This is a genomic window from Streptomyces sp. NPDC005791 (assembly GCF_042871485.1).
GTDB lineage: Bacteria > Actinomycetota > Actinomycetes > Streptomycetales > Streptomycetaceae > Streptomyces.
The window spans coordinates 236,275-291,372 of sequence record NZ_JBIAIP010000003.1 but is presented as its reverse complement, the minus strand read 5'-3'; the positions used below and the strand labels follow the sequence as shown (position 1 = coordinate 291,372).

General features: G+C 71.8%; 53 protein-coding genes and 2 pseudogenes (1 of these 55 only partly in view). 28 read left to right on the top strand and 27 right to left on the bottom strand.

The annotated features are described in order from the left end of the window. The first annotated feature begins 743 nt into the window (after positions 1-743). Together ACFYSH_RS08425 and ACFYSH_RS08420 are read left to right on the top strand one after the other, a co-directional pair. Positions 744-1,136 carry a hypothetical protein gene (locus tag ACFYSH_RS08425; RefSeq protein WP_359465223.1) on the top strand — a complete coding sequence of 131 codons (393 nt, stop codon included), beginning with the start codon at positions 744-746 and terminating at the stop codon, positions 1,134-1,136. Between the two features lie 264 nt (positions 1,137-1,400). Beyond that, complete coding sequence (locus ACFYSH_RS08420) at positions 1,401-2,882, top strand: SulP family inorganic anion transporter (protein ID WP_359465221.1); 1,482 nt, start codon at positions 1,401-1,403, stop codon at positions 2,880-2,882. A gap of 59 nt (positions 2,883-2,941) precedes the next feature. Here the strand turns inward: ACFYSH_RS08420 and ACFYSH_RS08415 are convergent, their stop codons facing one another. From ACFYSH_RS08415 to ACFYSH_RS08395, 5 genes are all read right to left on the bottom strand, one after another. Next, positions 2,942-3,982 carry an NAD(P)-dependent alcohol dehydrogenase gene (locus tag ACFYSH_RS08415; protein ID WP_359465220.1) on the bottom strand — a complete coding sequence of 347 codons (1,041 nt, stop codon included), beginning with the start codon at positions 3,980-3,982 and terminating at the stop codon, positions 2,942-2,944. 64 nt (positions 3,983-4,046) lie between these two features. Beyond that, positions 4,047-4,823: an SDR family NAD(P)-dependent oxidoreductase gene (locus ACFYSH_RS08410; protein ID WP_359465219.1), complete on the bottom strand. Its 777-nt coding sequence runs from the start codon at positions 4,821-4,823 to the stop codon at positions 4,047-4,049. Then, complete coding sequence (locus tag ACFYSH_RS08405) at positions 4,820-5,488, bottom strand: TetR family transcriptional regulator (protein WP_359465217.1); 669 nt, start codon at positions 5,486-5,488, stop codon at positions 4,820-4,822. The genes ACFYSH_RS08410 and ACFYSH_RS08405 overlap by 4 nt, the downstream gene beginning before the upstream one ends. 88 nt (positions 5,489-5,576) lie before the next feature. Further along, complete coding sequence (locus tag ACFYSH_RS08400) at positions 5,577-7,712, bottom strand: MMPL family transporter (RefSeq protein ID WP_359465215.1); 2,136 nt, start codon at positions 7,710-7,712, stop codon at positions 5,577-5,579. 93 nt (positions 7,713-7,805) lie between these two features. Further along, positions 7,806-8,300 (bottom strand): helix-turn-helix domain-containing protein, encoded by a 495-nt coding sequence (locus ACFYSH_RS08395; protein ID WP_359465214.1) that lies wholly within the window; start codon positions 8,298-8,300, stop codon positions 7,806-7,808. Positions 8,301-8,455: 155 nt separating this feature from the next. Here ACFYSH_RS08395 and ACFYSH_RS08390 point away from each other — a divergent pair, with 155 nt between their 5' ends. From ACFYSH_RS08390 to ACFYSH_RS08375, 4 genes are all read left to right on the top strand, one after another. Next, a complete protein-coding gene (locus tag ACFYSH_RS08390; protein WP_388751469.1) occupies positions 8,456-9,427 on the top strand; it encodes a sporulation protein in 972 nt (323 codons plus the stop codon). A 127-nt stretch (positions 9,428-9,554) separates the two neighbouring features. Next, complete coding sequence (locus ACFYSH_RS08385; RefSeq protein ID WP_388751467.1) at positions 9,555-9,791, top strand: twin-arginine translocase TatA/TatE family subunit; 237 nt, start codon at positions 9,555-9,557, stop codon at positions 9,789-9,791. A 120-nt stretch (positions 9,792-9,911) separates the two neighbouring features. Further along, positions 9,912-11,423: an SDR family oxidoreductase gene (locus tag ACFYSH_RS08380; RefSeq protein WP_359465210.1), complete on the top strand. Its 1,512-nt coding sequence runs from the start codon at positions 9,912-9,914 to the stop codon at positions 11,421-11,423. Next, positions 11,420-12,796, top strand: a complete 1,377-nt coding sequence (locus tag ACFYSH_RS08375) for a cryptochrome/photolyase family protein (protein WP_388751465.1) — start codon at positions 11,420-11,422, stop codon at positions 12,794-12,796. Before ACFYSH_RS08380 ends, ACFYSH_RS08375 begins: the two co-directional genes overlap by 4 nt. A 4-nt stretch (positions 12,797-12,800) precedes the next feature. Here the strand turns inward: ACFYSH_RS08375 and ACFYSH_RS08370 are convergent, their stop codons facing one another. Together ACFYSH_RS08370 and ACFYSH_RS08365 are read right to left on the bottom strand one after the other, a co-directional pair. Continuing rightward, positions 12,801-13,643, bottom strand: coding sequence for a DUF1206 domain-containing protein (locus ACFYSH_RS08370; protein WP_359465206.1), 843 nt, complete (start codon positions 13,641-13,643; stop codon positions 12,801-12,803). Between the two features lie 40 nt (positions 13,644-13,683). Beyond that, positions 13,684-14,223, bottom strand: coding sequence for a DoxX family protein (locus ACFYSH_RS08365; protein ID WP_359465257.1), 540 nt, complete (start codon positions 14,221-14,223; stop codon positions 13,684-13,686). A 203-nt stretch (positions 14,224-14,426) separates the two neighbouring features. On the opposite strand from ACFYSH_RS08365, the gene ACFYSH_RS08360 reads away from it, so the two are divergent. After that, positions 14,427-16,442 (top strand): NADPH-dependent 2,4-dienoyl-CoA reductase, encoded by a 2,016-nt coding sequence (locus tag ACFYSH_RS08360; RefSeq protein WP_359465205.1) that lies wholly within the window; start codon positions 14,427-14,429, stop codon positions 16,440-16,442. A gap of 35 nt (positions 16,443-16,477) precedes the next feature. Beyond that, the gene (locus ACFYSH_RS08355; protein WP_359465203.1) at positions 16,478-17,077 is read left to right on the top strand and encodes a PadR family transcriptional regulator; all 600 of its coding nucleotides are present in this window, start codon (positions 16,478-16,480) and stop codon (positions 17,075-17,077) included. A gap of 7 nt (positions 17,078-17,084) precedes the next feature. Here the strand turns inward: ACFYSH_RS08355 and ACFYSH_RS08350 are convergent, their stop codons facing one another. Further along, positions 17,085-18,080 (bottom strand): DMT family transporter, encoded by a 996-nt coding sequence (locus tag ACFYSH_RS08350; protein WP_359465201.1) that lies wholly within the window; start codon positions 18,078-18,080, stop codon positions 17,085-17,087. After that, positions 18,077-18,889 carry a phosphatase PAP2 family protein gene (locus tag ACFYSH_RS08345; RefSeq protein WP_388751462.1) on the bottom strand — a complete coding sequence of 271 codons (813 nt, stop codon included), beginning with the start codon at positions 18,887-18,889 and terminating at the stop codon, positions 18,077-18,079. The genes ACFYSH_RS08350 and ACFYSH_RS08345 overlap by 4 nt, the downstream gene beginning before the upstream one ends. Before the next feature lie 165 nt (positions 18,890-19,054). Here ACFYSH_RS08345 and ACFYSH_RS08340 point away from each other — a divergent pair, with 165 nt between their 5' ends. The 5 genes from ACFYSH_RS08340 to ACFYSH_RS08320 all read left to right on the top strand — a co-directional run bounded on the left by ACFYSH_RS08340 (position 19,055) and on the right by ACFYSH_RS08320 (position 22,652). Further along, complete coding sequence (locus ACFYSH_RS08340) at positions 19,055-19,702, top strand: TetR/AcrR family transcriptional regulator (RefSeq protein WP_359465199.1); 648 nt, start codon at positions 19,055-19,057, stop codon at positions 19,700-19,702. Between the two features lie 202 nt (positions 19,703-19,904). Continuing rightward, a complete protein-coding gene (locus tag ACFYSH_RS08335) occupies positions 19,905-20,918 on the top strand; it encodes an SPFH domain-containing protein (protein ID WP_359465198.1) in 1,014 nt (337 codons plus the stop codon). After that, positions 20,915-21,814: a hypothetical protein gene (locus tag ACFYSH_RS08330; RefSeq protein WP_359465197.1), complete on the top strand. Its 900-nt coding sequence runs from the start codon at positions 20,915-20,917 to the stop codon at positions 21,812-21,814. The genes ACFYSH_RS08335 and ACFYSH_RS08330 overlap by 4 nt, the downstream gene beginning before the upstream one ends. Further along, a complete protein-coding gene (locus ACFYSH_RS08325) occupies positions 21,757-22,116 on the top strand; it encodes a hypothetical protein (protein ID WP_388751459.1) in 360 nt (119 codons plus the stop codon). Before ACFYSH_RS08330 ends, ACFYSH_RS08325 begins: the two co-directional genes overlap by 58 nt. A 41-nt stretch (positions 22,117-22,157) precedes the next feature. Then, positions 22,158-22,652: an FBP domain-containing protein gene (locus tag ACFYSH_RS08320; RefSeq protein WP_359465196.1), complete on the top strand. Its 495-nt coding sequence runs from the start codon at positions 22,158-22,160 to the stop codon at positions 22,650-22,652. A gap of 28 nt (positions 22,653-22,680) precedes the next feature. Here the strand turns inward: ACFYSH_RS08320 and ACFYSH_RS08315 are convergent, their stop codons facing one another. Further along, on the bottom strand, positions 22,681-23,349 hold the full coding sequence (locus tag ACFYSH_RS08315; protein WP_388751457.1) for a GntR family transcriptional regulator: 669 nt from the start codon (positions 23,347-23,349) through the stop codon (positions 22,681-22,683). A gap of 222 nt (positions 23,350-23,571) precedes the next feature. Here ACFYSH_RS08315 and ACFYSH_RS08310 point away from each other — a divergent pair. From ACFYSH_RS08310 to ACFYSH_RS08270, 9 genes and pseudogenes are all read left to right on the top strand, one after another. Next, positions 23,572-23,832, top strand: a pseudogene (locus ACFYSH_RS08310) (amidohydrolase family protein); the annotation flags it as partial. After that, positions 23,828-23,989: pseudogene (locus ACFYSH_RS08305) on the top strand (MFS transporter); the annotation flags it as partial. The pseudogenes ACFYSH_RS08310 and ACFYSH_RS08305, both read left to right, overlap by 5 nt. A 434-nt stretch (positions 23,990-24,423) precedes the next feature. Next, on the top strand, positions 24,424-24,792 hold the full coding sequence (locus ACFYSH_RS08300) for a hypothetical protein (RefSeq protein WP_359465195.1): 369 nt from the start codon (positions 24,424-24,426) through the stop codon (positions 24,790-24,792). Beyond that, positions 24,789-25,577: a 2,3-dihydro-2,3-dihydroxybenzoate dehydrogenase gene (locus ACFYSH_RS08295; protein ID WP_359465194.1), complete on the top strand. Its 789-nt coding sequence runs from the start codon at positions 24,789-24,791 to the stop codon at positions 25,575-25,577. The genes ACFYSH_RS08300 and ACFYSH_RS08295 overlap by 4 nt, the downstream gene beginning before the upstream one ends. 90 nt (positions 25,578-25,667) lie before the next feature. Next, positions 25,668-26,867 carry an isochorismate synthase gene (locus ACFYSH_RS08290; RefSeq protein WP_388751454.1) on the top strand — a complete coding sequence of 400 codons (1,200 nt, stop codon included), beginning with the start codon at positions 25,668-25,670 and terminating at the stop codon, positions 26,865-26,867. After that, positions 26,864-28,513: a (2,3-dihydroxybenzoyl)adenylate synthase gene (locus ACFYSH_RS08285; RefSeq protein ID WP_388751453.1), complete on the top strand. Its 1,650-nt coding sequence runs from the start codon at positions 26,864-26,866 to the stop codon at positions 28,511-28,513. The genes ACFYSH_RS08290 and ACFYSH_RS08285 overlap by 4 nt, the downstream gene beginning before the upstream one ends. 35 nt (positions 28,514-28,548) lie before the next feature. After that, positions 28,549-29,181 carry an isochorismatase family protein gene (locus ACFYSH_RS08280; protein ID WP_359465189.1) on the top strand — a complete coding sequence of 211 codons (633 nt, stop codon included), beginning with the start codon at positions 28,549-28,551 and terminating at the stop codon, positions 29,179-29,181. A 7-nt stretch (positions 29,182-29,188) separates the two neighbouring features. Beyond that, a complete protein-coding gene (locus ACFYSH_RS08275; protein WP_359465188.1) occupies positions 29,189-29,416 on the top strand; it encodes a phosphopantetheine-binding protein in 228 nt (75 codons plus the stop codon). Next, a complete protein-coding gene (locus ACFYSH_RS08270) occupies positions 29,413-29,547 on the top strand; it encodes a hypothetical protein (protein WP_388751451.1) in 135 nt (44 codons plus the stop codon). The genes ACFYSH_RS08275 and ACFYSH_RS08270 overlap by 4 nt, the downstream gene beginning before the upstream one ends. 170 nt (positions 29,548-29,717) lie before the next feature. On the opposite strand, the gene ACFYSH_RS08265 is transcribed toward ACFYSH_RS08270, so the two are convergent. The 4 genes from ACFYSH_RS08265 to ACFYSH_RS08250 all read right to left on the bottom strand — a co-directional run bounded on the left by ACFYSH_RS08265 (position 29,718) and on the right by ACFYSH_RS08250 (position 36,224). Then, complete coding sequence (locus ACFYSH_RS08265; protein WP_359465186.1) at positions 29,718-31,931, bottom strand: catalase; 2,214 nt, start codon at positions 31,929-31,931, stop codon at positions 29,718-29,720. Positions 31,932-32,093: 162 nt separating this feature from the next. Continuing rightward, complete coding sequence (locus ACFYSH_RS08260; RefSeq protein ID WP_388751448.1) at positions 32,094-34,124, bottom strand: CocE/NonD family hydrolase; 2,031 nt, start codon at positions 34,122-34,124, stop codon at positions 32,094-32,096. Between the two features lie 39 nt (positions 34,125-34,163). After that, a complete protein-coding gene (locus tag ACFYSH_RS08255; RefSeq protein ID WP_359465183.1) occupies positions 34,164-35,480 on the bottom strand; it encodes an ATP-grasp domain-containing protein in 1,317 nt (438 codons plus the stop codon). A 117-nt stretch (positions 35,481-35,597) separates the two neighbouring features. Then, positions 35,598-36,224 (bottom strand): alpha-ketoglutarate-dependent dioxygenase AlkB, encoded by a 627-nt coding sequence (locus ACFYSH_RS08250; protein WP_359465181.1) that lies wholly within the window; start codon positions 36,222-36,224, stop codon positions 35,598-35,600. Between the two features lie 275 nt (positions 36,225-36,499). Between ACFYSH_RS08250 and ACFYSH_RS08245 the strand changes: the two genes are divergently transcribed. Then, positions 36,500-36,964, top strand: a complete 465-nt coding sequence (locus ACFYSH_RS08245) for a DUF5709 domain-containing protein (protein WP_359465180.1) — start codon at positions 36,500-36,502, stop codon at positions 36,962-36,964. Between the two features lie 50 nt (positions 36,965-37,014). Here the strand turns inward: ACFYSH_RS08245 and ACFYSH_RS08240 are convergent, their stop codons facing one another. The 12 genes from ACFYSH_RS08240 to ACFYSH_RS08185 are packed head-to-tail and all read right to left on the bottom strand — an operon-like array spanning position 37,015 to position 49,430. After that, a complete protein-coding gene (locus ACFYSH_RS08240; RefSeq protein WP_388751445.1) occupies positions 37,015-37,932 on the bottom strand; it encodes a glycosyltransferase family 2 protein in 918 nt (305 codons plus the stop codon). After that, on the bottom strand, positions 37,929-38,837 hold the full coding sequence (locus tag ACFYSH_RS08235; RefSeq protein WP_359465177.1) for a glycosyltransferase: 909 nt from the start codon (positions 38,835-38,837) through the stop codon (positions 37,929-37,931). The genes ACFYSH_RS08240 and ACFYSH_RS08235 overlap by 4 nt, the downstream gene beginning before the upstream one ends. Next, positions 38,830-39,849 (bottom strand): glycosyltransferase family 9 protein, encoded by a 1,020-nt coding sequence (locus ACFYSH_RS08230; RefSeq protein WP_359465176.1) that lies wholly within the window; start codon positions 39,847-39,849, stop codon positions 38,830-38,832. Before ACFYSH_RS08230 ends, ACFYSH_RS08235 begins: the two co-directional genes overlap by 8 nt. Before the next feature lie 6 nt (positions 39,850-39,855). Then, positions 39,856-41,289: a D-glycero-beta-D-manno-heptose 1-phosphate adenylyltransferase gene (gene rfaE2 / locus ACFYSH_RS08225; RefSeq protein WP_359465174.1), complete on the bottom strand. Its 1,434-nt coding sequence runs from the start codon at positions 41,287-41,289 to the stop codon at positions 39,856-39,858. Continuing rightward, the gene (locus ACFYSH_RS08220; RefSeq protein WP_359465173.1) at positions 41,286-41,918 is read right to left on the bottom strand and encodes an SIS domain-containing protein; all 633 of its coding nucleotides are present in this window, start codon (positions 41,916-41,918) and stop codon (positions 41,286-41,288) included. The genes rfaE2 and ACFYSH_RS08220 overlap by 4 nt, the downstream gene beginning before the upstream one ends. Next, positions 41,915-43,162, bottom strand: coding sequence for a glycosyltransferase (locus ACFYSH_RS08215; RefSeq protein WP_359465171.1), 1,248 nt, complete (start codon positions 43,160-43,162; stop codon positions 41,915-41,917). Before ACFYSH_RS08215 ends, ACFYSH_RS08220 begins: the two co-directional genes overlap by 4 nt. Continuing rightward, positions 43,159-44,121 (bottom strand): glycosyltransferase, encoded by a 963-nt coding sequence (locus tag ACFYSH_RS08210; RefSeq protein ID WP_359465169.1) that lies wholly within the window; start codon positions 44,119-44,121, stop codon positions 43,159-43,161. The genes ACFYSH_RS08215 and ACFYSH_RS08210 overlap by 4 nt, the downstream gene beginning before the upstream one ends. Further along, on the bottom strand, positions 44,118-45,125 hold the full coding sequence (locus tag ACFYSH_RS08205) for a glycosyltransferase family 9 protein (RefSeq protein WP_388751442.1): 1,008 nt from the start codon (positions 45,123-45,125) through the stop codon (positions 44,118-44,120). The genes ACFYSH_RS08210 and ACFYSH_RS08205 overlap by 4 nt, the downstream gene beginning before the upstream one ends. Continuing rightward, positions 45,122-45,733 (bottom strand): HAD family hydrolase, encoded by a 612-nt coding sequence (locus ACFYSH_RS08200; protein ID WP_359465166.1) that lies wholly within the window; start codon positions 45,731-45,733, stop codon positions 45,122-45,124. The genes ACFYSH_RS08205 and ACFYSH_RS08200 overlap by 4 nt, the downstream gene beginning before the upstream one ends. Next, positions 45,730-46,758, bottom strand: a complete 1,029-nt coding sequence (locus ACFYSH_RS08195) for a glycosyltransferase family 2 protein (RefSeq protein WP_388751440.1) — start codon at positions 46,756-46,758, stop codon at positions 45,730-45,732. Before ACFYSH_RS08195 ends, ACFYSH_RS08200 begins: the two co-directional genes overlap by 4 nt. Positions 46,759-46,778: 20 nt before the next feature. Then, positions 46,779-48,413: a carbamoyltransferase C-terminal domain-containing protein gene (locus ACFYSH_RS08190; protein ID WP_359465163.1), complete on the bottom strand. Its 1,635-nt coding sequence runs from the start codon at positions 48,411-48,413 to the stop codon at positions 46,779-46,781. 12 nt (positions 48,414-48,425) lie between these two features. Beyond that, on the bottom strand, positions 48,426-49,430 hold the full coding sequence (locus ACFYSH_RS08185) for an NAD-dependent epimerase/dehydratase family protein (protein WP_388751438.1): 1,005 nt from the start codon (positions 49,428-49,430) through the stop codon (positions 48,426-48,428). Positions 49,431-49,552: 122 nt separating this feature from the next. Here ACFYSH_RS08185 and ACFYSH_RS08180 point away from each other — a divergent pair, with 122 nt between their 5' ends. The 5 genes from ACFYSH_RS08180 to ACFYSH_RS08160 all read left to right on the top strand — a co-directional run bounded on the left by ACFYSH_RS08180 (position 49,553) and on the right by ACFYSH_RS08160 (position 54,530). Continuing rightward, positions 49,553-50,476: a polysaccharide pyruvyl transferase family protein gene (locus ACFYSH_RS08180; RefSeq protein ID WP_388751436.1), complete on the top strand. Its 924-nt coding sequence runs from the start codon at positions 49,553-49,555 to the stop codon at positions 50,474-50,476. Between the two features lie 428 nt (positions 50,477-50,904). Further along, positions 50,905-52,206 (top strand): MFS transporter, encoded by a 1,302-nt coding sequence (locus ACFYSH_RS08175; protein ID WP_388751662.1) that lies wholly within the window; start codon positions 50,905-50,907, stop codon positions 52,204-52,206. Between the two features lie 105 nt (positions 52,207-52,311). Next, positions 52,312-52,878 carry a type 1 glutamine amidotransferase domain-containing protein gene (locus ACFYSH_RS08170; protein WP_359465156.1) on the top strand — a complete coding sequence of 189 codons (567 nt, stop codon included), beginning with the start codon at positions 52,312-52,314 and terminating at the stop codon, positions 52,876-52,878. A 318-nt stretch (positions 52,879-53,196) separates the two neighbouring features. Next, the gene (locus ACFYSH_RS08165; RefSeq protein WP_388751434.1) at positions 53,197-54,057 is read left to right on the top strand and encodes a Rieske 2Fe-2S domain-containing protein; all 861 of its coding nucleotides are present in this window, start codon (positions 53,197-53,199) and stop codon (positions 54,055-54,057) included. Positions 54,058-54,470: 413 nt separating this feature from the next. After that, on the top strand, positions 54,471-54,530 hold the full coding sequence (locus ACFYSH_RS08160) for a hypothetical protein (protein ID WP_388751660.1): 60 nt from the start codon (positions 54,471-54,473) through the stop codon (positions 54,528-54,530). A 157-nt stretch (positions 54,531-54,687) separates the two neighbouring features. Here the strand turns inward: ACFYSH_RS08160 and ACFYSH_RS08155 are convergent, their stop codons facing one another. Then, positions 54,688-55,098, bottom strand: the final stretch of a protein-coding gene (locus tag ACFYSH_RS08155; protein WP_388751432.1) for an MFS transporter. 816 nt of this gene lie beyond the right edge of the window; only the last 411 of its 1,227 coding nucleotides appear in the window; the start codon falls outside the window, past its right edge; the stop codon is at positions 54,688-54,690.

Here is a 55,098-nt window from a genome sequence, read left to right as displayed (position 1 = left end):
TTCGCCATTGCCCTCCCGAAATGAGGGAAACGGTATGAGGGGACGCTCTCCTGACGGCAGAAGCAGCTTTCCCACCCGTCGGACCGAACCGGGTCTTCGGCATCCGCGGCAGGTGCCGGAAGGCAGCTGTCACCTTGACCCTGCGAAAGACACCTCCCGGAAACCGCCACGGCCTCCGTCTGCCTTGCTGCAGCCGTGCACGCGGACACGAAAGGCCGGCCGAAGCGATGGAGAATCGCGGCGTGCGCATCATTCATTTCCGTACGGGCTTGGCCGCACGTGTCGATATCGGCCGTGCACAGGCAGTCGACTTCCTCGGTCCATCAGGGAGTGCCCGGCCCGTACTCCCACGTCCGCACCACCGGCAGCGCCCACGACTCCCCCTGCGGCTGCGCGTCATCACGAGGCGTCAGGCCCGGGCGGGTGCGAAAAGAGGCGCCGAGCCCCGTACGAGCCTTTAGGCCACAGCCATCTTTCCTCCGGGTCGACACAACTCGCTTGCCGAACCGCTGTGCGAATAACGCGATTACCGCACGTCCGCCATACGCATTGAGCACACACACACGGATGATCTCGAACAGTGAGAACACATCGTCGGGCGCCCCGTCCGACCCAAAAAGCTGCGCCGCGTGATTCGGCTCGTCAGGCATCGACTTTCGGACTCTTCACAAAGGATTAACTCCATAATGCCCCCAGCCTGTTAGCGTCCCGAAGGACGGGTGAAGTCCAGGAGGAGGTGAAGCGTGCGAGCAGCGGCGGTCAGGTTCGTACTCGCGATCCTGATGGGCTTCCTGTCGGCCCCGTACTCCGGCACGCCGTCGGGGGACGCGCACGCGTCCGCCCCGGGGATCCGGGCAGCCGCCGATCCGAAGGTGACCGGGGGTGGGGCACTTGGGGAGTACGGCACCTGCGGCACATCCGACGGCGGGGGCGAGTCGAACGGCCTTCTGCGCCACCGTGACCGCCATCGATCCGTCATCGTTCACGCTCCCGAGCCCTCGTCGCGCTCCGCGGTGACGGGCGACGCCCACGGCATACTCGCTCCGGCGGCCGTCGCAGCGATGGGCAACGCCCATCACATCTCCAGATCCTCGACCGCGCACTCCTCCCCCGTGCTCCAGGTGTTCCGCTGCTGAGCTGACCCGAGGCGCTCGGAGACCCGCCCCTGCTCATGGTCCCTGCGGGACTCCTCGGCCTGGGGATCCGAGCCGCCCACCGTGTCTCCAGTTCTCGTACACATGCCTACGCGACGTCCTCGGACGCGCCAGGAGGAGCACCGCCATGCAATCTCTCGCCGAACACCCCACGGAACAGGTCCCACGGATCAGCGACACCGTCGTCTGGGCACCCCCGCCCGGCGACGAGCGCTCGGCTCCCTTCCGCACGGGATGAGGGCCGCCATGGACCGTGTCGGCGCATTCCCCCACCTGCGGCAGGATTTCGCCGCGTCTCTCGTCGTCTTCCTCGTCGCACTGCCGCTGTGCGTGGGCGTCGCCGTCGCGTCCGGTGTCCCGGCCGAACTCGGCCTGATCACCGGCATCGTGGGTGGTCTCGTCACCGGCTGCATGCGTGGCAGCAGCCTCCAGGTGTCGGGGCCGGCCGCCGGTCTCACCGTGCTGGTCTTCGAGGCCGTCCGGACCTACGGTCTTCCCGCTCTAGGGGTGATCGTGCTCACCACCGGGCTGTTGCAGCTCGCCATGGGCGCGCTCCGGCTGGGCCGTTGGTTCCGGGCCATCTCCGTCTCGGTCGTCGAGGGCATGCTCGCGGGCATCGGCCTCGTCCTCATCGCGGGTCAGCTCTACGCGGCCGCCGGCGTCGAGGCGCCTGCCTCCGGCACCGGCAAGATGGCGGGCATCCCGGGGCTGCTGGCCGACGTCGTGTCCAGTCCCGCGGCTCTCGCCTCACTCGCGCTCGGCGCCGCGACCATCGCCCTGATGGCGGGGTGGAACAGAATGCCGAAGCGGCTCCGGGCCGTTCCCGGCGCACTCGCCGCAGTCGCGCTGGCCACACTCGTCACGCAGGCGTTCGGCCTGCCGGTCAGGACGGTGCAGGTCCAGGGACTGCTCGACGCCGTCCAGGCCCCCGCCCTCTCCGAGTTCGGCGGGCTCGCGAGCCTGAGCCTGCTCGGGACGATCGCCGCCTTCACCCTGATCGCCTCCGCGGAGAGCCTGTTCAGCGCCGCAGCGGTGGACCGGCTGCACGACGGGCCGCGTACCGAGTACGACAAGGAGCTGATGGCCCAGGGCACGGGCAACACCGTGTGCGGGATCCTCGGCGCACTGCCGATGACCGCGGTGATCGTGCGCAGTTCCGCCAACGTACGGGCGGGCGCACGGACCCGGGCCTCCCGGGTCCTGCACGGGGTGTGGCTACTCCTGTTCGCAGCACTGCTGCCGTCCGCGCTGGGACTCATTCCCCTGCCGGCCCTCGCAGGCATCCTCGTCCACGCCGGATGGAAGCTGATCCCGCTGCGCTCGCTCGCGGCGCTGTGGCGTGAACACCGGGGTGAGGCGATGATCCTGGTCGTCACCGCCGTGGCGATCGTGACGGTGAACATGTTCGAGGGCGTGCTGACCGGGCTGGCCCTGTCGGTGGCCAAGGCGGCCTGGGACGCGTCGCACATCAAGCTGGAGATCGTCGACAGCAGTCCCGAAGGCGTCCGGGCCCGGCTGTCGGGCAACGCGACCTTTCTCCAGCTGCCGAAGATACTCGACAGCCTGGAAGCCCTGCCCAAGGACCGGCCCGTCGCGCTGGAACTGTCCGGACTGCACCACCTGGACCACGCCTGCCGTACGGCGCTGGAGAACTGGGCGGAGCGGCACAGCGCGTCCGGTACCGAGCCCGTGCGGCTGACCCGGACGGACGCGGTGAGCGCTCCCTGAGAGCCTGGACGACTCGCCGGGCGCCTTCAGCAGGCGTTCCGGCGAGTCGTCCGGCGCGGTCAGCCGTTGGGCAGGATGACCGCGCGGCCGTTGATCCTGCCGGCGTGCAGCCGCTCGTAGGCGAGCGGTGCCTCGTCGATGGAGTACGTCTCGACGTGGACGTCGACGGCGCCGGCATGGGCGAGCTCGATGACTTCGGCGAGCTCCTTGCGTGAGCCCCAGTACGGCGCTGAGACCGATGTGGCGAACGGCAGGACGCCGAAGCCGACGGGCAGCAGGCCGCCGCCGATGCCGACGATGGTGACGTCGCTGTCGACGGCGGCCATCGCACCGGCCGTCCTGACGGTCGGCTCGGCGCCGACGAAGTCGAAGACGACCTTGGCACCGATGCCACCGGTGAGCTCGCGGACCTTGGCCGCCGCACTCTCGTCGGAGAGCACGGTCTCATGGGCGCCGACGGCCCGTGCCAGCGCGAGCTTCTCCTCGGTGACGTCGAGGGCGATGACCCGTACGGCGGTCATGGCGCGCAGCAACTGGATGGCGACGTGGCCCAGGCCGCCGGTACCGATGACCACGGCCGTGGCTCCGGGCAGCAGCTTCGGCAGCGAGCGCTTGATCGCGTGGTACGGCGTGAGGCCCGCGTCGGTCAGCGAGACCGTCTTGACCGGGTCCAGGTCGCCGATGGGCGTCAGGTGACGCGCGTCGTCGACGACCATGTACTCGGCCATGGCGCCGGGGTTGCCCAGCCCGGGCGGGTTGATGCCGAGGTCGGCGGCGCGCAGGCAGTAGTTCTCCCGGCCCTCCGCGCAGTTCACGCAGGTGCCGCAGCCCCAGGGGCCGTAGACGGCGACCGAGTCGCCCACCGAGAAGCCCTCGGCGCCCTCACCGAGAGCGGCGACCGTACCGACGCCCTCGTGTCCGAGGGTGAGCGGCAGCTCGTAGGGGAATCCCTCCGCGGGCCAGCTCATCACGGCGATGTCCGAGTGGCAGACTCCCGCGGCACTGACCTTCAGCAGGATCTGACCGGGCCCGGCCACCGGCTCGGGGATCTCGACGACCTCGGGCGCGGCGCCGACGGTGCGGTACTGGACGGCCTTCATGTCTCTCCTTCGTTCTCCGTACGTCCTTTGTGACCCTCCTGGTGGCGACGCGCCACTCGGAAGGTCAGGAGGCGGAGTAGCCGCCGTCCACCAGGTGGTAGCTGCCGTGGATGAAGGAGGCACGGTCGGAGAGCAGGAACGCGGTGAGCTCGGCGACCTCCTCCGACGTACCGAGTCGGCCTGCCGGGTGCAGGGAGATCAGATGGTCACGGGCCGGGGAGTCGGTGTCGCGGAGCAGCGGGGTGTCGATGAAGCCGGGGCCGACCGCGTTGATGCGCACGTTCTGTGCCGCGTACTCGAGTGCGGCGGTCTTCGTGAGACCGACGACGCCGTGCTTGGCCGCGACGTAGGCCGGGGAGCCCGCGAAGCCGTTGGTGCCGAGGATCGACGCCATGTTGACGACGGCGCCGCCGCCTGAGGCGAGGATCGCCGGGAGCTCGTACCGCAGGGAGTAGAAGACGCCGCTGAGGTTGGTGGCGACGACCTTGTTCCAGTCCTCGATCGCGTACTCGCCGGTGGGCCGCGCGGGGCCGCCGATGCCGGCGTTGTTCACGGCGAGGTGCAGGGCGCCGAACGTGTCGACGGTGAACCGCACACCGGCCTCGACGGAAGCGGGGTCGGTGACGTCGAGGGCGACCGCCGCCGCGCGGGCGCCGGTGGCTCGGAGCTCGTCGGCTGCCTTGCGGGCGCTCGCCTCGTTGTAGTCGGCGACGACGACGGCCGCGCCGCTCGCGGCGAGCCGCCGGGAGAGGGCCAGGCCGATGCCGGACGCGCCGCCGGTGACGAGGGCTACCTTGCCGGCGAATTCGGACTCGTGGGCGCTGGGGAGGTTGGTGCTCATGCTGGGCTTCCTTGCGTGGTGCTGTGGGGCCCCGGCCCGTCCTGCCGGGATTCCAGCAGGTTCGTGGAGAGGGCGTCGAAGGCTTGTACGACGAACTCGGGCAGGGCGGCCGGCCGGCCGCCCCGTACCCATGCCGCCTGGGCCGCGAGGAGCGCTCCGGCTCCTGCGGCGACGGCCACGGCAGGACGGAGGTCCTGGCGTGGATCGACACCGAGCCGTTCCGCGATGATCCTGACCGACTCCTCCTGGGCGTCCACCCGGATGTGGTGGTACGCCGCGTACAGGGTCGGTTCCTCCTCGGCCATGACCAGCAGGCCGAAGACGCGCGGCCGCAGATGCCAGGGCTCCGCCTCCGTGTCACCGAGCCAGTCGAGGACGGCCAGACGGTAGGCGGTGAGCGGTGACTCGGCCGCGGGACGCTCGCGGAGCGCCTGGTTGATCCGGTCGCCGTCGCCCCGCACGGTGTCGAGGACGGCGGCTTCCTTGCTCGGGAAGTACCGGCTGAAGGTCCGCCGGTCGACGTCGGCCGCCTGCGCGATCTCCTCGACCGTCACGCCCCTCAGTCCGCGCTCGATCACCAGATCGAACGCGTGCTGGGCCAGCGCGTCCCGGGTTCTGCGCGCCTTGCGGCTGCGCCGGGCCGGGCCGTTCCCTGTCGAACTCATAGCTGCACCGTACACCTGAAAATGTCCCGGCGGGACTTTTGTCTCACCGGGACATTATGACGCCGTCACTCCGGGCGGTGTCGCTCAGCTAGAGCGACGCCCCGGCCTCACCCCCGTTCGGTGTTTCCCTTCCGCCCCGGCTGAGCGCCCCCGGCCACCAGGCGGTACGCCCGATGTCCCGGACGAGCGCGGGCACCAGGAGCGAGCGCACGACGAGGGTGTCCAGCAGCACGCCGAACGCGACGATGAACGCGATCTGGACCAGGAAGGCGAGCGGGATGACACCCAGGGCCGCGAAGGTGGCCGCCAGCACGACCCCGGCGGAGGTGATCACCCCGCCCGTGGTGGTCAGTCCGCGGAGCACGCCCTGCCGGGTGCCGTGGATGAGGGACTCCTCGCGGACCCGGGACATCAGGAAGATGTTGTAGTCCACGCCGAGCGCGACCAGGAAGACGAATCCGTACAGCGGGACGGAGGAGTCGGTGCCGCTGAAGCCGAAGACGTGCTCGAAGACCAGCGACGCGATTCCGAGCGTGGCCAGGAAGTTGAGCGCCACCGTCGCCACGAGCAGCAGCGGCATCAGCAGGGAACGGAGCAGGCCGATCAGGATCACGAGGATGATGACCAGCACCACGGGCACGATGATGTTGCGGTCGTGTTCGGCGGTCTTCTGCGTGTCGTACTGCTGCGCGGTGTAGCCGCCGACGAGCGCGTCGGCTCCGGACACCGCGTGGACCGCCTCGCGGAGCCGCGTGACGGCCTCCTTGGCGGCGTCACTGTCGGCCGCGTCCGCCAGCGTGGCATCGATGCGGACCCTGCCGTCCACGACGAGCGGCTCCCCGCCGCCCGGGCGCCCGGAGGTGGTCACCACGGAGACGCTCGCGATGCCGGACACGTCCCGGGCGGCGGTGACCACCCGCTGGGTGCGGTCCGCGTCGGCGATCACGACGGCGGGGTTGCCCGATCCGCCGGGGAAGTGCCGGCCCAGGGTCTCCTGCGCGCTGACCGACGGTGCGTCGTTGACGAAGATCTCCTTGAGGGGCACCCCCTTGGAGTTCAGGGTCGGCATGAAGGCGGCGCACGCGAGGAGACCGATCAGCGTGACGGCCCACACCTTGCGGGGGGAGCGGTCGACCAGACCCGCGATCCGCGGCCAGATCCCCGTCGATCCGGAGGCGGGCTCGGCGTCGTCCTTCCTGGGCTTGGCCGGCCAGTACGCGGCCCTTCCCAGCAGGACCAGGACGGCCGGCAGGAAGGTGAGGGTGCTGAGGACGGAACACACGATGCCGATGGCGCCCACGGGCCCCAGGGCCCGGTTGTTGGTCAGGTCGCTGAGCAACAGGGCGAGGAGTCCCAGCGCGACGGTGGCGGCGCTGGCCGTGATCGGCCCCGCGGACTCACGGAGCGCGGCGCGCATCGCGGTCCACCGGTCGGCATGCCGCACCAGTTCCTCGCGGAACCGCGCGGTGAGCAGCAGGGCGTAGTCGGTGGCGGCGCCGATGACCAGGATCGACAGGATGCCCTGGACCTGCCCGTCGACGCGGACGATGTCGTGGTCCGCCAGTACGTACACGATGGCGCAGGCGACACCGAGGGCGAAGACCGCGCCGATGATGATGATCAGGGGCAGCAGAACGCTCCGGTACACCAGGAGCAGGATGACGAGCACGGTCACCAGCGCGACACCGAGAAGCAGGCCGTCGATACCGGCGAAGGCGTCGGACAGATCGGCCTGGGAGGCCGCGGGGCCGGCCAGCCCGACCACCGTTCCGGGTACGCGTTCCGCCGCGCTGCGGATGTCGGCGAGCGCGTCGGGCAGGCCGTCCCCGAGGTCAGGCCGCAACTGGACGACACCTTCGAACGCCTGACGGTCCTTCGACGGGATCGCGGGGCTGACCTGGCCGGCGACGCCGGGCCCGCCCTCGACGGAGGCGAGCGCGGCCGTCGCGGCCTTCTGCTGCTCGGCGTCGAGCTTCCCGCCCTCCGTGTCGGACGTCCACACCACTACGGCGGGGACGGTCTGCTGCTTGCTGAACTCCTTCTGCGCCTCGATGACCCGGGTGGACTCGGCGCTCCGCGGCAAGAAGGATGCCTGGTCGTTGGTGGCTACTTCACCGAGCTTTCCGGCGTACGAGCCGAACGTCCCGCCGACGACGAGCCAGGCGAGGACGAGGAGTACAGGGACGAGGAAGAGCCGGCGAACCGGCTTCGATGCGGTGGACATGGGGCTCCTGGACGTACGGGGTCTCTCAATCATGATGTATCTCAATGATTAAGGTACATGCGGTGGAGCACACCCTCGCGACGACAGGGCGGTTCAGCGCCGGGGAACCGGCATTCGGGCGAGCTCGACGTTCATCCGGCCGAGGAAACGCAGCGCGGCCTCCAGCTCCTGCGGCTCGGACGCGGAGCGCGCCCCTGCCGCCGCCTCGGCGAGAGGCATGAAGAAGGAGCGGGCGGCCGACTTGGCCCCGGGCTCGTAGTACAGATGCACGACACGCCGGTCGGAGCTCTCCCGCGCGCGCCGGACGTGACCGGCGCGCTCCAGTCGGTCCAGGCATGCGGTGACGGCGCCGGACGTCAGGCCGAGGTGTTCACGCAGCCTGCCGGGGGTCAGTGGCACGTCGGCGTCGAGAATCGCCCCCAGCGCCTGCACGTCGGTGGCGTGGAGGCCCTGCGCGTGCGCGAACGCGTGAACCAGCCGGTTGATCTCGCCGTTCATCCGGCGCAACTCCACGGCGAGCGCCTGGAGTTCCGGCACCCCGGTGGCGCCGGGGCGCACTCCGTCACGAGGGTCGTCCGCACTGTTCACCGCCCCATACTAGGGCGTGTTCACGAGCCCGTCGGCTCCCTCCCCCGAGGGTGGCCGCGCCACGCGCACAGCCCATCCCGCCCTTATGCTTCTACAGTTGTGTAGAAATCTGCTGAACGCGTTCTCCGCGTACGGAAGAAGGAGCGGACGCCACGATGGTGTTCAAGAAACTGCTCGGCTCGCTCGGCGTGGGCGGTCCGACCGTCGACACGATCCTGGAGCTGGGGGCCGTCACGCCCGGCGGCACCCTCGGCGGCCAGGTCCGGCTGAAAGGCGGCAGCGCCGACGTCACGGTCGAGCACATCACGCTGGAGCTCGTCGCACGGGTCGAGGCCGAGCAGGAGGACGGCGAATCCGAAGGCACGGTCGCCTTCGAGCGCTTCACCGTCAGCGGTGGGTTCACGCTGACCGCGGACACGGAGCACAGCATCCCGTTCGCCGTGACCCTCCCCTGGGAGACCCCGGTCACCGAACTCCACGGGCAGGACCTCGGGATCGTCCTCGGTGTGCGCACGGAACTCTCCGTCGCGGGCGCCAGGGACAAGGGGGACCTCGACCGGCTCACCGTGCGCCCTCTGCCCGCCCAGGAGGCCGTGCTCGAGGCGTTCGGGCAGCTCGGGTTCGACTTCAGGTCCGCTGACCTGGAGCTCGGGCACATCCGCGGCAGCGGACAGCGGTTGCCCTTCTACCAGGAGATCGAGCTGTCGCCCGCACCGCGGTACGCGGACCGGGTCGACGAGGTCGAGGTGACGTTCCTCGCCGCGGCCGAGGGCCTGGAGGTCGTACTGGAGGCCGACAAGCGGCGAGGTCTCCACTCCGACGGCGGCGACACGGTCAGCCGCCTCACCATCGGCGCCCACGACACCCCGGGCCGCGACCTGGCCGCCGAGATCGACCGGTGGATCCTGGCACTGGCCGAGACCCGCTCGCCCTACGGCGTCCCGGGGGCGTACGGACACGCCGACGGGCCGGCGCAGCACCCGGGCCCCGGTGTGGGCACCGCGGTGGCCGTCGGGGCCGCGGGTGTCGCCGTCGGCGTCGTGGGCGGGATGGCCGCCGCCGAAGTCGTCGACGAGGTGGGCGACTTCTTCGAGGGTGACGATGACGAGGGGGACGAGGAGGGCTGAGACCCGAACCCGGAGACACCCCACCACGGCCTTCTACAGTGTTGTAGATTTAGCCCGCCCGGGTGCCCCAGGGCATCTTCGCGGTCGCCGTGAGAGCGGCCCACACCGTCAGGGAGTGACAGCCGTCATGTTCGGAATCAGCGAGATCGCCATCTTCATCGTCCTCGCCGTCCTGCTCTTCGGCGCCAGGAAGCTCCCTGAACTCGCCCGTTCCCTGGGCAAGTCGGCCCGGATCCTCAAGAGCGAGGCGCGGGCCCTGAAGACGGACGGCGTCGCTCCGGGCGGCCCCACGGGCCCCGGAACAGGCACGGCGGACCCGCGCGTCGTCAAGGGCACCGTCACCGGAAGGACCGAACAGCACTGAGGACGGCCCGCCCCGCCACCCGGTGGGGTGGGCTTCGGCGTGTCAGGGCCCCGTCGGCAGACGTCACCCTCCGGACGGGTGACACGGTGGCCGCAGGACACACGAGCCGGAGCGAGGGCCATGGACAGCAAGGACGACAGCGGCGGACTGCGGTGTCTCGTGACGGGCGCGACGGGATACATCGGGGGCCGCCTCGTTCCCGCCCTGCTGGACACCGGTCACCGGGTGCGCTGCCTGGCGCGTACGCCGGAGAAGCTGCGGGATCATCCGTGGGCGGGCGAGACCGAGGTCGTCAGAGGTGACGTGACGGACGCGGAGTCCGTGCGGGCGGCGATGGCGGACATCGACGTCGCGTACTACCTGGTGCACGCGCTGACCAGCGGGCCGGGTTTCGAGAGGACCGACCGTGCGGCTGCCCGTACGTTCGGCGAGCAGGCGCGGGCCGCCGGAATCCGGCGCATCGTCTACCTCGGCGGGCTCACCCCTGCCGGTGTCCCCGAGCAGGACCTGTCCCCGCATCTGCGCTCGCGCGCCGAGGTCGGGCGCATCCTGCTCGAGTCGGGCGTGCCGACGACAGCGCTGCGCGCCGCGGTGATCATCGGTTCGGGTTCGGCGTCCTTCGAGATGCTGCGCTACCTCACCGAGCGGCTCCCGGTCATGGTCACCCCCAGCTGGGTGTCGACGCGCATCCAGCCGATCGCGGTCCGCGACGTCCTGCGTTACCTCGTGGGCAGTGCGCACATGCCCGCCGACGTGAACCGCGCGTTCGACATCGGCGGCCCGGACGTCATGACGTACCGCGACATGATGCAGAAGTACGCGCAGGTCGCCAAGCTCCGCCGCCGGCTGATCCTGCCGGTGCCGATGTTGTCGCCGGGGCTGTCCAGTCACTGGGTGGGGCTGGTGACCCCCGTGCCCGCGTCGATCGCACGCCCACTCGCGGAGTCCTTGCGCTACGAGGTGGTGTGCCACGAGCACGACATCGCCGGCCATGTCCCCGACAGCCCCGGGCAGCCGTTCTCCTTCGCCACCGCGCTCTCGCTCGCCCTGCAGAGGGTCCGTGAGGCGCGGGTGACGACACGGTGGTCCTCCGCCTCCACTCCGGGCATTCCGAGCGATCCGCTGCCCACCGATCCCGACTGGGCGGGCGGCAGCCTGTACACAGACGTACGCGAACTTGATGTGGACGCCACACCGGACGCCCTGTGGCGGGTCATCGAAGGGATCGGTGGTGACAACGGCTGGTACTCGTTCCCGCTGGCGTGGGCGGTCAGGGGGTGGCTGGACCGGCTGATCGGCGGGGTGGGCCTGCGCCGGGGCAGACGGGACGCCCAACGGCTGAGGGTCGGCGACTCGCTGGACTTCTGGCGGGTCGAGGAGATCGAGCCCGGCCGGCTGCTCCGGCTCCGGGCGGAGATGCGGCTGCCCGGCCTGGCCTGGCTGGAGATGTACGCCGGAGAGGGCGGGGACGGCCGCTCCCGTTACCGGCAGCGGGCCGTCTTCCATCCCTACGGGCTGCCCGGCCACGCGTACTGGTGGAGTGTGTCCCCCTTCCACACGGTGGTCTTCGGAGGGATGGCCCGCAACATCGCACGGGCAGCCGCCCGGGACGCAGGCGAGGGGCGTTCATGAGCGTCGCAGTCGTCCTGTTCACCGCCGATCTGCGGCTGCACGACCATCCGCCCCTGCACGCGGCCCTCGCGTCGGCCGACGAGGTCGTCCCCCTTTTCGTCCTTGACGACGCCGTCGGAGCGGCCGGCTTCGACGCGCCCAACCGGCGCGCGTTCCTGGCCGACTGTCTCCGGGACCTGGACACGGGTCTGCGCGAGCGGGGTGGGCGCCTGGTCCTGCGCACGGGTGACGTCGTCGAGGAGGTCGGCCGGATCGTCACGGAGACCGGCGCGAACGCCGTGCACATGGCGGCGGACGTGAGCGCGTTCGCGCAGCGCCGCGAGGAGCGGTTGCGCGAGGCCCTCACGCCCGTGGGCTGCCGCCTGCGCGTCCACGACGCCGTGGTCACCGCGGTCGCGCCCGGTGCGGTGGTGCCCTCGGATGCGGGCCGGGACCACTTCTCCGTCTTCACCCCGTACTTCCGCCGTTGGTCCGAGGAGGGTGTCCGCACTCCGTTCCGTGCGCCCCGCGCCGTACGCGTGCCGTCGGGCCCGGCTTCCGCACCACTGCCCTCGCGGCCGGGCACAGGCCTCTCCCCCGGCCTCGCCGAGGGCGGGGAGGCTGCGGGGCGGAGGCTGTTCACCGCGTGGCGCCGACAGGGACTCGCGTCGTACGAGGAACGGCACGACGACCTCGCGGGCGACGCGACCTCACGGCTCTCCCCGCACCTGCACTTCGGCACGCTCTCCCCCACCGAACTGGTCGACCGGTCCCGCACGGCAGGCGGCCCTGGCGCGGAGGCGTTCGTACGGCAACTGTGCTGGCGGGACTTCCACCGGCAGGTGCTGGCCGCGCGCCCGGCGGCCTCCCACTGCGACTACCGGCCCCGGCAGGACGACTGGCGCACCGGGCGGGCGGCGTCCGACGACACGGCCGCGTGGAAAGAGGGTCGCACCGGCTACCCGGTGGTGGACGCGGCGATGCGGCAACTGCTGCACGAGGGCTGGATGCACAACAGGGGCCGGCTGCTGACGGCGAGCTTCCTCACCAAGACGCTGTACGTGGACTGGCGGACCGGAGCGCGCCACTTCCTGGAACTGCTCGTCGACGGGGACATCGCCAACAACCAGCTCAACTGGCAATGGGTGGCCGGTACGGGCACGGACAGCCGCCCCAACCGGGTACTGAATCCGGTGACACAGGCCAAGCGGTACGACCCGGACGGTGCGTACGTACGCCGCTGGGTGCCCGAACTCGCGGAGGTCGCCGGGCCCGCTGTGCACGAGCCGTGGAAACTGTCGGAGGCGGAGCGCGCCCGCTGCGGCTACCCGGAGCCGATCCTGGGGCTTCCGGAAGGGCTGACCCGCTTCAAAGAGGCACGCGGGCTCGACTGAACGCTCAGATCCTGCGATAGCGGGCGTTGGCCCAGGAGAAGAGTCCGAAGGCTGCGAGGCCGACCGCGACGAGCACCAGCAGCCAGGGCCCCGCGGGTGTCTCGGTGAAGGAACGCAGGGTGTCGTCCATGCCCTTGGCGCGGCCCGGTTCGTGCTGGACGGCGGCTGCCACGGCGAATCCGCCCGCCGTGGCGAATACCGCTCCCCGGACGGTGCCGCCGAAGACACCGGTGATGTCGACGGCCTGACGGACCCTCTTCGTCATCGCGCCCATCTTCAGATGCTTGTGGTACCTGCGCGTGACGGCCCGGTACGCCATCCAGAGACCCGCGCACATCACGGCGGCGCCTGCGATTCCCACGAGCCACTGGCCGCCGGTCCACTGCAGGGCGCGCGCGGTGACGTCGTCGGTCTGCTTGTCGCTCGATCCACTGCCGCTGCTCCGGTCACCAGCGGCGTAGGAGAGCACGGAGTACGACACGAAGGCGTAGAAGACGAAGCGTCCGGCGGCCGTGGCGCGCTTGCTCGCCTTGTCGCCGTCGGGGCCCGCCTGGCCGAAGATCGCCTCGGACAGGCGCCAGAGGGCCATGCAGGCCAGCGCCGCACCGAGCGCCCACAGCAGGACGCTCCCGAAGGGCTTCTCGGCTATCTCCGCGATGGCACCGCCCCGGTCGGCCTGCTTCCCGCCTCCGTCGGAGAAGGCGATGCGCAGGGCCAGCAGACCCACCAGAAGATAGATGACGCCTCGTGCCACGAACCCGGCACGGGCCCCCACGTCCATGGTGCGGCTGCGCGCGGCTCTTCTGGCCTGACCACGTGCGTTCATCGACATCGCGTTCGCATTCATGCACTGCCGATTGCCCCTGAAACGGCGATCAATGCGGGAATCACTCCTCCTCGTCGCCCGGCTCGCTCCGGGCCGCCGCCTGCCCCTTGGCACGTCGGCCGACGACGGCGGCCGCCGCCAGTGCGCTGCCCGCGAACGCGAGGGCGACGGTCCACGGCCGGTCGAGGACGTGTCCGGTGGCGTGGTCCAGGGAGTAGCGACCGGCGCCCGTCACCCCGATCGCGGCGGCGGTGAAGCCGAGGAACGCGGGGTACTCGTAGCCGCCGCCCATCGCGAAGAAGCCCGCGGGATGGTGCACGGCGACGGCACCCGCCATCGTGCCCGCCGCTGCGGCGCCGGCCGCGGGAGTGGCGAGGCCGAGGGCCAGCAGGATCCCGCCGCCCGCTTCGCCCAGCCCGGCGGCCATGGCGCTGTGCTTGGGCGGGTGGAAGCCCATCGCCTCCATGGCCGCTGTCGTCCCCTCGACACCCCCGCCGCCGAACCACCCGGCCAGCTTCTGACTGCCGTGGGCCGCCAGGACGGCTCCCGTACCGACCCGGAGGACGAGAAGTCCGAGGTCACGTCGGTTGATGCAGGTCATGGGTGTCTCCAGTCGGCAGAGGAGCAGCGGCGGTGCGCCGTACGGATCCACTGTCGCCGCGGCCGGGCGGCGGGGGCCGGTGGTGTTGGGCCATTCGTGGGCCGCCTGCGTAAGGACTGCGACGTACGCCATTGTGCAACTTGTTGCATAAGTCGGTACGGGTGGTCTACAACTGGCTCGACGCCACCTGCTAGGAGCCCCGGATGAGCCCGTACCCCACCCTGCTGAGCCCGCTCGACCTCGGATTCACCACGCTCCCGAACCGGGTGCTGATGGGTTCGATGCACATCGGCCTCGAGGAAGCCGAACGCGGGTTCGAGCGGATGGCCGCGTTCTACGCGGCCCGCGCACGCGGCGGGGTGGGGCTTATGGTCACCGGGGGAATCGCGCCCAGCGAGCGCGCGTGTTCCTTCCCCGGCGGCGCCATGATGACCACCGAGGCGGAGGCGGAACAGCACGCCGAGGTCACGGCGGCCGTGCACGCCGCGGGCGGCCGCATCGCGATGCAGATCCTGCACTTCGGGCGCTACGCCCATCACCCGGACCTGGTGGCGCCGAGCGCGCTCAAAGCCCCCATCAGCGGGTTCACCCCGCACGCGCTCGACGACGACGAGGTCGAGGAGACCATCGAGGACTTCGTCCGGGCCGCTGAGCTGGCGCGGCGCGCGGGCTACGACGGTGTCGAGATCATGGGCTCCGAGGGCTATCTGATCAACGAGTTCATCGTCGCGGCGACCAATCTCCGCGAGGACCGCTGGGGCGGCTCGTACGAGAACCGCATCCGCTTCCCCGTCGAGATCGTGCGCCGTGTCCGGGAGCGGGTCGGTCCCGACTTCATCCTGATCTACCGGTTGTCCATGCTGGACCTGGTGCCGGGTGGCTCCACGCTGGAGGAGGTCGTCCGTCTCGCCCGTGAGGTGGAGGCGGCCGGCGCGACCATCATCAACACCGGCATCGGCTGGCACGAGGCACGCATCCCGACCATCGCCACCTCCGTGCCACGCGGCGCCTTCACCTGGGTGACGGAGAAGGTGCGGGACGCGGTCTCCGTGCCGCTGGTGACCAGCAACCGCATCAACACCCCGGAGCTGGCCGAGGAGATCCTCGCCTCCGGCCGCGCGGACATGGTGTCGATGGCGAGGCCCTTCCTCGCCGACCCCGACTTCGTCGCCAAGGCCGCCGAGGGGCGCGCCGACGCGATCAACACCTGTATCGGCTGCAACCAGGCCTGCCTGGACCATGTCTTCAGCCTGCGGATCACCTCGTGCCTGGTGAATCCGCGAGCCTGCCACGAGACCGAACTGGTGCTCGCGCCGACCCGCGTCCGTAAGCGTGTCGCCGTCGTCGGCGCCGGGCCGGCGGGGCTGGCGTGCGCGGTCACGGCCTCGGAGCGCGGGCACGCGGTGACGCTGTTCGACGCGGCGGATGAGATCGGCGGTCAGCTGAACGTGGCGCGCCGTGTCCCCGGCAAGGAGGAGTTCGAGGAGACGCTGCGCTACTTCCGCACCCGGCTGACGGAGGAGGGGGTCGAGCTCCGGCTCGGTACGCGTGCCACGTCCGCCACGCTCGACGGGTTCGACGAGGTCGTCCTGGCGACCGGCGTCGAGCCCCGCACTCCCGCGATCCCCGGCGTCGGGCACCCCAGCGTGGTCAGCTATCTGGACGTCCTGCGCGACGGCGTGGAGGTCGGCGACCGGGTGGCGGTCGTCGGGGCGGGCGGGATCGGCTTCGACGTGGCGGAGTTCCTGACCGACGGGGGCGACGCGGCGAGCCTGGACCCCGAGGTCTTCTTCCGGCACTGGGGGGTGGACACGGGTTACGCGGACCGTGGCGGGCTGCGGGCCCCGGAACGCCCGAAGCCGCCGCGCACGGTGCATCTGGTCCAGCGCAAGGCGAGCAAGGTCGGCGCCGGGCTCGGGAAGACGACGGGCTGGATCCACCGCACCGAGCTGCGCCACCGCGGGGTGACCATGACAGCGGGCGCGACCTACGACCTGATCGACGACGAGGGCCTGCACCTCACGGTGGACGGCGAGCAGCACGTGCTGCCGGTCGACACCGTGGTGCTGTGCGCGGGTCAGGAACCGCGCCGCGAGCTGTACGAGGAGCTGCGGGCCGCGGGGCGTCCGGTGCATCTGATCGGCGGCGCCGACGTGGCCGCCGAACTGGACGCCAAGCGTGCCATCCGTCAGGGCACGGAGCTGGCCGCGGAGCTGTGAGGGCCCCCGGTCCTGCGGTCCCTAGGATGCACTCCATGTCACTCCCGCACGCGATCCTCACCGCTCTGCTCGAGAAACCGTCGTCCGGTCTCGAACTGACGCGCAGGTTCGACCGGTCGATCGGCTACTTCTGGCCGTCCACGCATCAGCAGATCTACCGCGAACTGGGGAAGCTGGAGCTGGCCGGCCACATCCGGGTCCTGCCCTCGGCGCAGCCGGCCCGCGGCAGGAAGAAGGAGTACGAGGTGCTCGCCGCCGGCCGCGAGGAGCTGGCGGCCTGGGTGGCGCTGGCCGAGGATCCGCGGCCGGTGCGCGATCCACTGCTGCTGAGGATGCGGGCGGCGGCCGTGGTCGGCGCCCCCGGTCTGGCCGGGGAACTGCGCCGACACCTGGCGCTGCACCGGGAGCAGCTGGCGGAGTACCGGAGGATCGAGGAGCGGGACTTCCCTCCGGAACGGACCACCGAGGAGGACAGGCTGCGTCGCCTGGTGCTGCGCGGAGGCATCGACCTGGAGACGTTCTGGACGGGCTGGCTGACCAGGGCGCTCGACGACCTGGAGGGCTGCGGGCCGGGGGGCGGCGCCCGGCCGCCCCGGCCCGACGGCGTTTCCTGGGGCCTGTCCGGTCATCCTTGAACTGCCCTCAGCCGGGCCCGCCTCCCGGGGAGCCGACCGGTTCCGGGCGCAGTGTGAACGGTTCCGTGGTGCGTGCGGCGGTCGCCGGCCCACCGGCGATGACGACCCTCGACGGCGGCCTCGTGACGGCGGTCGACGCCGGAGCGGCTCCGACCGGTGCGGTGACGGCCCCGGCGGAGCTCCGCGCCTGCGCGCGGCTGAGCAGGATCACACCTTCTACGGCGGCCCCGGCGCCGATGAGCGCGGGGAGCAGGCCGAGCAGGCCGCCTTGGAGGCGTTCGCCGAGCAGGACCAGACCGATCGCGGCGGCGGCGACCGGGTTGGCGAGGGTGACCACGGCGAGCGGCGCGCCGAGCCCGCCCCGGTAGGCGGTCTGGGAGAGCATCAGGCCGCCGAGGGCGAAGAGCGAGACGAGTACCGCCACGACGGCCAGCCGCCAGCTCAGCAGCGGTCCCGAGTGGTCGGTCGCGGCGACCGTCAGGGTCTGGGTGAGGGCGGAGGCCACCCCGGATGTGATCCCCGACGCCGCGGCGTGCCGGAGGCCGGGTCGGGTACCCGGGCGGCTCAGCGCGGCGACGAGTGCCATGGTGACGGCCCCGACGCCCAGGGCCTCGGGAAGGCTCAGCGTGTCGTGCGGCGCGGCGCCGCCCGCGGCCAGGAGCAGCGCGGCGAGGCCGACGAGGGTGAGGAGCGTGCCGCGCCATTCCGTACGGCTGACCCGGCGGCCCGCGGCGCGGGCTCCGAGCGGGACGGCCGCGACGAGGGTGAGCGCGCCGAGCGGCTGGACCAGCGTGAGCGGTCCGTACTTCAGCGCGGCGACGTGCAGCAGTGCCCCGCCGGCGTTCAGGCCGACCGCCGACCACCAGGCTCCGCGGCCCAGCAGGCTCAGCGCTCCGGCCGAGGGTTCGGTCCGGCCGGCGAGCCGGGCCTGTGCCACCGCGGCGGCCGCGTAGGCGCCGGCGGAGACGAGCGAGAGGGCGACGGCTGTGAGCGTGGCGTTCATCGCCGTACTCCCGACCGGGCGTACGCGGGGGACGCGTAGCTCCGCGCGGGGACGGCCGCCGGCCAGGACAGGTGTGTGCGGACCGGTGTGCGCGGCAGCCTGAGTGCGGCGTAGACGACGGCGAGCAGCGCGGAGACCACGATCGCGTCGAGCCAGTAGTGATTGGCGGTGCCCACGATGACGAAGAGGGTGAACAGCGGGTGCAGCAGCCACAGCAGGCGCCAGCGGGAGCGGGTGGCGACGATCAGCCCGACGGCGACCGCCAGGGCCCAGCCGAAGTGCAGCGACGGCATGGCCGCGAACTGGTTGGCCATCGAGTCGGCCGCGGGGGTGTCCCCGTACACCGAGGGGCCGTAGACCTGCCCGGTGTCGACGAGGCCCGCCGCGTGCAGCATCCGCGGTGGGGCGAGCGGGAAGAGCAGATGCAGCGCGAGCGCGGCACCGGTGAGCGCGGCCAGGATGCGGCGTGACCATACGTAGTGGCGCGGACGGCGCCAGTACAGCCAGACCAGGAAGGCCAGGGTGGCCGGGAAGTGCACGGCCGCGTAGTAGGTGTTCGCGGTCTGGACGAGCGCGGTGCTGTCCAGCAGAACGCTCTGTACCACTCCCTCACCGGGGAGTCCGAGGGCTCGCTCGAAGCTCCAGACGTGTCCGGCGTTGTGGAAGGCCTCCTCGACATGGCCGTTCGCGGCCTGGCGGCCGAGTTTGTAGACGAGGAACAGTCCGGCTACGAGAAGCAGCTCGCGGACGAGGGGCGGTCGGGCTGAGGTGTCCGGCTCCCGCTCCGCAGGCTCGCTGCGGGTGTACATCACCCGTGCCCCTTTGCTGACGATGCGCTGTGATGACGTAGGCATGGCCAGTCCACGCCGTATCGATACGCCAGTGTACCGATACGCCGACGTATCGGTACACTTGCGTATCGGTACACTGCGTATCAAGGACCCCCAGCCGCAGAGTCGCAGAGAGGGAAGCAGATGCCGTCGCCCGGTTCAGCACAGGAGTCCGTACCCGCCTCACGCCGGTCGAAGATCACACCGGAGCGAGCGCAGGAGCTCTACACCGCCGTACTGGACCTGCTCCGGGAGAGCGGTTACGACTCGCTGACCATGGAGGGCGTCGCCTCACGCACCCGGTGCGGGAAGTCCACGCTCTACCGCCAGTGGGGCTCCAAACCGGAGCTGGTCGTCGCCGCGCTGCACGGCACCCGCAGGACCCTGTTCTCGGACATCGACACCGGCAGCCTGCGCGGTGACCTGCATGAGGTGGCACGGGTGGTGGAGACGGCGTCCGGGCAGGACACCGCGCTGATGCACGCACTCAGCCACGCGGCGCTCCAGAATCCCGACCTGCAGTGCGCGCTGCGCTCCACCCTGATCGCACCGGCCATCGGCGCGATCGACGCGATGGTCGAGCGCGCCGTCCGGCGCGGCGAGATCGAGGCGGGCAACCCCGCGGCCGACTACGTGGCCGCCCAGATGTTCGGCGTCATGCGCGCCCGGCCGCTCCTGCGGGAGCGGTACGACGACGAAGCCTTCCTCGCCCACTTCATCGAGTGCGCCGTGCTCCCCGCACTCGGACTCCCCACCGGCCTGCCCGTCACCCGGGGCGGCGACGGGACCTGATGAACGTGGGCCGTCGCCCGAGCGGATGACGACGGCCCACCCGCGCGCCGCACCGTGGGGACGGGGTCGGCGCACACACGGCCGGCCGGTGGCCTCCTCGGAGACCACCGGCCGGCCGTGTTTTCGCAACCCCTTCTCGTCGTCTTGACGATATGCGACGGAACTCGTTATCGTCTCCATGACGAGAAAGAGGGGGTCCGACATGGCCGACATCACCCGGCGCTTCGGCTGGCGCCACCTGCGCTCCGCGCCCACCAGCCACATCCGCCACCACCATCGCGGCAGGCTCGCCCATGACGGCCCCGGACTGAGCTTCTGGTACCGCTCGCTCTCGGCGGCGCTCTCCGAGGTCCCGGTCGACGACCGGGAACTGGCAATGGCGTTCCACGCCCGTACGGCCGACTTCCAGGACGTCACCGTGCAGGCCACGGTGACCTACCGGATCAGCGACCCGGCCGAGGCCGCCGCACGCCTGGACTTCTCGGTGGACCCCGACACCGGAGTCTGGCGCGGTGCTCCGCTGGAGCAGATCGCCACGCTGCTCACCGAGTCCGCACAGCAGCACACCCTGGACGTCCTGGCCCGCACTCCGCTCGCCGCCGCCCTCGTGGACGGGGTGGCCGCCGTACGGGAACGGGTCGCCACCGGACTCGGGGCCGAGCCCCGGCTGCCTGCCACGGGCATCGACGTGGTCGCCGTGCGCGTCGTCGCCATCCGGCCCGAGGCGGAGGTCGAGCGCGCCCTGCGCACCCCGGCCCGTGAGCAGATCCAGCAGGAGGCCGACCGTTCGGTGTACGAGCGCCGGGCGGTCGCGGTCGAGCGCGAGCGCACCATCGCCGAGAACGAACTCGCCAGCAAGATCGAGCTCGCCCGCCGCGAGGAGCAGCTGGTCGACCAGCGCGGCACCAACGCCCGTAGGGAGGCCGAGGAGAAGTCGGCGGCCGACGAGGTGCGTACGGCCGCCGAGGCCGCCCGCACCGTGCGGCTGGCCCGCGCGGAGGCGGAGGCGGCCCGCGACGTCGGTGCGGCTCGCGCCGAGGCACAGGCGGCCTGGCTGCGGGCGCACGCGGACGTCGATCCCGGCACACTGCACGCCCTGGCGGCGACGCGGCTGGCCGAGAACCTGCCGCGCATCGACAGCCTCACCCTCTCCCCCGACGTTCTGACGGGCCTGCTCGGCCGGCTCGCGAGGCCGGAGCCGGAGGCGCGGGCGTGAGCCTGGCACCGCGCGCGGTGCTGGTGCACCGGAGGACCGAGTACGAGGAGCTCCTGGCGCGGCACGGCACGCACGGGCAGGCCGCGTTCGTTCTGGCCGGCCGCGGCCGGTCCATCGAGGAGGTGGCCGTGCGTCACCGGCGCAACGAGCGGGCGCTCGCCGAGGTGGCAGCCGCCGTGCCGCTGCGGTGGCGCCGGTCCCGGGTGGAGCGGGCGGACCTCGACCGTTTCCTCTTCGGGCCCGAGGACGTGATCGTCGTGGTCGGGCAGGACGGACTGGTCGCCAACGCCGCGAAGTACCTGTCCGGTCAGCCGGTGGTGGGCATCGACACCGACCCGGGCCGGAACCCCGGTGTTCTCGTACGCCACCGGGCCCGTGACACGGCTGCTCTGTGCCGGGCCGCCGCTTCACCCGGCGGGCGGCTGGACGCCCTCACGATGACCGAGGCCGTCGCGGACGACACGCAGCGCCTGCTCGCCCTCAACGAGATCTACCTCGGACCGCCCGGCCATCAGACCGCCCGCTACCGCATAGGGCAGGACGGCGCCCCGGCCGCGAGCGAGTCCCAGGCGTCCTCAGGCGTCCTGGTCGGCACCGGGACGGGCTCCACCGGCTGGCTGCGCTCCCTGTGGGCCGAGCGCGGCAGCCGACTGCGACTGCCGGCCCCCTCGGATCCGCGACTGGTCTGGTTCGTGCGCGAGGCCTGGCCGTCACCGGCAACCGGCACCTCCATGGTCGCGGGCGAACTGGGGCGCCGGGACGGCCTCAGGCTCACCGTCGAGTCCGACCGGATGGTGGTGTTCGGCGACGGGATGGAGTCCGACGCACTGGAGTTGACGTGGGGCCAGTCCGTCCGGCTCGGCGTCTCGGACACCACGCTGAACCTGGTGGCGTGACCGCGTGTGAGGATGGGCGGGCCCTTGGGGCCCCGGCCATGCCGGGGACTCGCATCCGACCGGCCGGGAGCACAGGAGCGCATGACCACCGATTCCGAGCCGTGACCGTCTTCGCGATGGTGCACGACGAACCACACCTCATCAGCGTGTGGCGGTGGACCGCTCCTGAGGAGCTGCCGAGCCCCCTGTTCGACCCCTCGGCGCAGATCCTGGCCGCCTGGCGCCCCGATCTCGGTGTCGCGCATCCGGCGGCCCACCATCTACGGATCTGTGCGTCCCAGGGTGGGGCCTATAACAATTAACTATTTGCCTAGGTCTCATAGGCAGAGTTAGCGTCGATGCCATGAGAGCCGTAAGCGAGCAGGACATCCGCGCGTCGTTCGTCAATTGCTCCAAGGGGGAGGCGAAGCGCCTGCCGATGCCCCGCGACCTGGAGGAGCGCCGGTGGGACGATCTGGACTTCCTGGGGTGGCGCGACCTCTCGGCGCCGGACCGGAGCTACATCGTCACCGAGCTGCACGGGGAGCTCATCGGGATCACGCTCCGCTTCCCGTCCCACCAGCGCGGCTTCCTGCACCGCAGCATGTGCTCGGTCTGCCTGACCACGCACCCGGGCAGCGGGGTGTCGCTGATGACCGCCCGGAAGCGGGGGCAGGCCGGCCGGGACGGCAACTCGGTGGGCATCTACCTGTGCACCGACCTCGCCTGCTCCCTGTACGTACGCGGCAAGAAGGACCCCGCCCCCGGCGGGCGCTTCGAGGAGTCACTGACTCTCGAACAGCAGATCGAGCGGACCAGGGGCAAGCTCTCCGCGTTCCTGGACCTGCTGGCCGCCTGACCGGGCGAGGCGGGGCCGGGCCGCCCGGTCAGCCGAGACGGACCGGCAGGGGGGTGTCCTTCAGCGCCGCGATCACGCTCTCGACGTGCGCCCGCGCGGCCGCCTCCGCAACGTCGGGCTCGCCCGCGACCACCGCGTCGATGATCGCCAGGTGTTGCGGCAGCGACCGCGCCGGACGGCCCGGGCGCAACGCGAGGCGGAATCGGTAACGCACCATCTGGCCGTCCATCCGCTCGAGCAGGGCTTGCGCCACCTTCTGACCGCTGACCTCACCGAGGCATTCATGCAGCCTGCGGTTCAGCACCGAGTAGGCGTCCGGGTCACCGTCCGCCACGGCCCGGCTCATGGCGGCGCCGATGTCCTTCAGCTCCTGTCGCACCTCGTCCGAGGCGTATTCCGCCGCCCGCCTGGCACACAGACCCTCCAGCAGGGCCCGGCACTCGGTGATCTGGATCGCCTCCTCGACGGAGATCACCCGGACCCGCGCCCCGCGCCGGGGGATCAGCTCCACCAGGCCCTCGGCGGCAAGATCCTGCAGCGCCTCACGCACCGAGCTCCGCGTCGCCCGGAAGACCTCGGAGAGCTCCTGCTCGACCAGGCGCTGCCCGGGCACCATGTCGCCCGCCGCGAGTGCCTCCCGGATACCGCTGGAGACCGCGCTCCGGCCCGTCCGGCCGGTGACCTGATTCGACGTCACCCCTCCGCCTTCCGTGCATCGTCGGGACATCCCACCGCCGCGTGGTCCCACACGACGCACCAGCGATGATGCCCGAAACTTTCTCGTCAGCCATATTGTCAACAATTTTATCGACGGTTACGGTGACGTGAACAACCGGCCGGGTGGGACGGACCGGCGAGCAGCCCTCCGGCTCGTGACGCAGGCACTCCCAGGCGCTGCCTGCACGCAACACCCGCAGGCCGGGTCGGCCGGCTTTATCCGGACCGCTTCGCGCCCGCCGCCATGCTTCCGCAGTCGCCGGGCGTCGACCCCGCCACCTGCGTACCGGAACTGACCAGATGCGTCGAGGAGTACGGCTCCGTCGCGCTGAACCTCAACCCGGACCCTGCCGGTGGGCACTGGACCGCGCCGCCTCTCACCGACCGCTCGTGGTACCCCCCGTACGAGAAGATGACCGAGTACGACGTACCGGCGCTGGTGCACGTCAGCACCAGCGAAGGGGTACCTCGCACCCACCCTCCTGCTCACCGTCCTGTGGGTGACCCAGACCATCGATTTCTTCGGCTACTCGAGTTTCGCGCCCACCCTGCTGTCCAAGGAGGGCTTCAGCGTCGAGAAGTCCGTCTTCCACATCGCTCTCACCACGGTCGGCGCGCCCTCGGCGGCCAGGTCCGTCGTTCCGGTGGCCGCCAGCGCGTCGCCTCGGGGGCGCGCGGTGACTGGGGCAGCAGCGCGACGCCGTGGGCGGCCCGGCGTCCGCTGATCGCCCAGATGTCCTCGCCGCCGGCCCGGACGGTCCCCGAAGAACAGCACAAGGGCCACAAGAAGGAGCAGAAGTCCCGTGCGGGCGAACAGGGTTGAGCGGCCTGGGGGCGGGGGCCTTCGGATGGGCGGGTTCCAGCTGATCTTGGCCGCCCCCCTTGCGCTATCGATATAAGGGTAGCCTAACCTAAAAGCACTCGTCCGGTTCCGGCGGGCCCTGGGCACCCTCATGCCCTGAAGTGGCACTTCGTGCCACCTCCTTCGATGCAGGCTTCGGAGAGCGCCCAGCCGGAACGGGATTCGTCTGAACGCAAACGGAGATCTCTGGCCATGGCGCCGTACTCGTCCCCCTCGTCCCGCAGAATCGCCCGTCCTGTCGTGTCGGCGGCCCTGCTCACCCTGTGCGCTCTCACCCTGAGCGCCTACGGGTCCGAGGACGAAGCCGAATCGGCCGACGCGGGCGCCGCGATGACGACGACCCAGGTCACGGACGCGGCTGGGACGGAAGTGAAGATTCCCGCCGGCCCGGAACGCGTGGTCGCCCTCAATGAGAGGGACCTGGACGCGCCCCTCGCTCCGGGGGTCGAGCCGGTGGGCCTGACCGCGGAACGCGGCCAGAAGGGTGCCCCCCAGTACCTGGCGGACCAGGCGAAGGGCATCCCGGTGCTCGACGACATCCGCAGGGCGATGGTCAAGTGAGCACCGGGAAGGAACTCAGCGGCCGGACCGCCCTCGTGACGGGAGCGGGACGCGGCATAGGCGAGGCGGTCGTCCACGCTCTCGCCGGCCGTGGCGCCCGCGTCCTCGCCACGGACCTGGACCCGGACGGCATCGTCCCGCTGGAGAAGACGTACGACGGTCTGGTGACCGCACGCACCCTCGACGTCACGGACCCCACGGCCGTCGAGGACCTCGTGGCCGACGCGGAGAACACGGTCGGCCCGCTGGACATCGCTGTCAACGTGGCCGGAATCCTCAGCGGTTCACCGGTCGCCGAACTGTCGGACGAGGAGTGGGCGGCCACGTTCGCCGTCAACACCCACGGGGTGTTCCATGTCTCACGGTCCGTCTCCCGCCGGATGACCGAGCGGGGGTCGGGCAGCATCGTCACGGTGGCCTCCAACGCCGCGGGCGTCCCCCGTACGAACATGGCGGCGTACGCCGCCTCCAAGGCCGCGGCCGTGATGTTCACCAAGTGTCTCGGTCTCGAGGTGGCGCCCCGGGGGGTGCGGTGCAACACCGTCTCCCCCGGCTCCACCCTGACCGACATGCAGCGCGGCATGTGGACGGCCGGGGACGAGGAGGCCTCCGCCCGCCGTGTCATCGAGGGCGACCCTGCGACGTACCGCACCGGGATCCCGCTCGGCCGGATCGCGGACCCCTCCGACATAGCCGACGCGGTCGCCTTCCTGGTGTCCGACCGTGCCCGGCACATCACCATGCACGACCTGTACGTCGACGGCGGGGCCACCCTGCGGGCCTGAGAGCCGGCCCGCACAAATGCCGCTCCGTCTCCTCGCCCCGCCCGACATCCCGCCTGCCGACGCTCGAGCCGTCCCCACTGGAGACCACCCATGTCTGCATCTCTGCGCGTCCCTACCGTTCCTCCCCCACTCGACTCACCCGGCGCCGCGACCGCCCTCCTGGAGGCCTACCAGCCCGGCACGGACCGATTCCTCGCCACACCCCGGCACACCCTGCTCGGGTCCGGGACCACGGCGCAGGTGCCGCACGACTCACGTCCGCTGACCGAGCGGGTGCGGGAGGTCCTGGACTCCGCCCGGAACGCCGGCGGCCCCGCCCCGGTCGTCATGGGCACCGTGCCGTTCGCCCCCGACGGCGTGGCGGCCCTCGCCGTCCCGGAGACCGTCCGATGGGCCACCGCCCTGCGCGCGGACCCGCTCATCGCGCTGCACGGCCCTGACGCCGGCCAGGGCGAGGACTGGCGGATACGTGAGGTGCCGGCCGCCGACGAGTACTCCGCGGCCGTCGCCGCCGCCGTCGAGCGGATGCGCGCCGGTGAGTTCGACAAGGTCGTCCTCGCCCGCACACTCGAACTGACCTCGGCGCGCGACCTCGATCTGCCGGCGATGCTCAGCCGGCTGGCGCGCCGTGACCCGGACGGCTACACGTTCGCCTTGCCCAGCGGCCCGGGCCGCACCCTCGTGGGGGCGAGCCCCGAACTCCTCGTGGCCCGCCGGGGCATCCACCTGGTCGCCAATCCTCTGGCCGGTTCCGCGCCGCGCAGCAGCGATCTGGCGGAGGACGTCCGCAGAGCGGCCGCGCTGCTGGACTCCCCGAAGGACCTGCACGAGCACGCGGTCGTGGTCGATGCCATCCGCGAGGCGCTCGCGCCGTTCTGCGCGCGTCTGGACGTTCCCGAACGCCCCACCCTCGTACGCACCGCCGCCATGTGGCACCTGTCGACGACCCTGACCGGGGAGCTGCGCGACCCCTCGTCCACCGCTCTGGACCTGGCGTCGGCCCTGCATCCCACTCCGGCGGTCTGCGGCACCCCCACCGATGTGGCCCGGCAGGTCATCGCGGAGTCCGAGCCGTTCGAACGCGGCGCGTACACCGGCATGGTCGGCTGGCAGAACGCGGACGGCGACGGCGACTGGGTCGTGACCATCCGCTGCGCCGAGGCCGAGGGCCGCACCCTGCGGTTGTTCGCCGGCGCGGGTGTCGTCGCGGAGTCCTCGCCGGCTGCCGAGACGGCGGAGACCGGGGCCAAGTTCCGGACCTTCCTGAGCGCTGTAGGAGCCTCCCTGTGACCGAACGTCATGTACCCGACGCCCCCACCTGGCCGGCCGAGTTCGCCGCACGCTACCGCGCGGCGGGCCACTGGCGCGGCGAGACGTTCGGTGGTGTGCTGAGCGAGCGCGCCGCCGCGCACCCCGACCGCGTCGCGGTCGTCGATCCGGCGCCGGAGCGCCGCGCGTGGACGTACGGGGAACTGGACGAGCGGGCCTCACGTCTGGCCGCGGGGTTCGCGGCCCGTGGGATCCGCCCGGGCGACCGGGTCGTCGTACAGCTGCCGAACATCGCCGAGTTCATCGAAGTCGTCTTCGCGCTCTTCCGTATCGGCGCCCTGCCCGTCTTCGCCCTGCCCGCGCACCGGGACACGGAGATCGAGTACTTCTGCTCGTTCACCGAGGCCGTCGCCTACGTGATCCCGGAACGGCACGCCGGCTTCGACCACCTCGCGCTCGCCTCGAAGGTCAAGGAGCGTACGCCGACCCTGGAGCACGTCTTCGTCGTCGGTTCACCGGGCGAGCACACCGCACTGTCCGAGGTGCCGTGCACGCCCACCGGGACCGGGTACGAACCACAGCCGCACGACCTGGCGTTCCTCCAGCTGTCGGGTGGTACGACGGGGGTGCCCAAGCTCATCCCGCGTACGCACGACGACTACATCTACTCGCTGCGCGGATCCGACGAGATCTGCGGGGTCGACGGCGACACCCGCTACCTCGTCGTGCTTCCGGCCGCGCACAACTTCCCGATGAGTTCTCCGGGCTGGCTCGGAGCCCTGTACGCCGGGGGGACCGTGGTCCTGTGCCCCACGCCGGACCCGGCGACGGCTTTCCCGCTCGTGGAACGCGAACGCGTCACGATGACCGGGATGGTGCCACCCCTCGCACTGGTGTGGACCCAGGCCGCCCCCGGCACCGAGCACGACCTGTCGAGCCTGGAACTGATCCTCGTCGGCGGCGCCAAGTACAGCGAGGTGGCGGCCCGCCGGCTGGAGCCCGCGCTGGGCTGCCGGCTCATGCAGGTCTTCGGCATGGCAGAGGGGCTCGTCAACTACACGCGGCTGGACGACGACCACGAGACCGTGGTCACCACCCAGGGCCTGCCGATCTCCGAGGACGACGAGGTCCGGGTCGTCGACGACGACGACCGGGACGTACCCGAGGGCGACTTCGGGCACCTGCTGACCCGTGGCCCGTACACGATCCGCGGCTACTGGCGCGCGCCCGAACACAACGCACGGGCCTTCACCGAGGACGGCTTCTACCGCACCGGCGACATCGTGCGCCGCACCCCGACGGGCCATCTGATCGTCGAGGGGCGCGCCAAGGACCAGATCAACCGGGGCGGTGAGAAGGTCGCTCCGGAGGAGATCGAGAACATCATCCTCGGCCATCCGTCGGTGCACGACGTGTCCGTCGTGGGGGTGGCCGACGAGTACCTGGGGGAACGCACCCTGGCCTACGTCATCCTGCGTGAGGACGCCGAGCCCCTGAAACCGGTGGCGATCAAACGCCTCGTGCGCGAACGAGGCGTCGCCGCGTACAAGATCCCCGATCTCGTCGAATTCGTCGAGGCCTTCCCGCAGACCGGAATCGGCAAGGTCAGCAAGAAGGGACTGCGCTCCGACGCGGTGCCGGGCCGCGCCGATACCACGCAGCAGTGAGTTCCGCCCAGAGCGGCACCGAAAGGTTCCACCCCATGGCACTTCCCGCCATCGCTTCGTACGCCCTGCCGACCGAGGCCGAACTGCCCGCGAACCGGGCGGGCTGGACCGTCGACCCCTCACGGGCCGTTCTTCTCGTCCACGACCTGCAGAACCACTTCCTCGGTGCGTTCCCGCCCGGTGAGCAGCCGCTCACCGGCATGCTCGACAACACGGCCCGCGTCATCGAGGAGTGCCGCCGCCTCGGTGTACCGGTGGTCTACTCGGTCCAGCGCGGCGGCCAGACAGTCGAGGAACGCGGTCTCCAGCTCGACTTCTGGGGGCCCGGCGCAGCCGACGACCCGCAGGCGCTGGCGATTCCCGAGGCCGTGGCGCCCGTGGAGGGCGACATCGTCCTGACCAAATGGAAGTACAGCGCGTTCGTGCGCACCGAACTCGACTCCCTGCTGCGTGAGTCCGGCCGCGACCAGCTGGTGATCACCGGTGTGTACGCGCACATCGGGGTGCTCATGAGTGCCTGTGACGCGTGGATGCGTGACATCCAGGCCTTCGTGGTCGCCGACGCCGTCGCGGACTTCTCGCGCGAGGACCACGACACGGCACTTCGCTGGGCGGCGGGCCGCTGCGCGGTCGTCACCTCGACCGACGCGCTCGTGAAGGGGCTCTGAACACACCGTGGCGCTCACCCTTGAACTGATCCGCCACGATGTCGCCGACGCCCTCGGTGAGGAGCCCGCGGACGTGCCCCTCGACGAGAACCTGATGGACCACGGGCTGGACTCGGTACGCATCATGTCGCTGCTGGAGCGGTGGCGCCGGGAGCACGGTGTCGAGGCGGACTTCGCGGACCTCGCCGAGGACCCCGTCATCGGGACCTGGGCGTCGCTGCTGGAGGTCTCATGACCGTCCTGCTCCCCGACGCCGGCAGGGCCGGCCCGGGTCCGCCGGATGTGCTGATCGCCGCTCAGGCCCTGTACACCTCGCGGGCGCGCGGACCGCGGCGGCCGGCGTGGGGTGTCCGGCGGCGGCTCTGACGTGATCACGAGAAGGGATCCGACACAACGGGGGCTGACAACTTAGGGTCACGTAACCGCTCGAGAGTCGGTCGCACGCGTCACCCACCCCGATGTACTTACTTGGGTAAGGCCGGAGGCGGCACCCGGATCTCCGGGCGCCGCCTCCGGCCTGTTCACGTGGTGCGTCGTCAGACCGTGGCCGGGAAGCGGTCCCAGACACGGTGCTTGCCCAGGAGCTGCTTGACCTCTTCCAGCACCTCGCTGCCCGTGCCCGCGTTCACCACGCCCGGCGCGCCCTGGGGTACGCCCGCGGACTCGAGGACAGCCTCGCCGCCGGCCCAGGCCCCGATCGCCTTGGCGTGCCGGTATGCCTCGTCCAGCAGCAGGAGCAGCCGGGGGTCGGTGGCCCGGCCCGCCGTGCCCGCCTTCGCGTCCCGTGCGCCGATGGCATCGGCGCCCGGGGCCGGAGCGCCCGCGAGGAGGACCGCGTCGAACTCGATGGAACGGGCGGTCGCGAAGGTGCGCTGGACGACGACCGGGTCGCCGCCCGCGTCGAGGACACCGCCCGCGGGGGCGATGACCAGCGGGACCATGCCGGCACTCTGCACCGCGTCGCGTACCGCGCGCACACCGTCGAGGTCGCAGTCCTTGTCGGCGACGATGCCGATGACCCGGCCGTCCACCGGCCAGACCCCCCCGACCTGCGAGAGCGCGGGGCTGGGGTCCGGGTTCGCGAGGGGTCCGTCCGGCGTGGGAGCGGGCAGCCCCAGCCCGGTGGCGACCTGTTCGCAGAGCTGGGTGTCGATCCGGGCGAGCACCTTGAGGGCACGCTCCTTGATCGCCTGCTCGTAGCACTTGCCCAGCTCGAAGGTGTAGGCGGCGATGATGTGCTCGCGCTCCACGGGCGTCATGCTGAGCCAGAAGAGGCGGGGCTGACTGAAGTGGTCGTCGAACGACTCGGGGGCCTCGCGCACCTTCCGGCTCGCGACGACCTCGGCGGGCACCTCGACGAAGGCGCCGTTGTCCGCACCCGCCAGGAACGGGCAGCCGCCGTCCAGGGAGTTGGGCCGGTACGGCGCGACACCTCTGTGGACCGCGGTCTGGTGCATACCGTCCCGCAGCATGTCGTTGACGGGTGCGTGCGTCCGGTTGATGGGCAGCTGCGGGAAGTTGGGGCCGCCGAGCCGGGTGAGCTGGGTGTCGACGTAACTGAACAGCCGCCCCTGGAGCAGTGGGTCGTTGGTGACGTCGATGCCGGGCACCATGTTGCCGACGTGGAAGGCGACTTGTTCCGTCTCGGCGAAGAAGTTCGACGGGTTGGCGTCGAGGGTCATCAGGCCGATCGGCTGTACCGGGGCGAGTTCCTCCGGGACGATCTTCGTGGGGTCCAGCAGGTCGATCCCCTGGAACATCTGCTCGGGGTTGTCCGGGAACGTTTGGACGCCCAGCTCCCACTGGGGGAAGGCACCGGCTTCGATGGCGTCCGCGAGGTCCCTGCGGTGGAAGTCCGGGTCCACCCCGCTCGCGATCTGGGCCTCCTCCCAGACCTGGGAGTGGACACCCAGCTTGGGTTTCCAGTGGAACTTGACCAGGGTGGTGGCACCTTCGGCGTCGACGAGCCGGAAGGTGTGGACGCCGAATCCCTCCATGGTGCGGAACGAGCGCGGGATACCACGGTCGGACATGTTCCACAGCGTGTGGTGCGTGGCTTCGGAGTGCAGGGTCACGAAGTCCCAGAACGTGTCGTGGGCGCTCTGTGCCTGCGGGATCTCCCGGTCCGGGTGCGGCTTGCCCGCGTGGATGACGTCGGGGAACTTGATGGCGTCCTGGATGAAGAAGACCGGGATGTTGTTCCCGACAAGGTCGAAAACGCCCTCCTCGGTGTAGAACTTCGTCGCGAAGCCGCGGGTGTCGCGCACGGTGTCGGCCGATCCGCGGGAGCCGAGCACGGTGGAGAACCGGACGAAGACCGGCGTCTCCACGTCCTTCGCCAGGAAGGCGGCCTTCGAGACCTTGGCCGCGGTCCCGTACCCGCGGAACACCCCGTGGGCCGCGGCGCCGCGCGCGTGCACCACACGCTCGGGGATGCGCTCGTGGTCGAAGTGGGTGATCTTCTCCCGCAGGTGGTGGTCCTGGAGCAGGACCGGTCCTCGGGGACCCGCCTTCAAGGAATGGTCGGTGTCGTACAGCCGAGCGCCCTGTGCCGTGGTCAGGTAGGCGCCGCTCTGCGCGTTACGGGCCTGGTCGGCTCCGGTGGGCTGGCCGGTGGGGCTCACCGTCTCCGGGCCGGTCTGGTCGGGCTTGGGCGGCAGTGGCTCGCGTGGCACCGTCGGTTCCGCCGCCGACGGGGGAACGGCGGCGGGCGCGCCCGGAATCGGCTGGTTTCCTTGGGTCTCCGTCACTTCTTCGTCCTCCTGAGATGTGTGGCTGGTCGCCGGACCGACGTGCCGGTGAGTTCGGTGCGGCGAGCCGCCCGGACACGCGTATACCTGCCGTAGCAGGGCCTCCCCGCCACGGCGGGCACCGCGCCGTCACTCCTTCGGCAGCGTCCGTCGGTGGAAGGGTCAGACGTTCTCTCTGGGGATCCGTTCGTTCCAGGTACGGGAGAAGACCCGGCGCCCGTCCTCGTACCCGTCGAGCGTGGCGTCCACGTGGAAGGCGTCCTTGTCCGAGGTCAGCACGGTGCGCGTCTCGACCCGGACATCCCAGTCGGGACGGCCGAAGCTCATCTCCCATGCCGATTCACCGCGCACGGACCCGAAGTCCTCGCCGGTCCAGCTGTACTTCTCGCAGGCCCTCAGCCCGGTCTCGATCCCGGTGTCCTCGTACCGCTGGCGTCCGCGGTCCTTCACGATGTCGAGCACCGACCGGTAGTCCACCAGGTCCCTGGTCACGGTCCACGCCTGTTCCGGCTCGCTCAGCCGTGTGACGGCCGGCGGCGCGCAGCCCTCGGGCTCGCCGAAGGGGCGCAGGGCCTTGTCCTGCGGTACGTCGACGGGGCGGACCGGCAGGGTGAGGGTGCTGCCGTTCTCGTACACGCTGAGCAGCGCCGGTTCCGGGGCGGGCCAGACGAGCGGCCAGTACGAGGTGGAGAGCGACAGCCGGATGCGGTGTCCGGGCGGGAACGCCTGCGCGACGCTGTGGAGCGGTACGCGCACCCGATAGCGCTTGCCCGGTTCCAGGGCCGCCGGGGTCTCCTGACTGTCGCGGTGCGTCAGGTTGAGCACGCCGTAGGTCACCCGGGTCGAGCGCCCGTCCGGTGCGACGTCGGACAGCCTGACGTTCAGCTGGGCCAGCGGTGCGTCCGCGGCCACCTCCACGTCGAGGGCGGGTGCGCCGAGGACCTCGACGCGCTCGGCCAGCGGCTCGGTCTGGAAGACGAGCGAGCCGCCGTCCTCCTCGCGCTGGTCGTAGGGGAGGTCAGGCGGGGCGTTGTACGAGGCCCACTTGCCGGCGAACTGGCCGACCGACAGCGGTGACTGCACCGTGTGGACGCGGTCCTCCTGCTTCCCGTGGGCCTCCGGCCCGCCCAGGGCTCCGTCCCGCAGCGGGAGGACGGTCTCACCGATGTTCGGCGAGGGCCATGACGGCTCACCGACCCACCTGCCGGGCCGTTCCTCGTACGAGGTGGAAGGCGGGACGCTCTCCTGCATCCAGGCCTGGAGCATGGGGCCGTCCATGACGTCGTTGTCGATGCCCTTGAGCCAGTGGTCCCACCAGCGCACGACCTCCTGGAGGTATCCGATGGCCGGTCCCGGCTCGCCGAGGTGGGGGAGCTTGTGCGACCAGGGGCCGATCAGTCCCTTGCGCGGCACGTCGACGTGGCTGAGCAGTCGGGTCACCGCGTTGGAGTAGCCGTCCGCCCAGCCGCTGGAGGCGAGCACCGGGCAGCGCAGGGCCGAGTAGTCCTCGCTCAGGCTGGCGTGGCGCCAGTAGTCGTCCCTGCTCTGGTGGCGCAGCCACTCCAGCACCCATGGGCGTGCCGCGTCGAGCCGTTCCCGCCACATCTCGCGCCAGCGTGCACCGACCACGGCCGGATCGGGCGGGCACGTGGCGTAGGCGAACATGGTCCCGGCCTCGGCCAGGTTGTCGGACAGCATCGCGCCGCCGAGGTAGTGCATGTCGTCGGCGTACCTGTCGTCGGTGAACGACGCGACACAGATGGCGCGCAGGCTCGGCGGCCTGCGTGCCGCCGTCTGGAGGGCGGCGAAGGCGCCCCAGGAGATGCCCATCATCCCGGTGTTCCCGTCGCACCAGGGCTGCTCGGCGATCCAGGCGAGGACCGTCTCGGCGTCGCTCTGTTCCTGTTCGAGGTACTCGTCCAGGAGGACCCCCTCCGACTCGCCCGTCCCCCGGAGGTCGACACGCACGCACGCGTAACCGTGTCCGGCGAAGTAGGGGTGGTGGATGGCGTCACGTGTGGAGGTGAGGTCGTTCTTCCGGTACGGGATGTACTCCAGGACGGCGGGCACGGGTTCCGCGTCGGAGGCGGTGGGCCGCCAGATCCGTGCGGAGAGCTTGACTCCGTCCTCCATGGGGATCGTGACGTGCTTCTCTTCCTGGATCGCGAAGGGCAGCTGGTCGACGTGGCGCATGCCGGTGCGACCTCCTTTCGTCGTGCTGGACCTGCCTGCTCACCGGGTCTTCGTGCCGCGGCCTCCCGGCTCCGTCTCGTCGAAGGTGAGGCCGAGGGCTGCCACGCACCGGTCGAACTTGCGGCGCAGGTCCTCCTCGTCGTCTCCTCCGGTGAAGATGTGTGCCACCTCGTAGCTGTAACTGTCCTGCTGGGAGACCGTGGAGAGCTTCTGTCCCTCCTCGGGCACGACGTCGATGCGCACTCCGGGTATCTCGCGCTCGATGGCGGCGATCCGCTCCGGGGTGGGCACCTCGTGCACCTTCCCGTCGCCGAACCAGCGGTAGTACCACTTGGCGGCCACGGCGTAGGGCCCGAGTCCTCCGGGCAGTGCCGGGTCGCGCCCGAGCGCGAGACTGATCATGCGGTGGTGGTTGGGCACGCCGTCGACGTAGTCGAAGAGTTCGGCATGGGACTGCGAGTGCCTGGGGTTGATCTCCAGCAGGCTGATGTCCTGCGTCTTCGGGTCGTAGAAGTACTCGATGCTGAAGGTGGCCGATTCCATGCCGATCTGCTGCATGGTCCGCTCACTGACCTCGTGCAGCTTGCGGATGACCGGGGCGGGGAGGCTGCTGGGGTACTGGTGGCGCAGGAAGCACGGGGAGGCCGGGTAGTTGATCGAGTCCAGCACGCCGTACACATGCGCCCTGCCCTGGTACACGTAACCCTCGACGGCCACCTGGATCCCGGTCATCGCCTCCTCGGCCAGACAGACCTGGCCTCCCACGCCCTCCATCTCCGGGGGGAGCTCCAGCAGGTCGAGCACGGTGTCGAAGGGCCTGCCGACCCGGCCTATGCCGGCCCGGATCCTGTCGACGGCGGCTCGGAACTCCGTCATGTCCGAGACCCCGTAGGCCAGCTCGGACGAGTAGGCGAGGGCCGGCTTGAGCCACATGGGGAAGTTCACACCCTCGGGGGGCTTCGGGTCGTCCGCCTCCAGGTCCACCCGGCCGAAGCGCGGGTGCTCCTCGATGACCCTCTGCTGTTCGAGGCGGCTCCAGTACTTGTGCTCGCACTTGACGACGGATTCGAGGCTGGTCGTACGCACGCCGTACTCCTTGCCGAGCATCGGGACGAGAGTGCTCACCGGGAAGTCCCAGTAACCGACGATCGCGTCGATGCTGCCGTCGTGCGCGTCGAGAACGGCCCGGGCACGGTCCATCAGTGCGGGCACGGACACCTCGCCCTCCTGCAGTTCCTCGACGGTCAGCAAGCGGTGGAACCGGTAGGCGTCGGCGTCCGGGACCGCTTCCAGCATCGGCAGGTTCGAGTCGTCGAGGCCGACGACGAAGATGTTCTTGCGCTGCACCTGCGGCATACGGGTGTCCCTTCGGTGAGAAAGTGCTCCTGCACACCACAGCGCCTGCCCTGGCCGGCAGCCGACATGCAGGGCCTTCTTCGAAGGGCGGTGTCCGGCTCTTCGCCGAGGCGTGCGTCAGCGCACTCCGCGAGGCCGGAACTGGACACTGATCCGCGGCCCCCGGGCGTGCGCGGTCTTCGGGATCGCGTGCTGCCAGGTGCGCTGGCAGGAGCCGCCCATGACGATCAGGTCGCCGTGGCCGAGCGGCCGGCGCACGGTGTCACCGCCGCGGCAGGGACGCAGGAGCAGATCGCGCGGGGCACCGAGGGAGAGGATCGCCACCATCGTGTCCTCGTGCGAGCTGCGGCCGTTCAGGTCGCCGTGCCAGGCGACGCTGTCGCGCCCGTCCCGGTAGTAGCAGAGTCCGGCCGTGGTGAAGGGCTCGCCGAGCTCGTCACCGTAGTGGGAGGACAGTGCGTCGCGGGCCTCGTCGAGCACAGGGCTCGGCAGCGCGTCCCCGGCGCGGTAGAAGGCGAGCAGCCGGGGCACGTCGACCGTCCGGTCGTACATCTGCCGCCGCTCGGCGCGCCAGGGCACTCCGGCCGCGAGTGCGGCGAAGAGCTCGTCGCCGCCGCCCAGCCATCCCGGCAGCAGGTCTATCCACGCGCCGTCGCCGAGGACCGTCCGTCGGAGTCCGGTGAGGGGGCCGAGGCGCGGGCCGTCGGCCTGGTCGAAGAGCGAGCCCTGGAGGTGTACGGACATGACGGCAAGTCTACGCGCTATTAGAACAAGCGTTCCTTTCGGTGAGGTGAGGCGGCCTCGCGAAGGGTTCTTTCCCGGTCGCACCTGCCTCATAACGGTCATAAGCTGCCGGGGCCGACCGGTGATGCCTTCCTCCGCTGGCGGACCGGTCCGCGGCTCCGTCCCGGTTCGGATCACTGACCTGCGCTCGGGTGGGCAGGAGAGCGGCGACGCCGGACGGCCCGCGCGAACGGGCGACGGCGCACGCGGCACACCTCAAGGGAAGGAGCAGCCTGATGTCGGACGCAGGACGCGGTGACGACGTCTACCAGCCGGACGGATCGGACGTGGACAACCCGCCGACGGACGAGCTCGATCCGGAGAACGTGATCGACGAACCCGGCCTCGACGACGTACTGGACACGGGGTACTCCCCGCCGGAGAAGCCTCTGGGCGTGTCGAAGTACGGCACGACCGGTGAGGAGCAGCGGGAGGGGGAGTCCCTCGACCAGCGCCTCGCACAGGAGCAGCCCGAAACGGACCCTGGTGCGACGGACGATGCCGCCGAGGACGAGCCGGAGGACAACGGCCCGGAGGAGAACCACGCCGGAGACGTACGCGCCGGGCGCGTCACCGCCGCCGATGAGCCGGGTCCCGTACGCAACAACAGGGTGCTGGGCCGCGATGTGGGCATCGACGGGGGTGCGGCCTCCGCCGAGGAGGCGGCGGTGCACATCCAGGAGGACGACAACGGGGCTTGAGGCACGGACGCCCGCCCGGCGGAGGCCGCCCTCCGGGCGGGCCTGCGTTTTCAGCCCACGTAACGCCGGGCGGTCCCCCGCCGCTGGGCCTCCCCCAGGGCGGCCAGCCGGTCCTCGATGTCCCTCGGTACGGGCCGGCGCTGCCGAAGAACCCAGGGCAGCCCCTGCAGCGCCTGCGCGAAGGCCCGCAGGGACGCAGCGTCCCGGGGGACCGTGGCCAGCAGATGAAGGGTGCGCTTCAGGGCCGGTACGGCCGGACGCCGCAGCCAGGTGAACCACAGGGTGTTGCGCAGCCCGGTGGTCCGCCGGGCGGTGCTGTCCCGGACCTCCGACGCGGCGTGGTGGATGACCGCCTCGGGCAGATAGGCCAGCCACCAGCCGGACCGCATCAGGTCCGTGGCGAGCAGCTCCTCCTCCCCGCCGAGCCAGATGCCGGGATGGAAGCCCCCAGCCTCGCGGAACGCTGCCACCCTCATCACCGTCGCCGCCGCGAGGAACGAGCCGATGGCCGGTCCCGGAAGCCAGTCGGGTCCGGTGAGCGGTGAGTCACGCAGTTCGGCCACCACGGGATCGTCCCGCCCCTCCGGTTCGACCACGATCCGCGCGGTGACGGCCGCGAGCCGAGGGAGCGCGTCGAGGCGGTCGGCGGCGACGCGCAGGGAGCCCGGCTCCCACCAGGTGTCGTCGTCGCAGAACGCCACGTACGGGGTCCGGACGTGACGCACCGCGAGGTTACGGCCGACCGCGCCCAGGTTCTTCCCCGGCCTGAGCAGCAGGACCTCGGGGAAGTCCCGGGCCACGGCCTGAGCCGTCCCGTCCTCCGACGCGTTGTCCGTCACGATGACGGCCGGGCGTTCCGGCAGTTCCCTCAGGAGACGCAGGGTGCGCGTCAGTTCGGGACGGCGGTCGTGGGTGATCACCACGACCGTGGTGCGCGGGTCCGGTCCGGCCGGGCTCTCGGGCGTCATCGCGCTCGGCCTCGCGCCGGTTCGCTCTCCAACAGCCTGATCTGATCCTCGACCCAGCCGGGCAGCCGCCGGCGCCCCCGCAGTGCCGCGGGAACTCTGACCAGGGCCTCCCTCAGGGCCCGGCCCGCCTCCGTGTCCCCTCGGGACCACTCCCCCAGCAGACGGCCGCTCTCCCGCGCGGCCACCGGCAGCGGCCGCCGGAGCCAGGCCGTGAGCAGTGCGTTGCGCCGCATCCGCGTCGTCCTGCCCGGGCGTTCCCCCGGGTCGGGGGCGTGATGGGAGACCAGGGACGACTCGTACACGACGCCCCAGCCGGCCGCCGTCAGGTCGTAGGCGAGCAGTGCCTCCTCGGCCCCGAAGAAGAGCAGCGGGTGGTACCCGCCGGCCGCCAGGAACGCGGACCGGCGGACCACTGCCGAGCAGCCGAGGAATCCGAGCACCGGTCTGCCGGGAAGGTCCGCGCGCATCGGCAGCGACGAACCCGCGAGCACCGTGTTGATCCGGTCGTCCGTGCCGTCCGGCTCCACCACCGTACGGGCGGCCAGGAGGCCGAGCCGGGGAAAGGTGCCGAAGAGCGCTGCCGCGGCTTTCAGGGCTCCGGGCTCCCACCAGGAGTCGTCGTCGCTGAAGGCGACGTACGGTGTGGTCGCCCGGCGCGCCGCCAGGTTCCGCCCCAGAGCGCCGGTGTTGCGTCCGGGACACAGCAGTTCGGCCTCGCAGGGGTGTGCGCGTACGGCGGTCCCGGTGCCGTCCGACGAACCGTTGTCCACCACGATGACGGGCGGCCTCTCCGGAAGTGACTGCAAGTGGTCAAGGGTGCGGATCAGGCTTTCTCGGCGGTTGCGGGTGATGACGACGACCGTGGTCCTGCCGTCCGTCCCCCGGTCACCCGGGCGGTCACGCATGCGCGGTCACTTCCTCGGTGGAGTCTCCACGCCCCAGGGCCCCGAGTGCGCCCTCCAGCACCCGGCCGGCGTCGAGCCGGAGCAGCAGCGGATCGGGCTCGTCCGCGTGCGGGTCACCCGGAGGCCCCGGGTGCCACAACACCCTGTGCCTGCGTACGGGGGGCGGGCCCCACAGCGCGGGGTCGACCGGTCCGAAGAGGGTCACCGAAGGGGTTCCGTGGGCGAAGGCCAGGTGGGCGGGCCCGGTGTCGCCGCTCAGGAAGAGGGCCGCTCCCGCGAGGAGGGCGGACAGCTGAGCGAAGGTCAGCGTGCCGGCGAAGACATCGCCTGACCCCAGTCCCGCGCCGCCGGCCACCGCCACGCACAGGCTTTCCTCGCCGGGACCGCCGGTGACGACGACCCTGTGACCGGCGGCCCGGAGGCCCGCGGCGACGGCGGCGTAGCGGGCGGCCGGCCAGCGGCGGGCTCCCGAGTCGGCACCGGGGTGCAGCACGACGGCCCCCGGGGCGGGTGACGGCAGCGCGGGTGGCGGGATCCTGACGTCGCCGGGGTCCGCCGTGATGCCGTAGGCCTCGAGGAAGCGGCACCAGCGCAGCCGTTCGTGTTCCGTCGCACGCCAGCGCGGTGGTGAGGGGTGCCCGGGTTCGGGACGGGCGTACGAGAGGACACGGCCCGGTCCCAGCGCGGCGAGGGCCTCGTGGCTCTCCGGTCCGTTGCCGTGCAGGTCGACGGCGACGTCCGGCGGGGCGCCCCGCCAGTGGCCGAGAGGAGGGACGCGGCGCCCGTTCTCCTCGGTCACGAAGTGCGCGTCGACGGCCAGGGTCGCCCGGACTGCGGGCCCCAGCGCACCCGGTGCCGCGAGCACGGTCTCATGGCCGGGGAACGCCCGCCGCACGGCCCGGAGGGCCGGTACGCCCGTCAGCAGATCACCGAGCCCCAGGGCGCGCAGGACCAGCACGGTGGGCCGCTTCCCGGAGGGCGGCGGAAGAACGGCCGGTGCGTCGGGAGTCATTCCCGCTCACCGCCGCGGTGAGGTCGTGGGCCCCGGGCCCGCCGCGGGGGCCCGCGACGCGCGTTCCACCAGCCGGGTGCTGGAGCGACCGTCGAGGTAGGGCAGGAGAACGACCTGTCCGCCCCAGCTCTCGAGAAGCGCGGCTTCCGGCAGGTCGGAGAGCGCGTAGTCGCCGCCCTTCGCCCAGACGTCGGGGCGCAGTTCGCCCAGCAGACGCTCAGGGGTGTCCTCGTGGAAGACGATCACCGCGTCGACGCAGTCCAGCGCCTCCAGCACCCGTACGCGGTCGGCGGCCGTCACGACGGGGCGGCCGCCGCCCTTCCGGCGCCGTACCGACGCGTCGGAGTTCACGCACACCACCAGGCAGTCGCCCACGGTGCGGGCGGCCTGGAGGAGTTCGACGTGGCCGGCGTGCAGCAGATCGAAGCAGCCTCCGGCCGCCACCACGGTGCCGCCCCGCGCACGGACCCGGCGGATCAGTTCGTACGCGCCGCCCGCCGCAGTGGCGGCGCCGTCCTCGCGCGCGGGTTCACGCATGACCCCGTGGGCTCCGCCGTCGGCGACGAAGCGGGTGGCGGCGTCGACCGCCTCGCGTACGGCGAGCTCCGTCAGCTCACCGTCGGCGAGCCGGCCGGCGGCCGTCGCCGCGAATCTGTCCCCGGCACCGCAGCAGTCGCCGCCCGCCCGGTACGGGACGGGCACCAGCAGCGGTGTGCCGCCCTGGGACAGCAGCGCGCCGTTCTCGCCCAGGGTCACGGCCACCGAGGCGGCGTCCCACATCTCCAGCAGTCGCCGGGCGTCCGCGGCCGCCTGCCGCAGACCGGTGCGCGGGGCCTCCCCTCCACCGCCCGGCTCGGGAGCATCGCGGCCGGCGAAGTGCCGGGCCTCGGCGGCGGCCGGCGTGGCCAGCCTGGTACCGGTGACGGGCGGGCCGCCCGCCGGGTGCGGGTCCCAGACCACCGGCACGTGGGGGGCCCGCGCGGTCAGGGGGTCGCGCAGCACGTCCGCGGCGCCCCGGCCGTAGTCGGCCACCAGGACGGCGCGCGCCCCGGCGACGGCCTCCTCGGCCTGCGCGGTGGCGCCCGTGGCACGTCCGTCCCCGTCGTCGAGCCGCAGGAGCGGACGCCCGTCGGCCATGAGTCTGGTCTTGCTGGCCAGCGCCCCGGCGAGGGGCATCTCGACGAGGCGGACCCGGTCGCGGAGCATTTCCCTGACCGTGCGCGAGGCGCCGTCGTCCCCGAGGGCGGTGACCAGGGTGACCTCCCTGTCGTCCGCCGCCGCGAGGCAGGCGGCCAGCGCCGCCCCGCCGGGCCGGGCGGACCGTTCGTTGCGGGAGAGCACGGGGACGGGCGCGTCGGGGGCGAGGCGTTCCGCGTGGCCGGACAGGTCGCGGTCGAGCAGGGCGTCGCCCACGACGAGCAGAGGGGTGCGGGACTTCATGCCAGGTCCTCCTCGGCGGGTGTCCTGTTCGCCGGACTCGGCCGTTCGCCCCGGGCCTCGCGGGCGGCGATCTCCCGGTCGAAGGATTCGCAGATCATGTGGACGGCTACGAGGTGCAGTTCCTGGACCGTCGCGGAGACCGCGGCCTCGACGCACAGCGCCTCGTCGCTCGACGCCGCCAGCGGATTGGGCTCGGGCCCGGTCAGCGCCCATACCGGCATGCCGATCCGACGCGCCTCCGTCGCCGCCGTCAGCAGGTTGGCGCTCGCCCCGCTGGTCGACAGGAGCATGAGTACGTCGCCGGGGCGGCCGTGTGCGCAGGTCTGCCGGGCGAACACCTCCTGGACGCCGTAGTCGTTGGCGATGGCGGTGGTGGAGGACGTGTCGGCGTGCAGGGCGATCGCCGAGTACGCCGGGCGGTCGTCGCGGTAACGGCCGACGAGTTCGGCGGTCAGGTGCTGGGCCTGGGCGGCGCTGCCGCCGTTGCCCGCCACGAGCAACCGGCCGCCGTCGGCCAGGACGCCTGCCAGGGCCGCCCCCCACCGCTCGGTGACGGCGGCGGCCGTGCGGAAGGCCGGGAGCGCGCGGGCCAGATCGTCACAGTGCTGGCCTGGAGCGATGATCTTCATCGTGCCACCTCCGAGGGCTGGGAGTGCGGACTGAGCCGGGAGTAGACCCGTGCGACGCCGTCGGCCACCTCGTCCCAGGTGTAGCGGGCGAGCGCGTGGGCCCGGCCCGCCGCGCCGTAGCGGGCGCGGCGGGCCGGGTCGTCGAGCAGTGAGCGGATGACGGCGGCGAGGTCGTGGTCGTCGCCGGCGGCGTCGACAGGAGGTACGTGGGTACCGGTCACACCGTCGACGACGGTGTCGAGCTGACCCCCGACAGCCGTGGCGACGACGGGGACGCCACAGGCCATGGCCTCGATGGGGACGATGCCGAAGGGCTCGTACCGGGGCAGTGAGAGAAGCAGGTCTGCGCTGGAGATGAGGCCGGGCATCAGGTGTTGCGGAACGCAGCCGAGCATGCGGACCCGTTCGGTCACCCCGTACTCGGAGGCGATCTTGCGCAGTCTCCCGGCCTCCGGGTCGGCGAACAGCAGCGGGGCCTGCGGGCCGCCCGCGATGAGCAGTTCGGCGTCGGGCACCCCGGACAGCGCCCTGATCGCACGGTCGAAACCCTTGCGGGGCACGAGCCGTCCTACGGACAGGAGCCGGCGGGGGGCGCCGTCCGGCCGACGGGTGGCGGGCCTCGGCGAGAAGTGCGACGTGTCGACCCCGCACGGCACGACGTCGATCCGGTCGCGCGGAACGCCCATGGCGACGAGTTCGTTCACCTCGTCGGCACAGGTCGCGACGACCGCGTCGGCCTCGAGCCCGATGCGGGCCTCGAGTTCGAGACGTGCCCGCGGACTGGTGTCCTCGGAACCCTGGTGTCGGCGCTTCACCGTGCCCAGCGCGTGGTAGGTCTGCACCACCGGGATGTCCGTGTTCCGGGCCCCGGTGAGGGCGGCCAGCCCGGACATCCAGAAGTGCGCGTGGACGACGTCGGGCTGTGTGTGCCGCCACATCCTGGCCAGGTGAGCGCCGAACTCAGGCATGTGGGCGAAGAGTTCGTCCTTGGGCACGGCGGTGGGCGGCCCCGCCGGCACATGCACGACCTTCACTCCCTGCGGGGTCCGCACCGTGACCGGTGCGTCGGTGCTGTCCCGCCGCGTGTAGACGGTGACGTCATGTCCGCGCAGAACCAGCTTGCGGGCCAACTGCGCCACGTAGACGTTCTGGCCGCCGGCGTCCGGACCGCCCAGTGCCGCCAGGGGACTCGCGTGCTCGGACACCAGGGCGACCCGGCCGGGGTTCTGCTTCGGCTGCGTCATCGCGTGACCTCTTTCATGAGTCGTTCCCAGTCGTCGAGGAATCGCTGGACGCCGTACCGCGCACGCGCGGCTGCGCGCGCCCGGCTGCCCGTCCGCTCGGCGTACGCCGCGTCCGCCAGGAAGCGCCGCAGGGCGTCGTTGAGCACGTCGGGCCTGTTGGAGACCACTCCCGCGTCCGGCGGCACCGCCTCCCGGACCTCCGTGGTCCCCAGTGCGACGACGGGCATCCCGAGGAACATCGCTTCGAGGAGGGAGAGTCCCAGCGAGGTCCACCGCACCGGATGCAGATAGACCCGGCAGCGGGCCATGGCCGGGTGCAGCCGGCTCTGCGGGAGTTCCGAGGTGCGGCACAGTTCCGGCGGCAGGTCCAGATGCCGGGCGAGCCCTTGCGTCCCCATGCCGAACACATGCAGGGGCGCGGCCTGCGCGAAGCGGGGCAGCAGATCCGTCCCGGTGGTGCGTCCGCGTCGGACGGGTTCGTTGACCACCACGGCGGCTCTCGGCTCGGTGCCGGTCCAGAGGGACCCGGGGTCGATGATCCCGTGCTCGATCACGGTGGTGGGGGCGCGGCCGTTGTCCCACATCAGCCGGTTGAAGTGGGTGACGTGGACGACGGGGATGTCCGTCCGGCCGGCGACGGGGTGCACGGTGTCCACGGGTGCCCCGGAGGGGCTGTTGTGCTCGACGTACACGGCAGGGACGTCGTGCCCGGGGCGGCGGCCGGTCCACGCGTGGGTGAGCTCGACCTCGTGCGGCCGTTGCAGGACGACGAGGTCGATCCGACTGTCGCGCAGTTCCCCCGGGGTGCGCTCCTGCACGGACGAGGGCCAGGTCCAGGTCCGGGCACGGCCCAGGCCGTCGGGTCCGCGGTCGGGCGTCACCGGCACGAGGTAGGTGTGCGGGCCCTGGACGAAGGAGGTCAGCCACGAGCCGTGCACGTGCCAGATGAGGATGTTCATGCGCTCTCCTTCAGAAGCTTGTGCACCGCGCTCACCACGTCGTGGGCGGTGACGCCGTCGAGGCACGGATGGCCGGGCACCGGACAGTGCCGGGCCCGGGTCCCGGCGCATTCCGCCTGCTGGTCTCCGAGCAGCACGACGGGCACGCCGTAGGGCGCCCAGCGCGAGGCGGGGACCACGGGGGCGAACAGGGAGACGACGGGCGTGCCGACGGCGGTGGCGAGATGGGCCGGGCCGGTGTTCGCGCTGACGAGCGCGTCGGCGCCCCGCAGCACACCGGCCAGCTTCCTGGGGCTGGTGCGGCCTCCGAGGTCGATCGCTACGTCGCCGCTGACCAGACGGGTCAGGCCGGTCTCGGCCGGCCCTCCGGTGACGACCACGCGGTGGCCCGCGTCGGCGAGCAACTGAACGGCTTCCGCGTGGCGTTCGGCGCCCCACGACCGGGCCGGGGCGCTCGCTCCCGGGTGGACGACCACATAGGGGCCGTTGCCGGTGAGTGCGGTGGTGTCGGGCGGGGGGAGCACGCGCAGCCGGCCGTCGTCCCCCGCCTTCGGCCGGAACCCCAGGGCCGCGGCCACGTCCAGGGCGGCCTCGGCCTCATGGCGGCCCGGCAGGCGTTGATGACGTGCGTCGAGCAGTCGTCCGGGGTGGTCGACACTGTCGGCTCCGATCCTGGCGACGCCCGCCATGCGGAGCAGCAGCGCGGCGGGCAGCGGGCTCTGGTGGAAGGAGGTGAGGACGAGCGCGGTGTCGTAGGCCCGCGCACGGAGCACGCCGATCAGCCCCGGCACGTCGGCCTCCTCGACCGTCGGCGGCTGGACGCCCTCCCACGGTGCCTGCCAGACGATGACGTCGTCGACGCCCGGGAGCATGCGCGCGGCGGGTTCTCCGAGGGGCCCGCAGAGGAAGGTGAGGTGCGAGGCCCGCGCGGCGGCCGCCCGCACCGCGGGACCGGCGAGCAGCACGTCACCGAAGCTGTCGAGGCGCACGACCAGGACGTTCATACCGGCCGCCCGTCCGCCCGGGAGGGCTCCGCGGCAGGACGGCGGGCCAGGAGACGCCGCACGGCGGTCAGCAGGTCGGGAGCCCGTGCGGGCTCGGCCTCGGTCTCCTCCGGCAGGGTGGCCGCATTGGGTACGAGGATGCCTTCGGCGCCCGCGGCCCTGGCCGCGAGTACGTCCGCCCGGATGTCGCCGATCACCGCGCAGTCCGCGGCGCGCAGTCCGAGCCGTACGGCCGCGTCGATCACCAGGCCGGGACGCGGTTTGCGGCAGGGGCAGTCGGCATCGGGCAGGTGCGGGCAGTAGACCCAGACGTCGAGGGGCCCGATCAGTTCGTCGACCCGGGCGTTGACGCGCCGTACGTCCTCGTGGGAGAGCAGCCCCCGGCCGATGCCGGACTGGTTGCTGACGCCACCGGTCTGCAGTCCGGCCTCCCGCACCAGGCGAAGGGCTTCGGCCGCTCCGGGGACGGTGCGGACACGTGCGGGGTCGCCGTTGTAGGGGACGTCGTGCACGAGCGTCCCGTCCCGGTCGAACAGCACGGCGGCCGGGCGGACGCCACGAGGCCGCGCAGGGGGTTGCGGTGGCTGCCGGTGGCGGCGCACGGTCATGACCGCCCTCCCCAGGGAGCAGCGCCTCGGTGCCGCAGGTGGCCGGCGGCCCAGTGACGGACCGCCAGGGGCGGAATAACCAGGCTCGTGCCGATCATCGTGGTGATCTCCGCGGCGGTACGGGGACCGGGGGCGATCCGGGCCCACGCGAACTCGGCGGTACTCAGCGCCCAGAGTCCCGCCGCCACTCCCGCGGCCCTTCGCCGGCCGGCCAGGGTCAGGCCCGCGGCGGCGAGGCCCGCCACGGTGATCGCGGCGTGACCGGGCAGGCGGCCCCGCGGTGCGTGTGCCCTGGACCACCAGCCGGGTCCGTGCACCCGGCTCATCAGGACGTCGTCCGCGTTGCCGCGCTGCACGCGGACCGAGACCCAGCGGTCGGCCGGGCGCACCGGGTGCAGGGTGGAGCGACTGCCCCTGGTGAGGGTCCAGCCCTCGTCCATCATCCGCAGCGCGAGGTCGGCGTCCTCCCGGAAGGCGCGGGGGAACCGTTCGTCGAATCCGCCCGACGCGCGGACCGTCCGGGTGCGGTAGGCCATGTCCGCGGTCGCCCAGGCCGCCTCCTCGAGACCTGCCGTGCAGCGTTCCCAGTCGGTGGGCCTGCGGTCGGCGGGCAGCGGCACGGTCAGCCGCCCCTGGACCCCTGCCGTCCCTGGCCCTGCTCCGGCCAGGTCGTCCGCGAGGCGGGAGCCCCAGTCGGGCGCCACGCGCACGTCGTCGTCGAGGAAGACCACCCATGGCGCGGCCACTTCGCGCAGTCCCGCGTTCCGGGCCGCGGCCGGCCCTCGCCCGTGGGTGGCGAGGATCCGGACGCGGCCGGCCAGCGGACCGGCGCCGCTCACGTCCAGCGGGGCACCGGGATGGGGCCGGTCGTCCACCAGGAACACCTCGTGCGGCGGCGGCTGAGCCGCCTCGGCCAGCGCGCGCAGGCAATCGTCGAGGCAGGGGCGGCCGATGGTGGGGATGACCACGGAGTAGGCCTCGGCCGGATACGGCCGCTCGGTGTCCGGGGCCGGGCCACCGGTCATGGGCCCCACGTCTCCGGCCCTCACGTGAAGGCCTTCGACCGGCGGACCAGGAACGGTCCGACCGCCAGCAGGTCGACGGGCGCGGAACCGAAGCATTCCAGTGCCTCGCGCGGGTGGTCGACCATGGGCCGCCCCGCCGTGTTCAGACTGGTGTTGACGACGACAGGCAGTCCGGTCCGCCGCTCGAACGCCGCGAGCATCCTGGCGACGAGCGGTTCGGCCTCGCCGTCGACGGTCTGGATCCTGGCCGTGCCGTCCACGTGGACCACTGCGGGAATACGTGCCCTCCACTCCTCGGCCACGTCGTGGACGAAGAGCATGTACGGGCTGGGCAGCGGGCCGTCGAAGAGTTCCGCGGCCCGTTCGGCCAGCACCATGGGTGCCACGGGACGGAACTCCTCCCGCCCCTTCACCGCGTTGAGCCGTTCCAGGTTCTCGGCCCGGCCGGGATGGGCGAGCAGCGAGCGGTGGCCCAGCGCCCGGGGCCCGAATTCGCTGCGGCCCTGGAACCAGGCGACGATGCCGTCCTGCGCCAGCTCCTCCGCCACCGCGGCGGCCACGTCCTCGGGTTCCTCGTAGGGGAGCGCCGCCGCCTCCAGCATGCGGCGGATCTCCTCGTCGCTCCACCCTCGGCCGAGTGCCGCCGTGCTCATCGGAACGACCGGCCCCTGCCCTGCCGCGAGGTGCAGTGCCGCACCGAGGGCCGTTCCGGCGTCCCCGGCGGCGGGCTGGACCCAGACGTCGTCGAAGGGGCCCTCCCTGTGCAACCGCGCGTTGGCCACGCAGTTGAGGGCCACTCCCCCGGCCAGTGCCAGGCGGTGCGCACCGGTGCGTCCGTGGAGCCACCGGGCGATGTCGAGGATCGTCTCCTCCAGGCAGCGCTGCGCGCTGGCGGCGAGATCGGCATGCTCCTCGGTGTAGGCGCCGCCGGGTTCCCTGCGCGGGGCGAAGCGGCTCCAGTCCACGCCCGCGGCCCGGAATCCTCCGTCGCCCAGGCCGTGGACCTGCTCGGCGATCCGGTCGGCGAACCGTGGCTTGCCGTACGAGGCGAGGGCCATGACCTTGAACTCGTCGCTGCTGCGCAGGAATCCGAGGTGGTCGGTCAGGTCCTCGTAGAACAGACCGAGCGACTGGGGAAGGTGCTGGGTGCCGAGCACCTCCAGCCGGCCCCCGGTGTACTCCCCCGCGAGCTGCGAGGCGCACTCGCCGCGCCCGTCGAGGACCAGGACCGCGCAGTCACCCAGCGGAGCGGCGAGGCCGGCCGACGCGGCGTGCGCGACATGGTGCGGGACGAAGCGCACCTTGTCCGGGTGCAGGCCGGGCAGCGCCTCGGCCAGGAACTCGGGGGCACGGCGGGCGTATTCCTGGCGCAGGTGGTCCCAGGGGTCATCGAGCCCCATCTGCTCGGCCGGCAGGGCGAGACCGGGGTCGTACGAGTAGGCGACCGCGTCCAGGTCGGCCGGGGTGAGCCCGGCGCTCTCCAGGCACCAGCGGGCGGAGAGCTCGGGGAGTTCCCAGGCCGAGAAGGGCAGGGGGCGCTTACCGTGTTTGCGCCTGCTGAAGCGTTCCTCCTCGGCGGCGGCGACGGTACGGCCGTCGATCACGAGGGCGGCGGACGGGTCGTGGAACAGGGCGTTGATACCGAGCACACGCATATGCACGCTCCTTCAGAGGTTCCCGGCCGGGCTCTCGTCCCGGACGCCGGGCAGCGCGGAGAAGTACGCGATGGTGCGCTCCAGCCCCTCTTCCCAGGACACGCGCGGCTCCCAGCCGAACATCTCGCGCACGAGTGTGGTGTCGGGCCGACGCCTCTCGGGGTCGTCGACCGGCCGGTCGATGTGGTCGATCCGGGAGGCGGAGCTGGTCAGCTTGACGATCCGACGGGCGATCTCCCGGACGGTCGTCTCGTCGCTGCCTCCGACGTTGACGGGGCGCACGGACCGGCTGGCGGCCACGCGCAGGACCCCGTCGAGCGTGTCGTCGACGTAACACAGCGACCTGGTCTGGCTGCCGTCCCCGGCGATCGTCAGGGGTTCGCCGGCGAGCGCCTGGCAGATGAAGGTGGGGACGGCCCGGCCGTCGTGGGCGCGCATGCGCGGGCCGTAGGTGTTGAACAGCCGGACGATGCCGGCGTTCGTCCCCAGGGTGCCCGCGTGGGCGGTCACGAGGGCCTCGGAGAACCGCTTCGACTCGTCGTAGACGCTGCGCGGGCCGACCGGGTTGACGTTGCCCCAGTAGTCCTCCCGCTGGGGGTGGACCAGGGGGTCGCCGTACACCTCGGAGGTGGATGCCAGCAGCAGCCTGGCCCCGTCCCTGGCGGCGATGCCCAGCACGTTGCGGGTGCCGAGGCTGCCGACGTCCAGGGTCTCCAACGGCAGCCGCAGGTAGTCAGCGGGCGACGCCGGGCAGGCGAAGTGCAGCACGAGGTCGTAGGGCCCGGTCAGCTCCTGGGCGCAGGAGGCATCGGAGACGTCACAGCGCAGAAAGCGGAATCCGGGCCGTCCGGCGAGATGTGCCACGTTCTCCGCGGACCCCGATGACAGGTTGTCGGCGCAATCCACCTCGACTCCGCCGTCCAGCAGGCGCTCGCAGAGATGCGAGCCGAGAAATCCGGCTCCGCCTGTCACCACGGCTCGCCGCCAGGGCATCGGTACAGCTACCGAAGGCGCCATGTGCTGACTCTCCCTTCCGGGTGTCGAGGGGACGGTGTTCCCACATCTGGATCCTGTCGAAGGACGGCTCCGCTGCATCTCGGGGCATACCGTGGGTCCGATCCCAGGAAGGGCGAACGACGATGCGCCAAGGTCTCGACGCCGCACTCGACGAACTCCTCCGGCCCCGCGCCTCGACGGGGCCTGTGCTGGTCACCGGCTGGTTCAGCTTCCAGGACGGTGAGGTGACCGCCGGTGACGCGCTCGCCGCACGCGCCGTCTGTGACGCGCTGCGCCGTTCGGGTGTCCCGCACGACTGCGCGTGGAGCCCCGGCTACGCGCCCGGCGAGCTGTCCCTCGAAGAGGCGGCGCCCGAGTCGTACGAACACGTCCTGTTCGTCTGCGGTCCCGTCCACGGTCCCCAGATCCTGCGCCTGCACGAGCGCTACGCCTCGTGCAGGCGCACGGCGATCGGGGTGAGCGTCCTGGACGAGCGGGCGCCCGAGGTCACCGGCTTCCATCGCGTCCTGGCGCGCGACAGGGCGGGCGCCGGGCTGATGGCCGACCTGGCGGGGGCCGCCCGGGCACAGCCGGTGGGGCCGCTCGTGGGGGTGGCCCTCACCCACGGTCAGGGCGAGTACGGCTCCCGACGCGGTCACGAACGGGTGGCGGCGGTGCTGGGCTCCTGGCTGGCCGCACAGGACTGCGCGCGGGTGGAGGCCGACACGCGGCTGGACCGGCACGCGTGGCAGCTGTGCCGGACGGCGGACCAGTACCTCTCGCTGGTCGGCCGGCTGGACCTGATGGTCACCGACCGTCTGCACGGCATGGTGCTGGCCCTGCGGATGGGCGTGCCCGCGCTGGTGGTGGATCCCGTCCGGGGTGGCGCCAAGGTGTCGGCGCAGGCCGGACTGCTGCGCTGGCCGGCGGTGATCGCATGCGAGGCCCTGTCCGCGGACACGCTGGACCGCTGGTGGGCCTGGTGCTTCTCGGCCGCCGGACAGGCCGCCGCCCGGCGGCGGCAGACACTTCTGCTGCGGAGTGCGGACAGCCTGCCCGCCGGCTGAGACGCGGGAGCCCCTACGAACCGGCGTCACCCACGGTGAGCGAGACGACACATCGGTCCGGGGCATCGTGTGAGGAACGACACCGGAACCCTGACTGCCGTCTCCACAAGGAGAGTTGGGCCTGCGGTCGGCCCTGGCGGGCAGCCGTCGCACCGGCTCGCTTCGCCGCACGGGCGACCGTTTGTGAAGATGAACAGGCGCCGGACGGCAGGCCCCACCCAGAGGTGGCCACCCGCCGGCAGCCAAGACCTCACTTCGCCGCTCCCCGGGGGCCGCCGTGTGTCTTGTCCCCGGCCCCTGTCGAAATGTGCTGCGCTGTGCCTGTCACCCGTGATCCCGCCCTGCCGGCCACCGGCCGCCCCGACGCCCCCGCGCCCCGTCGTAAGCGCGCCGGGGGTAGCCCCTGGCGCTGTCTGCGTACTCCGAGCATGCGCCGCTGGTCCGTGGCCAACCTGGTGTCCAACGCCGGCACCTGGATGCAGCTGACCGTGCAGAACCTGCTGGTGCTCCAGGTCACCGGCTCCGCTGCTGCCACCGGCCTCTCCCTGGCCGTGCAGGCGGGGCCGGGCCTGCTGCTCGGGGTCCTCGGGGGCGCGGCGGTCGACCGGTGGCCCCGCAAGGTCACGGCGGCCGTGAGCCAGGGGGTCCTCGGGCTGGTCGCCTTCTCCACGGCAGCGCTGATCGGCCTCGACCTGCTCAGCATGCCCGTCCTGCTCCTCCTGGCGGCGGTCACCGGCATCGTGAACACCATCGACGGGCCGGCCACCGCCCTGCTGGGCAATGACCTGGTGCCGGAGAAGGACGTCCCGTCGGCCATCGCGCTCGGCTCGATGGTGCACAGCGCGGGGAGACTCACCGGGACGGCGCTGGCCGCCGTGGCGGTGGGCACACTCGGCACGTCGTCGGCGTACGTCGCGAACGGGCTGTCCTTCCTCTTCGTCGCGGCGGTCATCCCCACGCTCAAGCCGGCGGCACACGCGCGGGGAGAACAGGGCGGGACGATTCCGGTGCGGGGTCCCTCGCGCCGGCCCACCGCGAAGGGGCCCGCTCCGGCGGTGCGCGAGGACGCGGCGTCCTCGGGTGCGCGCGCCGGACTGAGCTACTTCATGAGCCGTCCCCGGCTGGTGGCCCTCGCCGGGATCACCGGTCTCAGCTCCGTCTTCGGGCGCAACTACCAGCTGACCCTGGCCGTCCTCGTGGTCGGACCGATGCACGCCCAGGAGAGCGATTTCGGCCTCGTGTCCACCGTGCTGGCCGTGGGCGGGGTCCTCGGCGCGCTGCTCGCCGGCCGGCTGCTCAACCCGACGGTCCGGCTCGTGGGTGTCCTGGCCGCGTGCGGCGGCCTGCTGCAGGCGGCGGCCGGCCTGTCGCCCGGGCTGGTCGTTCTCGTGCTGCTGGTCATTCCCATGGCTGTCGTGGAGTCGGTCTCCGACACGGCGGGGGCGACGGTGCTGCAGACCGATCCGTCGCCGCAGATGCGCGGCCGGGTCCTGGGCGTCTGGCGCAGCGCGGGGACGGCATGGGGGCTGGCCGGGCCGCCGCTGCTGGGCCTGCTGATGGAGTTCGCGGGCGCACGCGTGACCCTCGTCTCCGGCGGGCTGCTGATCGCCGGCGCCGTCGTCTGCGGCGGGCTGCGCCATCGCTCCCTCACACGCCGCAGGACCGTGCCCACACCCGTCCTGGTGCCGACGGCACCGACCCCCCAGGCAGCGCTCTCCCACGCTTCCTGACCTGCTTCCTTTTTCGCCGTCAGGGTGCATATCCACGCATATCGAGGGAACGTCACAGACGCGGGCCACAACCCGGTGGGCCGCTTCGAGGAAAGGTGGCAGCCGATGACCGACAACGGCATGAAGCATCGGAAGGTACTCGCCGTGGTCACCAACTACGGCGTGGAACAGGACGAGCTCCTGGTGCCCCTCGACCACCTCCGTGGTGCGGGAGTCCAGGTCGACGTCGCGGCCGTGTCGATGGACGACATCGTGACGCTGGTCGGTGACAAGGATCCGGGGAAGACGGTCCGGCCCGACCTCACACTGACCGACGTGGACCCTGCGGACTACGACCTGCTGCTCGTCCCTGGCGGCACCCTGAACGCCGACACCCTCCGTCTCCAGGAGGCGGCCACCGGGACGGTCCGTTCCTTCACCGGCTCCGGCCGCCCTGTCGCGGCCATCTGCCACGGCCCATGGGCCTTGGTCGAAGCGGATGTCGTCAAGAACAAGCGGCTGACCTCCTACGCGTCGCTGCGGACCGACATCCGCAACGCGGGGGGAGAATGGGCCGACGAACCGGTGGTGACCGACGGTTCCGGCGGCTGGACGCTGATCACCTCACGTAACCCCGGTGACCTGGACCCCTTCCTCGGGGAGATCGACAAGGCGCTCGCGGCGCGGCCCTGACCGGTGCCGCGGTGGGCCGACACCTCCGTCAGGCCCGCCGCACTCCCACGGAGTGGACGGTTCCGGCCGCAGTCGTCGCTGCGGCCGGCCTCGCCGGGCGGGACCGCGAGTCCCGATCACTGCGCTTGCCGGGGGGCGTCGGGCGGGCAGTCGGATGACAACGGCGTGCGGCTGTTTCCGGGCGCGCACAAGGGATACCCGCCCCCTATGAATCAAAAGTCTCACGTCGGAAGTCACGCCGTTCACGGCGGCAAGGTCTCGCGAGCGGCGAAGCGCCTGCTCCCGTCCCCTGACGGGCCCGGCAGAATCCTTCGGGCCATGGACCGTCTGGAACACACCACGGCGCTGGACGGTGTCATCGACGTGGTCCGGGACAAGGTCCGGGCCCTTCCGCTGGGGTCCTTGCGCGACGTGCTGCACGGACACCCGCTCGGTCATCCCCTCCATCCCCTGCTGGTGCAGGTCCCGATCGGCAGCTGGCTCTCCGCAGCGGTGCTGGATCTCCTGCCGGGGCAGCGCCGGGCGGCCTGCGCCCTCATCGGCGTGGGCCTCGGCACCGCCGGCCCGGCCGCGGTGGCGGGCTGGGTCGACTGGGCGGAGCTGCAGCACCGCCACCGTCGCGTGGGGTTCGTCCACGCGGCGGCGAACATCACGGCGGTCGCGTTGTACGCCGGGTCGTTCACGGCCCGCACGCGCGGGCGCGTCCGTCTCGGCAAGTCACTGGGTTTCGCGGGGCTCTCGGTCATGGGGATCGGCGGGGCGATCGGCGGTCATCTGGCGTACCGGCAGGCGTCCGGGGCCAACCACGCCGAAGCGGTTCAGGACCTGGTGAAGCCGGGGTGGCACGAGATCGGTCCCGTCGTCGACTTCCCCGTCGGAGAGGCCGTCCGCCGCTACGTCGACGACGTGCCCGTCGTGGTGGTGCGCGAGAGCGGCGAGCAGGTGCACGCGCTCGCCGACATGTGCAGTCACCTGGGCGGCCCTCTGTCCGGGGGTGAGGTCACCGACGGCTGCGTACGCTGCCCGTGGCACGGCAGTGTCTTCCGCCTGTCCGACGGCTGGAACGTCCGAGGCCCCGCGACCGCCGCGCAACCCGCTTTCGACACCAGGATCATCGACGGGCGCGTGGAGGCCCGACTGCGCCATCAGGAAACCGGCGCTTCGGAGGAGGCGGTCTGAACATCAGCTTTCCGTTGACGCGCCGCGTGAACCGGACCGTGCCGACATCGGTCAGCAGGGTGACCTTCTCGATGGGCATACGGATGGTTTCGGCGAGGAGTAGCGGGTGATAGACGCCGCGCTGCGAGGTGTACAAGGCATGCTGCAAGGGCCATGCGGCAAGAACGGTATGGGACACGCCCTCGCGATGACCGCCCCAGCCCGTGAGGAGCACCTGGTCGGTAAGTGCCTTGCGTACCAGATGTGTTGACACCGGCGGGATACTGACGGTGGGCATGATTGAGCCAGTCGTGAGTACAACGACGTCGAGTACGACGTACCGTGCCGGATGATCGTGGGCACGGACGGCCGTACCTCGACCGTACGGCGCCAACTCGGTTCTCAACGACGTCGAGTACGACGTACCGTGCCGGATGATCGTGGGCGCGGACGGCCGTACCTCGACCGTACGGCGCCAACTCGGTTCTCCCTGACCCAGGCACCGCCGAACTCGCTCGGCGGCGGCATGCTGCGGGCGCCCGTGTCCCTGGGGCACGGGATGTGTGTGCAGGTCACGGGACCGGTCCGTCGCAGCGGGGTGGCTGCGGCGGACCGGACGTCGGGCAGGAGCCCTGGGTGAGGAGCTGTGGCCTACGGCTGGTGAGCCGGCTCGGGCCAGGTGACCTTTCGGGCGTGGTGAACGCCGATGGCCACCACGGTGAGGACCGCGGCCGTGCCGGCGAGTGCCATGACCATGGACGGGGATGACCGGTCGACCACCACGCCTCCGGCCAGGGCGCCCATCGAGATGGTGGCTTGGAACGACGCTGTGAAGAGCACCGATGAGGCCTCGGGGGAATCGGGACAGGCCTTGGCGAACCAGGTCTGGGAGCAGACCGGAACGGCCCCGTACGCGACACCCCACAGGATCAGCAGGCTCACCGCCCCGAGCCGGCTGCCGCCGAGCACCGGGAGCAGCAGGGTCGCCCCGCCGATCATCGCGGCGGCTGCCGCGAAGGTGGCCCTCGGGTGACGCGCCACGACTGATCCGCCCAGGAAGTT

Excerpts from the sequence above, each read along its gene's own strand:
- ACFYSH_RS08420 (WP_359465221.1), top strand. The coding sequence starts at position 1,401 with ATGGACCGTGTCGGCGCATTCCCCCACCTGCGGCAGGATTTCGCCGCG.
- ACFYSH_RS08415 (WP_359465220.1), bottom strand. The coding sequence starts at position 3,982 with ATGAAGGCCGTCCAGTACCGCACCGTCGGCGCCGCGCCCGAGGTCGTC.
- ACFYSH_RS08410 (WP_359465219.1), bottom strand. The coding sequence starts at position 4,823 with ATGAGCACCAACCTCCCCAGCGCCCACGAGTCCGAATTCGCCGGCAAG.
- ACFYSH_RS08405 (WP_359465217.1), bottom strand. The coding sequence starts at position 5,488 with ATGAGTTCGACAGGGAACGGCCCGGCCCGGCGCAGCCGCAAGGCGCGC.
- ACFYSH_RS08400 (WP_359465215.1), bottom strand. The coding sequence starts at position 7,712 with ATGTCCACCGCATCGAAGCCGGTTCGCCGGCTCTTCCTCGTCCCTGTA.
- ACFYSH_RS08390 (WP_388751469.1), top strand. The coding sequence starts at position 8,456 with ATGGTGTTCAAGAAACTGCTCGGCTCGCTCGGCGTGGGCGGTCCGACC.
- ACFYSH_RS08385 (WP_388751467.1), top strand. The coding sequence starts at position 9,555 with ATGTTCGGAATCAGCGAGATCGCCATCTTCATCGTCCTCGCCGTCCTG.
- ACFYSH_RS08380 (WP_359465210.1), top strand. The coding sequence starts at position 9,912 with ATGGACAGCAAGGACGACAGCGGCGGACTGCGGTGTCTCGTGACGGGC.
- ACFYSH_RS08375 (WP_388751465.1), top strand. The coding sequence starts at position 11,420 with ATGAGCGTCGCAGTCGTCCTGTTCACCGCCGATCTGCGGCTGCACGAC.
- ACFYSH_RS08370 (WP_359465206.1), bottom strand. The coding sequence starts at position 13,643 with ATGAATGCGAACGCGATGTCGATGAACGCACGTGGTCAGGCCAGAAGA.
- ACFYSH_RS08365 (WP_359465257.1), bottom strand. The coding sequence starts at position 14,223 with ATGACCTGCATCAACCGACGTGACCTCGGACTTCTCGTCCTCCGGGTC.
- ACFYSH_RS08360 (WP_359465205.1), top strand. The coding sequence starts at position 14,427 with ATGAGCCCGTACCCCACCCTGCTGAGCCCGCTCGACCTCGGATTCACC.
- ACFYSH_RS08355 (WP_359465203.1), top strand. The coding sequence starts at position 16,478 with ATGTCACTCCCGCACGCGATCCTCACCGCTCTGCTCGAGAAACCGTCG.
- ACFYSH_RS08350 (WP_359465201.1), bottom strand. The coding sequence starts at position 18,080 with ATGAACGCCACGCTCACAGCCGTCGCCCTCTCGCTCGTCTCCGCCGGC.
- ACFYSH_RS08345 (WP_388751462.1), bottom strand. The coding sequence starts at position 18,889 with ATGTACACCCGCAGCGAGCCTGCGGAGCGGGAGCCGGACACCTCAGCC.
- ACFYSH_RS08340 (WP_359465199.1), top strand. The coding sequence starts at position 19,055 with ATGCCGTCGCCCGGTTCAGCACAGGAGTCCGTACCCGCCTCACGCCGG.
- ACFYSH_RS08335 (WP_359465198.1), top strand. The coding sequence starts at position 19,905 with ATGGCCGACATCACCCGGCGCTTCGGCTGGCGCCACCTGCGCTCCGCG.
- ACFYSH_RS08320 (WP_359465196.1), top strand. The coding sequence starts at position 22,158 with ATGAGAGCCGTAAGCGAGCAGGACATCCGCGCGTCGTTCGTCAATTGC.
- ACFYSH_RS08300 (WP_359465195.1), top strand. The coding sequence starts at position 24,424 with ATGGCGCCGTACTCGTCCCCCTCGTCCCGCAGAATCGCCCGTCCTGTC.
- ACFYSH_RS08290 (WP_388751454.1), top strand. The coding sequence starts at position 25,668 with ATGTCTGCATCTCTGCGCGTCCCTACCGTTCCTCCCCCACTCGACTCA.
- ACFYSH_RS08280 (WP_359465189.1), top strand. The coding sequence starts at position 28,549 with ATGGCACTTCCCGCCATCGCTTCGTACGCCCTGCCGACCGAGGCCGAA.
- ACFYSH_RS08270 (WP_388751451.1), top strand. The coding sequence starts at position 29,413 with ATGACCGTCCTGCTCCCCGACGCCGGCAGGGCCGGCCCGGGTCCGCCG.
- ACFYSH_RS08260 (WP_388751448.1), bottom strand. The coding sequence starts at position 34,124 with ATGCGCCACGTCGACCAGCTGCCCTTCGCGATCCAGGAAGAGAAGCAC.
- ACFYSH_RS08255 (WP_359465183.1), bottom strand. The coding sequence starts at position 35,480 with ATGCCGCAGGTGCAGCGCAAGAACATCTTCGTCGTCGGCCTCGACGAC.
- ACFYSH_RS08250 (WP_359465181.1), bottom strand. The coding sequence starts at position 36,224 with ATGTCCGTACACCTCCAGGGCTCGCTCTTCGACCAGGCCGACGGCCCG.
- ACFYSH_RS08245 (WP_359465180.1), top strand. The coding sequence starts at position 36,500 with ATGTCGGACGCAGGACGCGGTGACGACGTCTACCAGCCGGACGGATCG.
- ACFYSH_RS08240 (WP_388751445.1), bottom strand. The coding sequence starts at position 37,932 with ATGACGCCCGAGAGCCCGGCCGGACCGGACCCGCGCACCACGGTCGTG.
- ACFYSH_RS08235 (WP_359465177.1), bottom strand. The coding sequence starts at position 38,837 with ATGCGTGACCGCCCGGGTGACCGGGGGACGGACGGCAGGACCACGGTC.
- ACFYSH_RS08230 (WP_359465176.1), bottom strand. The coding sequence starts at position 39,849 with ATGACTCCCGACGCACCGGCCGTTCTTCCGCCGCCCTCCGGGAAGCGG.
- rfaE2 (WP_359465174.1), bottom strand. The coding sequence starts at position 41,289 with ATGAAGTCCCGCACCCCTCTGCTCGTCGTGGGCGACGCCCTGCTCGAC.
- ACFYSH_RS08220 (WP_359465173.1), bottom strand. The coding sequence starts at position 41,918 with ATGAAGATCATCGCTCCAGGCCAGCACTGTGACGATCTGGCCCGCGCG.
- ACFYSH_RS08215 (WP_359465171.1), bottom strand. The coding sequence starts at position 43,162 with ATGACGCAGCCGAAGCAGAACCCCGGCCGGGTCGCCCTGGTGTCCGAG.
- ACFYSH_RS08210 (WP_359465169.1), bottom strand. The coding sequence starts at position 44,121 with ATGAACATCCTCATCTGGCACGTGCACGGCTCGTGGCTGACCTCCTTC.
- ACFYSH_RS08205 (WP_388751442.1), bottom strand. The coding sequence starts at position 45,125 with ATGAACGTCCTGGTCGTGCGCCTCGACAGCTTCGGTGACGTGCTGCTC.
- ACFYSH_RS08200 (WP_359465166.1), bottom strand. The coding sequence starts at position 45,733 with ATGACCGTGCGCCGCCACCGGCAGCCACCGCAACCCCCTGCGCGGCCT.
- ACFYSH_RS08195 (WP_388751440.1), bottom strand. The coding sequence starts at position 46,758 with ATGACCGGTGGCCCGGCCCCGGACACCGAGCGGCCGTATCCGGCCGAG.
- ACFYSH_RS08190 (WP_359465163.1), bottom strand. The coding sequence starts at position 48,413 with ATGCGTGTGCTCGGTATCAACGCCCTGTTCCACGACCCGTCCGCCGCC.
- ACFYSH_RS08185 (WP_388751438.1), bottom strand. The coding sequence starts at position 49,430 with ATGGCGCCTTCGGTAGCTGTACCGATGCCCTGGCGGCGAGCCGTGGTG.
- ACFYSH_RS08180 (WP_388751436.1), top strand. The coding sequence starts at position 49,553 with ATGCGCCAAGGTCTCGACGCCGCACTCGACGAACTCCTCCGGCCCCGC.
- ACFYSH_RS08175 (WP_388751662.1), top strand. The coding sequence starts at position 50,905 with ATGCGCCGCTGGTCCGTGGCCAACCTGGTGTCCAACGCCGGCACCTGG.
- ACFYSH_RS08170 (WP_359465156.1), top strand. The coding sequence starts at position 52,312 with ATGACCGACAACGGCATGAAGCATCGGAAGGTACTCGCCGTGGTCACC.
- ACFYSH_RS08165 (WP_388751434.1), top strand. The coding sequence starts at position 53,197 with ATGGACCGTCTGGAACACACCACGGCGCTGGACGGTGTCATCGACGTG.